At 63.1% G+C, this 56935-nt stretch carries 50 protein-coding genes and 1 riboswitch (2 of these 51 cut by a window edge); of the genes, 26 read left to right on the forward strand and 24 right to left on the reverse strand.

Annotation, left to right across the window (positions count from 1 at the left end; translation table 11 throughout):
• The 3 genes in view from AC07O2_RS21320 to AC07O2_RS21330 are tightly spaced (at most 10 nt apart) and all read right to left on the reverse strand, a layout consistent with a single transcriptional unit that may run on beyond the window.
• A protein-coding gene (locus tag AC07O2_RS21320) for an ATP-binding protein (protein WP_495234287.1) crosses the window boundary here: on the reverse strand, window positions 1-889 show its 5' portion. 569 nt of this gene lie to the left of the window's left edge; the window shows 889 of its 1458 coding nt (coding positions 1-889); it begins with the start codon at window positions 887-889; the stop codon falls past the left edge of the window.
• Complete coding sequence (locus AC07O2_RS21325) at window positions 882-1601, reverse strand: response regulator (RefSeq protein ID WP_495234288.1); 720 nt, start codon at window positions 1599-1601, stop codon at window positions 882-884. The genes AC07O2_RS21320 and AC07O2_RS21325 overlap by 8 nt, the downstream gene beginning before the upstream one ends.
• Window positions 1602-1611: 10 nt before the next feature.
• Window positions 1612-2871, reverse strand: a complete 1260-nt coding sequence (locus AC07O2_RS21330; RefSeq protein WP_495234289.1) for an ABC transporter substrate-binding protein — start codon at window positions 2869-2871, stop codon at window positions 1612-1614.
• 272 nt (window positions 2872-3143) lie between these two features.
• On the opposite strand from AC07O2_RS21330, the gene AC07O2_RS21335 reads away from it, so the two are divergent.
• From AC07O2_RS21335 to AC07O2_RS21375, 9 genes are all read left to right on the forward strand, one after another.
• Entirely contained in the window at window positions 3144-4391 is a 1248-nt protein-coding gene (locus AC07O2_RS21335; RefSeq protein ID WP_495106765.1) for an ABC transporter substrate-binding protein, read from the forward strand.
• Window positions 4392-4514: 123 nt separating this feature from the next.
• Entirely contained in the window at window positions 4515-5429 is a 915-nt protein-coding gene (locus AC07O2_RS21340) for a carbohydrate ABC transporter permease (RefSeq protein ID WP_495096645.1), read from the forward strand.
• 19 nt (window positions 5430-5448) lie between these two features.
• Complete coding sequence (locus tag AC07O2_RS21345; protein ID WP_495106764.1) at window positions 5449-6279, forward strand: carbohydrate ABC transporter permease; 831 nt, start codon at window positions 5449-5451, stop codon at window positions 6277-6279.
• Window positions 6280-6293: 14 nt separating this feature from the next.
• On the forward strand, window positions 6294-7433 hold the full coding sequence (locus AC07O2_RS21350; RefSeq protein ID WP_495234290.1) for an ABC transporter ATP-binding protein: 1140 nt from the start codon (window positions 6294-6296) through the stop codon (window positions 7431-7433).
• The gene (locus AC07O2_RS21355; RefSeq protein ID WP_495234291.1) at window positions 7430-8332 is read left to right on the forward strand and encodes a glucosamine kinase nucleotide-binding domain-containing protein; all 903 of its coding nucleotides are present in this window, start codon (window positions 7430-7432) and stop codon (window positions 8330-8332) included. Before AC07O2_RS21350 ends, AC07O2_RS21355 begins: the two co-directional genes overlap by 4 nt.
• Window positions 8333-8367: 35 nt before the next feature.
• The gene (locus AC07O2_RS21360; protein ID WP_495234292.1) at window positions 8368-9432 is read left to right on the forward strand and encodes a YdcF family protein; all 1065 of its coding nucleotides are present in this window, start codon (window positions 8368-8370) and stop codon (window positions 9430-9432) included.
• An 8-nt stretch (window positions 9433-9440) separates the two neighbouring features.
• Window positions 9441-10475: an SIS domain-containing protein gene (locus AC07O2_RS21365; RefSeq protein ID WP_495234293.1), complete on the forward strand. Its 1035-nt coding sequence runs from the start codon at window positions 9441-9443 to the stop codon at window positions 10473-10475.
• Between the two features lie 209 nt (window positions 10476-10684).
• The gene (locus AC07O2_RS21370; RefSeq protein ID WP_495234294.1) at window positions 10685-11266 is read left to right on the forward strand and encodes a PM0630 family protein; all 582 of its coding nucleotides are present in this window, start codon (window positions 10685-10687) and stop codon (window positions 11264-11266) included.
• Window positions 11267-11323: 57 nt separating this feature from the next.
• The gene (locus AC07O2_RS21375) at window positions 11324-11470 is read left to right on the forward strand and encodes a hypothetical protein (RefSeq protein ID WP_495234295.1); all 147 of its coding nucleotides are present in this window, start codon (window positions 11324-11326) and stop codon (window positions 11468-11470) included.
• A 285-nt stretch (window positions 11471-11755) separates the two neighbouring features.
• Here the strand turns inward: AC07O2_RS21375 and AC07O2_RS21380 are convergent, their stop codons facing one another.
• Together AC07O2_RS21380 and AC07O2_RS21385 are read right to left on the reverse strand one after the other, a co-directional pair.
• Window positions 11756-12358, reverse strand: a complete 603-nt coding sequence (locus tag AC07O2_RS21380) for an NADPH-dependent F420 reductase (RefSeq protein ID WP_495234296.1) — start codon at window positions 12356-12358, stop codon at window positions 11756-11758.
• A gap of 71 nt (window positions 12359-12429) precedes the next feature.
• Window positions 12430-13164, reverse strand: a complete 735-nt coding sequence (locus AC07O2_RS21385) for an SDR family NAD(P)-dependent oxidoreductase (RefSeq protein ID WP_495234297.1) — start codon at window positions 13162-13164, stop codon at window positions 12430-12432.
• A 114-nt stretch (window positions 13165-13278) separates the two neighbouring features.
• Between AC07O2_RS21385 and AC07O2_RS21390 the strand changes: the two genes are divergently transcribed.
• The 6 genes from AC07O2_RS21390 (at window position 13279) to AC07O2_RS21415 (ending at window position 17776) form a co-directional block, all read left to right on the forward strand.
• On the forward strand, window positions 13279-13641 hold the full coding sequence (locus AC07O2_RS21390) for a winged helix-turn-helix transcriptional regulator (protein ID WP_495234298.1): 363 nt from the start codon (window positions 13279-13281) through the stop codon (window positions 13639-13641).
• A 541-nt stretch (window positions 13642-14182) separates the two neighbouring features.
• The gene (locus AC07O2_RS21395; RefSeq protein ID WP_495234299.1) at window positions 14183-14932 is read left to right on the forward strand and encodes an amino acid ABC transporter permease; all 750 of its coding nucleotides are present in this window, start codon (window positions 14183-14185) and stop codon (window positions 14930-14932) included.
• Window positions 14929-15585: an amino acid ABC transporter permease gene (locus AC07O2_RS21400; protein ID WP_495099200.1), complete on the forward strand. Its 657-nt coding sequence runs from the start codon at window positions 14929-14931 to the stop codon at window positions 15583-15585. Before AC07O2_RS21395 ends, AC07O2_RS21400 begins: the two co-directional genes overlap by 4 nt.
• Complete coding sequence (locus tag AC07O2_RS21405; RefSeq protein WP_495234300.1) at window positions 15569-16387, forward strand: amino acid ABC transporter ATP-binding protein; 819 nt, start codon at window positions 15569-15571, stop codon at window positions 16385-16387. The genes AC07O2_RS21400 and AC07O2_RS21405 overlap by 17 nt, the downstream gene beginning before the upstream one ends.
• A gap of 30 nt (window positions 16388-16417) precedes the next feature.
• Window positions 16418-17212 carry a transporter substrate-binding domain-containing protein gene (locus AC07O2_RS21410; protein ID WP_495234301.1) on the forward strand — a complete coding sequence of 265 codons (795 nt, stop codon included), beginning with the start codon at window positions 16418-16420 and terminating at the stop codon, window positions 17210-17212.
• A 195-nt stretch (window positions 17213-17407) separates the two neighbouring features.
• Window positions 17408-17776 (forward strand): VOC family protein, encoded by a 369-nt coding sequence (locus tag AC07O2_RS21415; protein ID WP_495234302.1) that lies wholly within the window; start codon window positions 17408-17410, stop codon window positions 17774-17776.
• 128 nt (window positions 17777-17904) lie between these two features.
• Here the strand turns inward: AC07O2_RS21415 and AC07O2_RS21420 are convergent, their stop codons facing one another.
• Both AC07O2_RS21420 and AC07O2_RS21425 read right to left on the reverse strand, forming a co-directional pair.
• Window positions 17905-19209, reverse strand: a complete 1305-nt coding sequence (locus AC07O2_RS21420; protein ID WP_495234303.1) for an MFS transporter — start codon at window positions 19207-19209, stop codon at window positions 17905-17907.
• Window positions 19210-19220: 11 nt separating this feature from the next.
• Window positions 19221-20018 carry a substrate-binding domain-containing protein gene (locus tag AC07O2_RS21425; RefSeq protein ID WP_495234304.1) on the reverse strand — a complete coding sequence of 266 codons (798 nt, stop codon included), beginning with the start codon at window positions 20016-20018 and terminating at the stop codon, window positions 19221-19223.
• A gap of 98 nt (window positions 20019-20116) precedes the next feature.
• On the opposite strand from AC07O2_RS21425, the gene AC07O2_RS21430 reads away from it, so the two are divergent.
• Entirely contained in the window at window positions 20117-21016 is a 900-nt protein-coding gene (locus AC07O2_RS21430; protein ID WP_495234305.1) for a LysR family transcriptional regulator, read from the forward strand.
• Between the two features lie 33 nt (window positions 21017-21049).
• Window positions 21050-23812 carry a DEAD/DEAH box helicase gene (locus AC07O2_RS21435; protein WP_495234306.1) on the forward strand — a complete coding sequence of 921 codons (2763 nt, stop codon included), beginning with the start codon at window positions 21050-21052 and terminating at the stop codon, window positions 23810-23812.
• 46 nt (window positions 23813-23858) lie between these two features.
• Here AC07O2_RS21435 and AC07O2_RS21440 read toward each other — a convergent pair whose 3' ends face one another.
• The 4 genes from AC07O2_RS21440 to AC07O2_RS21455 form a co-directional block, all read right to left on the reverse strand.
• A complete protein-coding gene (locus AC07O2_RS21440; protein WP_495234307.1) occupies window positions 23859-26318 on the reverse strand; it encodes a putative bifunctional diguanylate cyclase/phosphodiesterase in 2460 nt (819 codons plus the stop codon).
• A 111-nt stretch (window positions 26319-26429) separates the two neighbouring features.
• Window positions 26430-27206 carry a substrate-binding periplasmic protein gene (locus AC07O2_RS21445; RefSeq protein WP_495106724.1) on the reverse strand — a complete coding sequence of 259 codons (777 nt, stop codon included), beginning with the start codon at window positions 27204-27206 and terminating at the stop codon, window positions 26430-26432.
• 820 nt (window positions 27207-28026) lie between these two features.
• The gene (locus AC07O2_RS21450; protein WP_495234308.1) at window positions 28027-29247 is read right to left on the reverse strand and encodes a D-amino acid dehydrogenase; all 1221 of its coding nucleotides are present in this window, start codon (window positions 29245-29247) and stop codon (window positions 28027-28029) included.
• A gap of 158 nt (window positions 29248-29405) precedes the next feature.
• Window positions 29406-29514: riboswitch (glycine riboswitch) on the reverse strand.
• A 101-nt stretch (window positions 29515-29615) separates the two neighbouring features.
• Window positions 29616-30524: a TauD/TfdA dioxygenase family protein gene (locus AC07O2_RS21455; RefSeq protein ID WP_495234309.1), complete on the reverse strand. Its 909-nt coding sequence runs from the start codon at window positions 30522-30524 to the stop codon at window positions 29616-29618.
• A gap of 195 nt (window positions 30525-30719) precedes the next feature.
• Between AC07O2_RS21455 and AC07O2_RS21460 the strand changes: the two genes are divergently transcribed.
• The 4 genes from AC07O2_RS21460 to AC07O2_RS21475 are packed head-to-tail and all read left to right on the forward strand — an operon-like array spanning window position 30720 to window position 34828.
• Window positions 30720-31733, forward strand: a complete 1014-nt coding sequence (locus tag AC07O2_RS21460; protein WP_495234310.1) for an ABC transporter substrate-binding protein — start codon at window positions 30720-30722, stop codon at window positions 31731-31733.
• Window positions 31730-32602 carry an ABC transporter ATP-binding protein gene (locus tag AC07O2_RS21465; protein WP_495234311.1) on the forward strand — a complete coding sequence of 291 codons (873 nt, stop codon included), beginning with the start codon at window positions 31730-31732 and terminating at the stop codon, window positions 32600-32602. Before AC07O2_RS21460 ends, AC07O2_RS21465 begins: the two co-directional genes overlap by 4 nt.
• Complete coding sequence (locus tag AC07O2_RS21470; RefSeq protein WP_495234312.1) at window positions 32595-33443, forward strand: ABC transporter permease; 849 nt, start codon at window positions 32595-32597, stop codon at window positions 33441-33443. Before AC07O2_RS21465 ends, AC07O2_RS21470 begins: the two co-directional genes overlap by 8 nt.
• A 32-nt stretch (window positions 33444-33475) precedes the next feature.
• Entirely contained in the window at window positions 33476-34828 is a 1353-nt protein-coding gene (locus AC07O2_RS21475) for an LLM class flavin-dependent oxidoreductase (protein ID WP_495234313.1), read from the forward strand.
• Between the two features lie 238 nt (window positions 34829-35066).
• Here AC07O2_RS21475 and AC07O2_RS21480 read toward each other — a convergent pair whose 3' ends face one another.
• Window positions 35067-38006, reverse strand: a complete 2940-nt coding sequence (locus AC07O2_RS21480; protein ID WP_495234314.1) for an EAL domain-containing protein — start codon at window positions 38004-38006, stop codon at window positions 35067-35069.
• 382 nt (window positions 38007-38388) lie between these two features.
• On the opposite strand from AC07O2_RS21480, the gene AC07O2_RS21485 reads away from it, so the two are divergent.
• Together AC07O2_RS21485 and AC07O2_RS21490 are read left to right on the forward strand one after the other, a co-directional pair.
• A complete protein-coding gene (locus AC07O2_RS21485) occupies window positions 38389-39297 on the forward strand; it encodes a Tim44 domain-containing protein (protein WP_495234315.1) in 909 nt (302 codons plus the stop codon).
• Window positions 39298-39490: 193 nt separating this feature from the next.
• Window positions 39491-39991, forward strand: a complete 501-nt coding sequence (locus tag AC07O2_RS21490; protein ID WP_495234316.1) for an EVE domain-containing protein — start codon at window positions 39491-39493, stop codon at window positions 39989-39991.
• Here the strand turns inward: AC07O2_RS21490 and AC07O2_RS21495 are convergent.
• The 3 genes from AC07O2_RS21495 to AC07O2_RS21505 all read right to left on the reverse strand — a co-directional run bounded on the left by AC07O2_RS21495 (window position 39988) and on the right by AC07O2_RS21505 (window position 42527).
• Window positions 39988-40926, reverse strand: coding sequence for a class I SAM-dependent methyltransferase (locus AC07O2_RS21495; protein ID WP_495234317.1), 939 nt, complete (start codon window positions 40924-40926; stop codon window positions 39988-39990). The genes AC07O2_RS21490 and AC07O2_RS21495 overlap by 4 nt on opposite strands.
• Window positions 40927-41034: 108 nt before the next feature.
• The gene (locus AC07O2_RS21500) at window positions 41035-41649 is read right to left on the reverse strand and encodes a DsbA family protein (RefSeq protein ID WP_495234318.1); all 615 of its coding nucleotides are present in this window, start codon (window positions 41647-41649) and stop codon (window positions 41035-41037) included.
• A gap of 14 nt (window positions 41650-41663) precedes the next feature.
• Window positions 41664-42527, reverse strand: a complete 864-nt coding sequence (locus tag AC07O2_RS21505) for an MBL fold metallo-hydrolase (protein ID WP_495234319.1) — start codon at window positions 42525-42527, stop codon at window positions 41664-41666.
• A gap of 104 nt (window positions 42528-42631) precedes the next feature.
• Here AC07O2_RS21505 and AC07O2_RS21510 point away from each other — a divergent pair, with 104 nt between their 5' ends.
• On the forward strand, window positions 42632-43534 hold the full coding sequence (locus tag AC07O2_RS21510) for a LysR family transcriptional regulator (RefSeq protein WP_495234320.1): 903 nt from the start codon (window positions 42632-42634) through the stop codon (window positions 43532-43534).
• A 16-nt stretch (window positions 43535-43550) separates the two neighbouring features.
• Here the strand turns inward: AC07O2_RS21510 and AC07O2_RS21515 are convergent, their stop codons facing one another.
• The 6 genes from AC07O2_RS21515 to AC07O2_RS21540 are packed head-to-tail and all read right to left on the reverse strand — an operon-like array spanning window position 43551 to window position 50076.
• Window positions 43551-45290: an acetyl/propionyl/methylcrotonyl-CoA carboxylase subunit alpha gene (locus AC07O2_RS21515; RefSeq protein ID WP_495234321.1), complete on the reverse strand. Its 1740-nt coding sequence runs from the start codon at window positions 45288-45290 to the stop codon at window positions 43551-43553.
• Between the two features lie 2 nt (window positions 45291-45292).
• The gene (gene pxpB / locus AC07O2_RS21520) at window positions 45293-46900 is read right to left on the reverse strand and encodes a 5-oxoprolinase subunit PxpB (RefSeq protein WP_495234322.1); all 1608 of its coding nucleotides are present in this window, start codon (window positions 46898-46900) and stop codon (window positions 45293-45295) included.
• Complete coding sequence (locus tag AC07O2_RS21525; RefSeq protein WP_495234331.1) at window positions 46900-47661, reverse strand: LamB/YcsF family protein; 762 nt, start codon at window positions 47659-47661, stop codon at window positions 46900-46902. Before AC07O2_RS21525 ends, pxpB begins: the two co-directional genes overlap by 1 nt.
• Before the next feature lie 22 nt (window positions 47662-47683).
• Window positions 47684-48364: a pyroglutamyl-peptidase I gene (gene pcp, locus AC07O2_RS21530; protein WP_495234323.1), complete on the reverse strand. Its 681-nt coding sequence runs from the start codon at window positions 48362-48364 to the stop codon at window positions 47684-47686.
• A 12-nt stretch (window positions 48365-48376) separates the two neighbouring features.
• Window positions 48377-49333, reverse strand: coding sequence for a DUF979 domain-containing protein (locus AC07O2_RS21535; RefSeq protein ID WP_495234324.1), 957 nt, complete (start codon window positions 49331-49333; stop codon window positions 48377-48379).
• 2 nt (window positions 49334-49335) lie between these two features.
• Window positions 49336-50076 carry a DUF969 domain-containing protein gene (locus AC07O2_RS21540; RefSeq protein WP_495234325.1) on the reverse strand — a complete coding sequence of 247 codons (741 nt, stop codon included), beginning with the start codon at window positions 50074-50076 and terminating at the stop codon, window positions 49336-49338.
• Window positions 50077-50320: 244 nt separating this feature from the next.
• On the opposite strand from AC07O2_RS21540, the gene AC07O2_RS21545 reads away from it, so the two are divergent.
• On the forward strand, window positions 50321-50998 hold the full coding sequence (locus AC07O2_RS21545) for a GntR family transcriptional regulator (RefSeq protein WP_495234326.1): 678 nt from the start codon (window positions 50321-50323) through the stop codon (window positions 50996-50998).
• A 5-nt stretch (window positions 50999-51003) separates the two neighbouring features.
• Here the strand turns inward: AC07O2_RS21545 and AC07O2_RS21550 are convergent, their stop codons facing one another.
• Both AC07O2_RS21550 and AC07O2_RS21555 read right to left on the reverse strand, forming a co-directional pair.
• A complete protein-coding gene (locus tag AC07O2_RS21550; protein WP_495234327.1) occupies window positions 51004-51696 on the reverse strand; it encodes a class I SAM-dependent methyltransferase in 693 nt (230 codons plus the stop codon).
• A 161-nt stretch (window positions 51697-51857) separates the two neighbouring features.
• Window positions 51858-54932 carry a sensor domain-containing protein gene (locus tag AC07O2_RS21555; protein WP_495234328.1) on the reverse strand — a complete coding sequence of 1025 codons (3075 nt, stop codon included), beginning with the start codon at window positions 54930-54932 and terminating at the stop codon, window positions 51858-51860.
• A 487-nt stretch (window positions 54933-55419) separates the two neighbouring features.
• On the opposite strand from AC07O2_RS21555, the gene AC07O2_RS21560 reads away from it, so the two are divergent.
• Window positions 55420-56760 carry an MFS transporter gene (locus AC07O2_RS21560; protein ID WP_495234329.1) on the forward strand — a complete coding sequence of 447 codons (1341 nt, stop codon included), beginning with the start codon at window positions 55420-55422 and terminating at the stop codon, window positions 56758-56760.
• A 138-nt stretch (window positions 56761-56898) separates the two neighbouring features.
• On the opposite strand, the gene rsmH is transcribed toward AC07O2_RS21560, so the two are convergent.
• Window positions 56899-56935 carry the 3' portion of a 16S rRNA (cytosine(1402)-N(4))-methyltransferase RsmH gene (gene rsmH / locus AC07O2_RS21565; protein WP_495234330.1) on the reverse strand. Its footprint extends 1022 nt past the window's final position, so the window shows 37 of its 1059 coding nt (coding positions 1023-1059); its start codon lies beyond the right edge, outside the window; its stop codon occupies window positions 56899-56901.

Consider the following 56935-nt stretch of genomic DNA (forward strand, 5'->3'; position numbering starts at 1 on the left):
GCCGCATGATGGGTGTCTTCAGCCCGTGCGAGATACCCAGGAACAGGCGCTCGCGGTCCACCAGGTAGCGCTGGATGCGGGCCTGCATTTCGTTGAAGGCGCGCGCGGTGCGGCGCAGCTCGGCGGTACCGGTTTCGGGCACCGGCTCGGGCACGCTGTCGCTGCCAAAGGCATTGGCGGCGGAGGCGATGCGGTTCAAAGGGCGGATCAGGCCGCGCACCAGCAAAACGGCCAGAAGCAGCACCGTCAGCAGGGTCACCAGCTGCAGCGCTACCCGGTCGGCGGTGAGCGGGTTGGCGTTGTCCAGAAAGTACGGGTCGGGCATGGGCGCCGCCAGGTACAGCCAGCGCCCCGGTTCGAACTCGGCCTGTATCACCAGCACCGGCGCCGGGCGCGGGCGTATCAACAAGGTAGCCTCGACCCAGGATTCGGGCAGGTCGCGCACCATACGGCCGTCGTCGGACACCTGCAGGCCATCCGGCCAGGCGAAGGCCACATCAGGCGCCTGGGCGGTGTGCAGGTTGCGCACCAGATCATCGCGCACCACATCCACCACCGCATCCACCAGGCCGTTGCCGGCGATCGGCGTCAGGGGCACGCGGGCCCGGTTCACGTTGACGAAGAAGCGGGTGCCGCCCATGGTGCGCAGCTGCTCGATCAGAATCGGCCGGTACTTGGGCGGCAGGTCGCGGAAGAAGCGCAAGGCACCCGCCGCGTTCAGCGCCAGGTGGCGCCCAGCCACCAGGGCCTCGGTGCGTGCGCTCTCGCGCAGCTGGCGCGCCCACAGCAGCGTGCCCACCAGCTGCGCGCTGCCCACGCCCAGCGCCATCACCAACACGATGCGGCCCAGCAGGCTGTCGGGCAACCACCAGTGCAGGCGTTTAGCCATCGCTGGCGGGCACCACGTCGGCGGAGAACACATAGCCGCTGCCACGCACCGTCTTGATCAGCAGGGGCTGCTTGCCATCGTCGTGCAGGCGCTGACGCAGGCGGCTGATCTGCACGTCCAGTGATCGGTCCAGCGGGCCCAGGTCGCGGCCCCGGGTTTGCTCCATCAGTCGGCCACGGTCCAGGGTTTCGCCCGCATGCTCGGCAAAAAAGCGCAGCAGGTTGAAGTCCATGCTGGTCAGTACCACCAGGGCGCCCGCCGGGTCGGTCAGCTGGCGCTCCAGCAGGTCCATGGTGAAGCCGGCAAAGCGCAGATAGCGCAGTGCCGCCCCGCCGCCGCCCAGCTGCATGCGCCGGTGGATGGCCTTGATGCGGGCCAGCAATTCACGCGGGTTGTAGGGCTTGGCGATGTAGTCGTCGGCGCCCAGCTCCAGGCCGACGATGCGGTCGGTGTCGTCGGCACTGGCGGTCAGCATGATGATGGGCACGGGCGACTGCTTGCGCACGGTCTGGCACAGGGTGAAGCCGTCGGTGTCGGGCAGCATCACGTCCAGTATCACCAGGCTCAGCTCGTCCTTGAAGCGCTCAAACTCGGCCAGAAAGCTGCTGCCGTCATGCGCCACACGCACCTCGTACTGGTGTTTCTCCAGGTAGGTCTTGAGCAGGTTACGGGTTTTTTGGTCGTCGTCCACGACCAGGATGGTTCTGTTCATACGCTAGGTTTCAACGTTCGGCGGTAGGGGCGCGGATCACGGCGGCCAGCCGGCGCTGGGCCTCGATGGGCTCCATGCGCGGGTCGGCCAGGAAACGCCACAGGGTTTGGGCGACCGCGTCCTTGATGGATTCGTCGGCCGCCATGCGGTGTGCCAGGCTGGGCACGCGCGCACTGCGCGGGTCGGCGAAAGTGTCCCAAGAGTCGCGCGCGCAGCTGTCCAGGCTGCTGATGTCAATGTCGCGGTGCGTGGGCACCGAGCCCTTGATGCGGTTGTAGGCCAGTTGTGCCGGCACGCTGGAGACCAGCTCGGCCACCTTCTCCTGCGTAGCCTCGCGGTGCCGCGCGTTCACCAGCATGGCCAGGGTGTCTATGCTGTAGAGGTGCATGTTCTCGGTGCCGGGCACGACCACGCAGCCGAAGTCTTTGCTCGGGCTGGCGCCCCAGGCCATCAGCTCGCCCTTGGCCCAGTCGCCCATGACCATCATGCCCACATTGCCGACCAGCAGCTCACGGGCAGCATCGGTCCAGGTCTGCTCACGCGGGGTGTCGCCATTCACAGCGCGCAGCCAGCGCAGGCGGTTCAGCGCACGCTCCACGCGCGGGTCCAGCCAGGCGCTGCTTTTACGCTGCACGATCAGCTCGCGGTACAGGGCCGGGCCTACCTCGCCCAGCAGCACGGACTCGAACATGGTGGCGATCTGCCAGGGCTCGTCACTCCAGGCCAGCGGCTTAGTGCCGGCGGCCAGCAGCTTGCGCGACAGCACTTCAAACTCGGCCCAGCTGCGCGGTGGCGTCAGGCCCAGGCGGGCGAAGATGCGGCGGTTGTACAGCAGGGTGTTGATGCGGTGTATGCCCAGCGGCGCGGCAATCACATCGCCTTGGTAGCTCACCAGTTCCATCACCGTTGGGAACAGGCTTTGCGCCCAGCGCTGGCGCGCAGCGACAGAATTCAGCGGCAGCACCAGGCCCACGTCGGCCCAGTCGGTCAGCGTGGTGCCTATCAGCTGGGCTACGTCGGGAGGGTCGCCCAGCAGCACCCGGCTCTTCAACACCTTGACCGCCGCCATGCCGCCGCCGCCAGGGATGGCGGCATCACGCCACTGCACGCCGTTGGCCGCCAGGTACTGGCTGAGCTGGTTGGCAGCCCGGCGCTCGCTGGTCGATGTCCACCAGTGCAGCACGTCCACCGGCTGGGCCTGCGCCTGTACTGCCGGCAGCACGCCCAGCCAACCGGCCAGACCCAAGACGAACAAGGCGAATACTTTCATTTCCTGTCGAAATGTAATGTTATGTGAGCCCGGCGCCCGGCAGGCCGCCCCAGCCACCCGGGTGCGGCGTGCCGCAACGTAATAAAGCGTAATGCTGCAAAGCAGGAGGCGAAATAAACATAAACAAAATCAACAACTTAAACAGTAAGTTACGCGCAGGTCGGTGGTTTGATGTTACGCACATCACAGCATAACCTCCGGGCCACTGTGCACCCAGACATCCCGTCCGTAGTGGCAGTCAGGTTCAACCAACGACCAGGAGAACACACCCCATGCGCTACCAACTCCGCCTTGCCGCCACCGCCGTGGCTCTTGTTTGCAGCGGCCTTGCCAGTGCCGGCAGCCTCACCATCGAGAGCTGGCGTGTCGACGACAAAGCCCTGTGGGAAGAAGTTTTGTTGCCCGCCTTCAACAAGACAAACCCCAACATCACCATCAAGTTCTCGCCCACCTCGCCCCCCGAATACGACTCGGCGCTGAACACCCGCCTGACCGCAGGCACCGCCGGCGACCTGATCACCTGCCGCCCGTTCGACGTGTCGCTGGACCTGGCCAAGAAAGGCTTTCTGGAAAAGCTCAACGGCATCCCGGGCCTGAAGAACTTCCCCGAATCGGCCCAGGTGGCCTGGCAGTCGGACGATGGTAAGAGCACCCACTGCATGCCCATGGCGTCGGTGATCCACGGCTTTTTCTACAACAAAAAGGTGTTTGCCGACCTGGGCCTGAGCGTGCCGGTGACCGAAGCCGACTTCTTCGCCGCGCTAGACAAGATCAAGGCTGCCGGCAAGGTCACACCGCTGGCCCTGGGCACCGCCGACCAGTGGGAAACCAACCAGATCGTCTTCACCGGCATTGGCCCGAACCACTGGAAGGGTGAAGAGGGCCGCAAGGGCATCATCAGCGGCAAGAAGAAGTTCACCGACCCCGAGTTCGTCAGCACCTGGGAAACCATGGCCAAGTGGGCGCCCTATATGTCCAAGGGCTACCAGGCGCAGACCTATGGCGATTCGCAAAACCTGTTCGGTTCCGGCCGCGCCGCCATCTACCCCACCGGCTCGTGGGACATCTCGTACTTTGAGCAAAACAGCAAGGTTGATTTCGGCGCCTTCAAACCACCGGTGCAAAAGGCCGGTGACCCTTGCTACATCTCCGACCACACCGACATCGGCATGGGCATCAACAGCAAGAGCAAGAACAAGGCCGACGCCCAGGTATTCCTGAACTGGCTGGCGAGCAAGGAGTTTGCCGACCTGTACACCAACAAGGCCACCGGCTTCTTCTCGCTGTCCAGCCACGCCATCGAGGTGAAGAACCCGGTCGCCAAGGAAATGATTGGCTGGCGCAACCAGTGCAAGAGCACCATCCGCCTGAACGCGCAAATCATGAACCGCGGCACGCCCAGCATGGAAAACGAGCTATGGAACGTGAGCTCCCAGGTCATGAACCTGAAGATGGCGCCCAAGGATGCGGCCCAGCAGATCCAAGCCGGATTTGCCAAGTGGTACACGCCAAGCAAGTAAAGCGCCCAATCCCCCGTTCGCGTTGAGCCTGTCGAAACGCCCCTCCGAGAGGGCTTCGACAAGCTCAGCCCGAACGGGGCTTTATGACCCTTCCGCTTCTTTCTCCGACCAACAAGGTCTCCCATGAAACAAGGATTCTCCTGGCGAGTGCTGGTGTTCATCGCACCCGCCCTGCTGATCTACGCCGTGTTCAGCGCCTGGCCGCTGCTGGACACGCTGCGGCTGGGCCTGTACAGCACCAATGACACCGGTGTGCGCAGCTTCTCCGGCCTGGCCAACTACAGCACCATCTTGCAAGACCCGCAGTGGTCGGCCAGCTTCTGGAACGCCATGCGCAACAACCTGAAGTTCTTCGGCATCCACATGCTGCTGCAGAACCCGATCGGCCTGCTGCTGGCGGCCCTGCTGTCGCTACGCAATGTGCGCTTTGCGGCCTTCTACCGCACGGTGTTCTTTCTGCCGACGCTGTTGTCGGTGGTGATCGTGGGCTTTGTCTGGCAGCTGATTTTGTCGCCGCTATGGGGCGTATCCGAGCACCTGCTGTCGCTGGTCGGGCTGCAGGACTGGTTCGCGCCCTGGCTGGGGCTGGAATCGTCTGCCCTGGTCACGCTGTCGCTGATGTCGGTGTGGCAGTACGTGGGCATTCCCATGATGCTGATCTACGCCGCGATGATCGCCATCCCCGAGGACGTGATCGAAGCCGCCGTGGTGGAAGGCGCCTCGCCCTGGCGCATCTTCTGGCAGATCCGTCTGCCGCTGATTCTGCCTACGCTGGGCCTGGTCACCATCCTGACCTTTGTGGCCAACTTCAATGCGTTTGACCTGATCTACACCGTCAAAGGCGGGCTGGCCGGCCCCAACTACAGCAGCGACATTCTGGGCACGCTGTTCTACCGCACCTTTTTTGGCTACCAGTCGCAGGTGGCCAGCGCCACCATGGGCGCGGCCGTGGCCACGCTGATGTTCCTGGTGATTCTGCTGGGCGTGGCGGCTTACTTTCTGCTGGTGCAGCGCCGCCTGCAGCGCTTCGCCCTGTGAGGACATGATGGCTAAACCTATGATGAAAGTTGCCCCCAGCCGCGTGTTCGTGCACGCCGCCCTGCTGGGCTACCTGGCATTGGCCTTGGCGCCCATCCTGCTGGTGTTCATGAACTCCTTCAAGGAGCGCGGCGCGATATTTGACGACCCGCTGGCCTGGCCCACGCCCGAGACCTTTTCACTGATCGGCTACCACAAGGTGCTGGCCCGGTCGGACGTATGGCTGTACTTTGGCAACAGCTTCATCGTCACCGTGGCCTCGCTGTTTTTCATCCTGCTGCTGGGCTCCATGGCGGCCTGGGGTCTGACCGAATACCGCTTCAAAGGCAGCCGCTGGCTGCGCCTGTTCTTTGCCTTCGGCATCATGGTGCCGATACGCCTGGGCACGGTGTCCATCTTGCAAACCATGGTCAGCCTGGGCCTGGTGAACACCCTCACCGCCCTGGTGCTGGTGTACATCGCCCAAGGCCTGCCACTGGCCATCATGATCCTGTCGGAATTCATGGGCCAAGTGCCGGGCGAGCTGAAGGACGCGGCGCGCTGCGACGGCATAGATGAATTCCGCATCTTCTTCCAGGTGGTGGTGCCGCTGATACGCCCGGCGATTGCCACGGTGGCCGTATTCACCATGGTGCCGATCTGGAACGACCTGTGGTTCCCGCTGATCCTCGCGCCCTCGGAGAAGACCCAGACCATCACCCTGGGCATACAGCAGTTCGTGGGCCAATACGCCACCGACTGGAATGCCGTGCTGGCCGCGCTGGCCCTGGCCATCGTGCCGGTCGTCGTGCTCTACGCCCTGTTTTCCCGTCAACTGATACGCGGCATTACCGCCGGCGCAGTCAAGTAACCCGTTAAAAAACCATGGCAAAAGTTTCCATCCAAAACGTCTCCAAGTCCTTTGGCAGCACGCCCGTTTTACAAGACATCAGCCTGGACATAGAACATGGCGAGCTGGTGGTGTTGGTCGGGCCCAGCGGCTGCGGCAAGTCCACCCTGCTGCGCGTGCTGTGCGGCCTGGAAGCCATCGACAGCGGCACGCTGCGCATAGGCGACGACGACGTCACCCACCTGCCCCCGGCCGAGCGCGGCATCGCCATGGTGTTCCAAAGCTATGCGCTGTACCCGCACATGACCGTGTACCGCAATATGGCTTTCGGCCTGAAGATCCACGGCGCCGACAAGGCCGAAATTGAACGCCGGGTGGTGGAGGCCGCCAAGGTGCTGCACATAGACCACCTGCTGCAGCGCCTGCCGCGCGAACTGTCTGGCGGCCAACGCCAGCGCGTAGCGATTGGCCGTGCCATCGTGCGCGAGCCGCGGCTGTTTCTGTTCGACGAACCCCTCTCCAACCTGGACGCCGCGCTGCGTGCCAAAACCCGTATCGAGCTGGCCCGGCTGCACCGCGACCTGGCCGCCACCATGGTCTATGTAACGCACGACCAGATCGAGGCCATGACCTTGGGTGACAAAATTGTGGTGCTGCACGAAGGCCGGGTGCAGCAAGCCGGCACGCCGCTGTCGCTGTACCAGCAGCCGGCGAACCGTTTCGTCGCCACCTTCATAGGCTCACCCACCATCAACCTGCTGCCCGCGCGCGTCATCGAGCTGGCGGAGAACGGCGTGCGCGTGCAGCTGGGCAATGGCTGCAAATTCCTGGCCACGGTGGACAACACCGGGCTGCAAGTGGGCGAATCGGTAGAGATCGGCCTGCGGCCCGAGCACTGTGAAATCCTCTCCGGCGAGCGTGCGCCGGGTGTAGACGATGCCGCGCTGGACGCAGAGATCAGCCTGGTGGAACACCTGGGTGAATCCAATCTGCTGTACCTGAAGACCGACGACGGCCAGGAGCTGGTGGTGCGCGGCGACGGCAACGCCCTGGTGCGCCTGGGCGACTCGGTCATCGTGCGTGCCGCGCCCGAAGCCATGTACCTGTTCCGCGCCGATGGCAGCGCCTGCCCGCGCCTGCGCCCCGGCAATATGCGATCGGCCCACACGGTATGACGCAGCCAACCAACTTACCCGCACACATCCACTACCTGGTGGGGGTGGATGGCGGCGGCAGCAGCACCCGCGCCCGCCTGACCCTGCGCGACGGCACGCTGCTGGGCGAAGGCAAGGCCGGTGCATCCGGCCTGATGCAAGGCATTCCCCAGGCCTGGCAAAACATCTCGCTGGCCATTGAACGTGCGACGCAGACCAGCACGCTGGGCGACCAACCCGCGCCCGACCTGCACAACTGCGCGCTGGGCATAGGCATTGCAGGCTACAACCACACCGGCTGGCGCTCTGCCTTTCTGGCCGCCAACCCGGGCTACACCCATCTGACGGCGGATTCCGATGTATTTACCGCTCTGCTGGGGGCGTACCAGGGCGGGCCTGGCGCCTTGGTCATCGCGGGCACCGGCACCGTGGCCCAGGCCCAGCATGCGGACGGACGGCGCTCTGGCGCCGGTGGCTGGGGCTTCCCGTCGGGTGACGAAGGCGGCGGCGCCGTGCTAGGCCTGCGCGCGGTAAACCGGACGCAACAGGCGTTGGACGGTCGCTGCCCGCCCAGCCCGCTCACCCACGCCGTGTTGGAGGCCGCAGGTCCGTCTGCCGATGCCTTGCTGACCTGGTGCTGCGCCGCCGGCCAAGCCGAATTTGCCACGCTCGCCCCGCTGGTGTTCGACTGCGCGGCGCAAGACCCGTTCGCCGCCCAATTGCTGGACGAAGCCGTCCACACGCTGGAGCGCCTGGCGCTGTCGGTAGACCCGATGGGCCAGCTACCCCTGGCCATCTGGGGCAGCATAGGCCAGCGTTTGGCGCCGCGCCTGCCCGCCTACCTACACGCACGGCTGGTACAACCCCAGGCCGATGCATTGCAAGGCGCCCTGCAACTGCTTGTCATGCACTTTGCCTAGAGTGCCCAGCTTTGACACTCTTTTTGCAACACACCATGAAACCACGCTTACACACCACCCTGTGCATCGGCCTGCTGGCCGCTCTATGGACACCGGCCTGGGCCGAACCCGTAGACGCGCCGGCCCAGGAGCGCGCCGCCAAGATCATCCAGACCGGCATCTACTACTACTGGAATGGTGGCGACCTGAAACAGGCCGAGAAGGACTACTTCAAAGGCATCACCCTCAAAGGCAAGTACGACATCGTGGAAAACAGCTTCCGCGAGGCCGCCAAGCTGCAGCCCGAGCGGCTGGACCTGCTGTTCGGCGTGGCATCGGCCCAGGTGCTGCAAAAAAATACCGCGGGTGCACTACAAACCTGGGCCGACATCTGGGCCAAGGACAAGCAGGGCTTTGAAGCCCCCATGCTGCAAGCCGCCTACCTGCGCGCCCTGGGCCAGACCGAGGCATCCGACGCCATTCTGGCCACGCTGGCGCAAACCCAGCCGGAGCGTACCCGCGCCTACCAGGACAAATTTGCCCGCGCCACCCGCATGATGGCCCTGCCCATCCGCACCACGGCCAACCCCGGCATGCCGCAGGACAAACACGCCATCGTGGTACTGGGCTATGCGTTAGGCAAAGGCGGCGTCATGCAGCCCACCCTGCTCAAACGCCTGGACAAAGCCCTGGAGCTGGCCCTGCTGTATCCCAAGGCGCCGTTGGTGCTGTCCGGCGGTGTGCAGCAAGGCGGCATCACCGAGTCCTATGCCATGGCCGAATGGCTGGCCGCCAAGGGCATAGACCGTTCACGCCTGGTGCTGGAAGACATGGCCAAGGACACGGTGGGTAATGCCGTCAACTGCGCCGCCATCCTGAAAGACCTGGGCGTGCGCCGCGCCACCCTGGTCTCCAGCGCCAGCCATATCCGCCGCGGCCTGACCCTGCTGGACGAGGCCAGCCGCAACCAGGGCCTGGACCTGCAGTGGGACAGCCTGGTCGAGCTGGACTACCCCAGCGTGGAAGAAGCCCAGAAGGTCACTGAACAAGAGCGCGTGGTGATCTACCGCGACCTGATGCGCACCAGCGGCATCTGGGCCTTCCCCGGCATACAACAGTAAACCCAACTATGAACAGTTCCACACCTACCCATATGTACGCCGAGGCGGTCGCATCCGCCCAGCAAGTCCAGCTGCAACTGGCTGCCGACGCCGACCGATACGCAGCCCTGGGCGCCGCTCTGCGCGCCCGCCCACCGCACGGCACCGTGACCATTGCGCGCGGCAGCTCGGACCATGCAGCCGCCTACATGGCCTATCTGATCATGGCCCGCAACGGCCAGCTGGTCACATCCCTGCCCATGTCGCTGCTGACCCTGTACCAGGCACCGCTGGCCATAGAACACATGCTGGCCATTTCCATATCGCAATCTGGCCGCAGCCCGGACCTGGTGGAGCCCATGCAGCTGTTCCAACGCACGGGTGCCAGCACCGTGGCCCTGGTGAACGACGTGGCCTCGCCACTGGCCGCCGCCGTGGACTGGGCCATGCCCTTGCACGCCGGCCCGGAGCTCAGCGTAGCCGCCACCAAGAGCTTCATCTGCGCCCTGGTTGCCGGCGCCCGCCTGGCCGCCTGCTGGAGCGAACAAAACGACTTCATCGCCCAGATGGCAGGCCTGCCCGAGGCGCTGCACCAGGCCTGCCAGCAAGACTGGTCCGCCGCCATCGCCCCGCTGCTGAACGCCGAGCGGCTGATGGTCATAGGCCGCGGCCCGGGCCTGGCCATTGCCAATGAAGCCGCACTGAAGTTCAAGGAAACCTGCGGCATCCAGGCCGAAGCCTTCAGCGCCGCCGAAGTCAAACACGGCCCCATGGCCCTGGTCAGCGACGCCTACCCCATGCTGGTGTTCGCCCCGCGCGGCCCGGCCCAGGCCAGCCTGGTGGCGCTGGCCGCCGAGATGCGCGAGCGCGGCGCCCGCGTGCTGCTGGCCGCACCGGCCGACGTCACCAGCCGCGACCTGACCCTGGCCACCGCGCCGCACGAAGACCTAGACCCGATCACCGCCATCCAGAGCTTCTACCTACTGGTCGAAGCCGTGGCCCGTGCGCGTGGCCAGGATCCGGACCGGCCGAGGCATTTGTCAAAGGTGACCAGCACGCGCTGAGCTTGCGCCCGGGCTTTCTCAGAAATCAGTATCAAATTGATAGCTGCCACCGCAGAGAATACTTACGCTAGCGGCTATTTTCATTACTAAAAATTAGTCACTTCTTTGTAGTGACTCGGTTACTTGGGCTGCTGGGAGTCGTCGATCTGCGGATAGACTTTGCTGCGTTCAGCACGGTGCTGGCAGTCTCTTGCCGAGCCGCATACATCATGAAATATCTTCGCCAGCTTCTTGTTCTTTTCGCTGCTGCCGCCTGCGTCCACGTTGACGCGCAGACGACGAGCGCTTTGCCGCGCACGCTCAACGACTCCCCGATTCCCGCTGCATCGGATGGATCCATTTCCACATCCAATGCGGCTGTGTTCAAGGCTTGTGCGGTCGCTTCAACAGCCAATGGAGCATGTCCGCTTGATGCGGTCTTCGGGCTCTTCAAACTCGCCCCGAACAACGACGTGCTGGACTTCAAGGTTTCAGACACAGTCCCTCGGGTGCTCAACCAAAGCTACGGGTGGATCCTGAAACTCAACCAGATGACGGGCAAGGTCCGTGTTCTCGAGCGCATGACATTGCCCGAAACCCCGAAGACGTGGGGCGCCGGTGGCCAGCCGTACGGTACCTCAGCGGATCGCAAGACGATTTCGCTGGATGTGACCCTGACTATTTACAACGGCACCATCTCAAAGTCGTGGGACGTGGCCAATGGCGATCCTCCAGGCCACTACCTGATCAGTGCATTCATCGAAAAGTCCGCGCCGGTGCAGTTCGAGTTCGATGTCATTGATCCGCGATGACCAACCGCCCCAAACCGATATAAGTCCTCCCCGCAAATCCCCCGACTCAACAGCAAATTGCGAAAAACCGGCGCCAGCCGCGACCTGACCCTGGCCACCGCGCCGCACGAAGACCTGGACCCGATCACCGCCATCCAGAGCTTCTACCTGCTGGTCGAAGCCGTGGCCCGCGCGCGCGGCCACCGACCTATGCATTCCTTTTGACGCATGCATGTGCTCTGAGCGAAAGCTTGCTGCAGCGTCCGAGGACGCTGCAGAACGATACGGAAGAAACACTGACCGCGCTTCCCGAAAAAACAGGAAGATGGCCTTGATGTCACCAAACTGCAATTGAAGTCAGCCCAATCGGTCAGGGCTTCACGAACCGATAGACGAAGCGATCGGTCTCGCCCTTGATCGAGTGATCGAACACCTTGATCGAGTGCGGATCGTCAGATCGCTCCCGATCCGATCGAGAGCGCCGTGTTCCTACCGGTGGGGATATCGTGTTCATCCGTCGAACTTGACCAAGTCCTTAAAGATCAGTTGACCCCAGCTATTTCCGCGTGCCTGCACAAGCAGTCCACCTTCCGAAAGCCCGCCAAGTTTGATCGGCGAGAAACCGAGATTCTCCGCAAGTGCGCCAATCTCCGCTGCTGCGCCGTCATCGTCGCTCGCCAGGAATACGACTCTCCTGCCACCGTGTACGGCCGGATCTTGGTCGAGGACGGCAGCGACCAGATGATTGAAGCCCTTGACCAGTTTTGCACCAGAGAAGGCCTGCGCGACGACCTTGGAAGAAGGCTGTCCTCCCAGCTTCTCCGGGGACACGCCGTAGGCATTGGTCACGTCGATGATGGTCTTTCCCTTCCAGTTCGGCAGCACCTTCGCGACATCCGGGTGCGACTCGAAACGGACGGCCAAAAAGACGATGTCCGCCTTGACCGCTTCCGCCAGTGTTTTGGGAATGACCGTGGGTCCGATCGCGGCCGCGGCGGATGCAAAGCTTTCCGGATCGCGTGTGGTTGCAACGGATACTTCGATGCCCTTGCGGGCAAACGCCTTGGCCAGGGCTTGGCCGATATTGCCAAAGCCGATAATTGCGTAGCTCATATATTTCCTTTTGGTTTACCGCGCCCTGCGGGCTCCGAATATCGAATGGAGTGCCCGCCGGGCGTAGCGCGTTAGAGTTGCGCCAGACCGCCGTCGACGGCGACCTCGCTGGCGGTCATGAAGCTGCTGTCCGACGACGCGAGAAAGGCGGCCGCTGCTGCGATCTCCGCCGGATCGGCCATGCGCTGGAGCGGAGTCATCGCGCCGTAGGCCTTCTGGCCCTCCTCGCCCAGGGCTTCCTTCGCGAGTTCAGTCGCCGTCGCCCCGGGCGACAGCACGTTGACCCGGATGCCGGTGCCCTTCAGGTCCTCCGCCCAGGTGCGCGCGAGGTTGCGCACTGCCGCCTTGCTCGCGCTGTAGGCAGTGAATCCAGGGGCGCCCGTGGTGCCAGCGCTCGATCCGGTCAAGATGATCGAACCGCCCTGGCCCATCAGCGGCAGCGCCTTCTGGACCGTGAAGATCGTGCCCTTCACATTCGTGTCGAAGGTTTCGTCAATATGCTTGGCAGTAATCTGGCCGAGCGCAAGCGGGCTTCCCGCGCCGGCATTGGCGAAGACGATGTCGAGGGTTCCGCGCTCGGCCTTCACCGCCGCGTAGAGCCGGTCGAGGTCGGCCTCATCCGAGACCGAGCCCTTCACAGTGCGGGCATTGGCCCCAAGCTCGGCCACAGCGGCGTCGAGCGCATCCTGCCGTCGGCCGAAGATGAAGACGAAAGCGCCCTCATCGATGAAGCGCTTTGCTGTGGCGCGGCCGATACCTGTCGCGCCACCGGTGATTACGGCGGTTTTTCCGTTCAGTCTGTTCATGTCATCTGTCCTTGGTTGACGTGGTAAGGAAGCGGGGATTCGCTTGCTTGAGGACAGATGCAGTTCTGATAACCTAAGGACAAGTATGCACTTTTAGGTAAGTACCAAAAAAAAATGACAATACCCTCTCAAATCTGCGACACCGGCTGCGGACTCAACGCCACGCTCCGCATCATCTCGGGCAGGTGGAAACCGCTGGTCCTGTTTTTCTTGCGCGACGGCCCGAAGCGCTACGGCGAGCTCAAGCGTTTGGTCCAGGGCGTCAGCGACAAGGTGCTGATCCAACAATTGAAGGATCTGGAGGCCGATCGCGTACTGGCGCGGACCGACTACAAGGAGGTGCCGCCGCGCGTGGACTACGCGCTGACCCCGCTCGGTCGCAGCTTGGCTGAGGCGATCGTCCCGCTGTGCACGTGGGGAACCGAGAATGCGGTGGAAATGGCAAGCATCTTTGCCAAGCGCGACGCTTTGCCCTAGCAGGCGCGCGGCGACCGTCGCTTCTGCATCTGTCGCACACATCGTTTTGAGCATCGCAACCTCCAAGCCAAACAACTCTTGACCGGAAGATAGGGCTACCTGCCCTAGCCCGCGCACGCGGCCAGAACCCAGACCGACCACGGCATCTGTCAAGGTCACCAGCACGCGCTGAGTTCCTGCCCCATTTGGGAAAAAATCAGTATCGATTTAATAGCTGCCAGCGTAGGTAATACCTGCGCTGGCAGCTTTTTCTATGCACAGTTTTTAGTCCTATTTGCATAGCAAAACCCGGCCGCAACCCACCAGCGGCATCCAAGGGAATACCCCCTGAAGCCAAGCCCTTGGCGCTACCCATAATCCGCCTTGCGTTGTACGACAACAGATAACTAACCACCTCGGACACCATGATTTCTGTGCACGTTGCCCGCCCACCTCGGCCCTTTTGTCGGCCACCTCGTCGGCCTCTCCATACGCCCTTACCGCAACAGCCCGCGCCAAGCCACGCAACCCCGGGCACAGCCCACGGGCAGGCGCAGCAAGCATGAAGTACGCGCTCGACTTCAGCACCCTGCTTCCCTACTGGCCCGTGTTCCTGAACGGCGCCTGGCTGACGCTGAAGATGACGGCGGTGGCCGTGGTGGTCGGCGTCGCGGTCGGCACGCTGGTGGCCTTTGCCAAGCGCAGCCAGATCCAGCCGCTGTCGCGCATCTGTGCCGGCTACATCGAGGTGGTGCGCAATACGCCGTTTCTAGTGCAGATCTTTCTGCTGTACTTTGGCCTGGCCAGTGTGGGTATCCGCATGCCGACCTTTGCCGCCGCAGTACTGGCGATGATCATCAACATCGCCGCTTATGCTGCCGAGATCATCCGCGCCGGGCTGGAGTCGGTGCCCAAGGGCCAGATCGAGGCCGCCGAATGCCTGGGCCTGTCCAAGTGGCGCATAGGCTGGCATGTGATGCTGCAGCCGTCGATCGAGAAGGTCTACCCCGCGCTGACCAGCCAGTTCCTGCTGATGATGCAGGCGTCCGCCATGGCCTCGCAGATATCGGCCGAAGAGCTGACGGCGATTGCCAACACCGTGCAATCCGACACCTTCCGCTCGCTGGAAACCTATATCGTCGTCGCGGCGCTGTACCTGGCGCTGTCGCTGGTGATCAAGCTGCTGACGCATCTGCTGGGTGAAACCCTGTTCCGCCGCCGCCGCGTGATCCGCCAGGCGGCTTTGCGCAATAGCCGGCAAAAGCAGTTGGAGCCGACCGTGCAGGTCGCTCGCCACGGAGGTGCGGCATGAGCTGGGGCAGTTTCACTGGCACACACCTGCTGTACCTGTTTACCTCGATTGGTTGGACGCTGGTGCTGTCGGCAGTGGCCTTCGTGCTGGGCAGCATCGGCGGCTTTGGCGTGATGCTGGCACGCATTTCGTCGCGCCGCTGGCTGCGCTGGATGGCGCTGGCCTATATCGAGTGCATACAGGGCATTCCGCTGCTGATCTTGCTGTTCATCGTGTACTTTGGCCTGTCGGTCTACGGCTATTCGCTGCCCTCGCTGGTGGCGGCCGGCATCGCGATGATGGTGTATGTGAGCGCCTATCTGGGTGAGATCTGGCGCGGCTGCATCGACGCCATGCCCAAGCCGCAATGGGAGGCCGCCGAATGCCTGGCCTTCAGCCGCTGGCAGACGCTGCGCCTGGTGATCATTCCGCAGGCGGTGCGCCTGTCGCTGCCGCCCACGGTCGGCTTTCTGGTGCAGATCATCAAGATGACTTCGCTGGCCTCGGTAATCGGCTTTGTGGAGCTGACCCGCGCCGGCCAGATCATCAACAACAGCATCTTCCAGCCCTTCCTGATCTTCACGATCGTCGGTGCGTTTTACTTTGCCCTGTGTTATCCGCTGTCGCGCTGGAGCGAAGCGATGGAGAAAAAACTCAATGTCGCCAACCGTTAACCCCCTGCCCGGCAGCTTGTACACCGGCCTGGTCGCTACCGAAGGCGGTGGCAGTGTCAACACTACTGCCCAACCCGGCCCTATCGTCAAGCTGGACCAGGTCTACAAGAGCTTCGGCGCGAACCAGGTGCTCAAAGGCGTGTCCTTCGAAGTCGCCAAGGGCGAAATGATCGCCATCATCGGCGCCAGCGGCTCGGGCAAGAGCACGGCGCTGCGCTGCATTGACCGGCTGGAAGTCATCGACCAAGGCAGCATCGAAGTCTGTGGCATCCGCGTCGACAGCCCCACAGTGGACCTGAAGCAGCTGCGGCTGGAAGTGGGCATCGTATTCCAGAGCTACAACCTGTTTCCGCACCTGACGGTGGAAGAAAACATCTTGCTGGCGCTGCGCCATGTGAAGAAGCTGCCGCGCGCCGAAGCCCATCTGGTGGCGCTGCGCGTGCTGGAGCAGGTCGGCCTGCAAGAGAAAGCCGCAGCCTACCCCGAGCAACTCTCTGGCGGCCAGCAGCAGCGCGTGGCGATTGCCCGGTCGCTGGCCATGTCGCCCAAGGTGATGCTGTTCGACGAAGTGACTTCGGCCCTGGACCCACAGCTCACCGGCGAGGTGCTGCGCGTGATGGAGGACCTGGCCGCCGGCGGCATGACCATGCTGCTGGTGACGCACGAAATGGCCTTCGCCAAGCGCGTCGCCGACCGCATCATCTACATGCACCAGGGCAAGGTCTGGGAGGTCGGCGCCGGCGACATGCTGGACGCGCCCAAGACGCCCGAGCTCAAAGCCTTTCTCGACAACGGCCTTTGAACATTTACCCATAATCACCAGGAGACAAACATGCACACCACCCACTTCACCCGCACCGCCATCGCCACCGTGCTGCTGGCCTGCGGCAGCCACGCTGCGATAGCCGACCAGTTTGACGACATCAAGAAAGCCGGCAAGGTGCGCGTGGCCATCGCCATCGGCACGCCGCTGTTCAGCTTTGCCGATGCGAACCTGCAGCCCACCGGCTCAGACGTAGACACCGCCACCGAGCTGGCCAAAGACCTGGGCGTGAAGCTGGAGATCGTGCCCATCACCACCGCAGCGCGCATCCCCACGCTGCAAGCCCAGCGCGCGGACCTGGTGATCTCGGCCCTGTCCATCACGGAAGAGCGGGCCAAGGTGGTCGACTTCTCCATCCCGTACTCAGCCATCACCATCATCGTGTCGGCCCCCAAGGACATCAAGATCACCAGCTACGCCGACCTGGCCGGCAAGCGGGTGGGTTTGACCCGCGCCACCACCAACGACGCGCTGACCACCAAGGAAGCCAAGGGCGCGGAAATCATGCGCTATGAAGACGACGCCACGTTGATTACCTCGGTCGTCACCGGCCAGGTAGATATCTTCTCCAGCACGCCATCGAACATGGGCGAAATCAACAAGCGCGCGCCGGGCAAGAATTTTGAGGTGAAGTTCTCGCAGCTCGACTCCGGCCTGGGTATCACCATGAACAAAGGCGAGCCCAAGCTGAAGGAGTGGATCAACGCCTGGGTCACCACCAACATCAAGAGCGGCAAGCTCAACGCCATCTATAAAAAGTACCACGGTCGAGATTTGCCGACGAATGTGGTGAAGCCGGCTTGAGTTGGGTGAAGATTGCTATTTAATTGGTAGCTGGTAGCGCAGGTAATACTTGCGCTACAGCCTGATTGAGCGCCAAACAAGGTGCTCTTCTCACCGCCCGAAGCCCACAGGTCGTCCTCGATTTGGCGCAGCTGCAGCGGGGCAGCGCTGATAATCGAAGAGGTCGCTTGGCCCTTTCGCCAGTGCCCTTCTTCCATGCAATCCCCACTCGGCACCATCATCCTCTACGCGCGCGACATGCAGAAGTCAGCCGCGTTTTATGTGCAGCATTTTGGCTTCAACACGGACGGCGAAGTGCGCGAAGGCCTGATTGAACTGAAGGCTCCCCACGGCGGCGCTGCGATCCTGATCCATCAGGCCGCCAAATCCGTCAAGCTGGGGCAAGTGGGCGTGAAGCTGAGCTTTCATGTGGAGGATGTTGCGGCCTTCGTCGCTGAGGCCGCCACGCGTGGACTACAGTTTGGCGTCATTCACCAAGCGAATGGCTATGCCTTCGCCAACGCCAAAGATCCGGACGGGAATTCGGTAAGTGTTTCCAGCCGAGCGTACCGGGTTGGAGGTTAGTTGGAAAATCACACCGGATTTGCAGAAGTGACTATCAAATGCATAGCTACCAGCGCAGATACTACGAGCGCCAGCAGCCATTTTCATTTACGGCTTTCAGTCCTGTTTGCGTAGCAACCACCAGCGGATCATTTCGCCGCGTATGCGGCAGCATACGTTCCGGAGAAGCGCGAACGGCCGTACAGCATGAACACCGAAACCAGGCCACACGCCGCGGCGAAGGTCATCCAGTAGCCCGGAGCGGCCTTATCACCAGTAGCCTCAATCAGCCAAGTAGACAGCATCGGGGTGAAGCCACCAAAAATAGCCGTCGCCAGGCTATAGGCCAGAGAGAAGCCCACCGTACGCACATGGGCGGGCATGACTTCTGTGAGCGCTACTACGGCAGCGCCGTTGTAGCTGGCGTACATAAAGGACAGCCACAGTTCAGTCACCAGCAGATTCTCGAAGCTGATGTTGGCGACCAGCCAAGACATGATGGGATACGCCGTGAGGATGGGCAGCACGGTGAAGACCACCAGTATCTTCTTGCGCCCAACCTTGTCTGACAAAGCGCCCATCACCGGCAGCCAGAAGAAGTTCGACATGCCGACGCAGAAGGTCGTCAACAGGCTGTCTGCGGTACTAAGCTTCAGCACGCTTTTGCCAAAGGTGGGTGTGTAGACCGTGATCAGATAGAAAGACACGGTGGTCATCACCACCATCATCATGCCCGCAACCACCACGCGCCAGTTGGAGCCTATTGAGCGCAGGATTTCCTTGAACGTGGGGTGGTGCTTGCGAGCAAGGAACTCGTCTGTCTCCTGCAGCGAGCGTCGAATCACAAAGATTACCGGAACAATCATGCAGCCGATGAAGAACGGCACGCGCCAGCCCCAGGCGCCGATTTGCTCCGCCGACAGCCACTGGCTCAGCAGGTAGCCAATGATGGCCGACGCCATGATGGCAACCTGCTGGCTGGCGGACTGCCAACTCACGTAGAAGCCCTTGTTACCGGGGGTGGCCATCTCGGACAAATACACCGACACGCCGCCCAGCTCCACACCAGCCGAAAAGCCCTGCAGCAGGCGTCCGACCAGCACCAGAATAGGTGCGGCGATGCCTATCGTCGCGTAGCCCGGCACAAAGGCGATCAACACCGTGCCCAGCGCCATGATGCCCAGCGTGACGATGAGCCCCTTGCGTCGTCCGATCTGGTCGATGTAGCTACCCAGGATGACAGCGCCCAAAGGCCGCATCAGAAAACCAGCGCCGAACGTGGCGAAGGTCAGGATCAATGATGCGTACTCGTCGTTGCTGGGGAAAAAGGTCTTGGAAATGTACGTAGCGTAGAACCCGTACAGGAAGAAGTCGAACATTTCCAGAAAGTTGCCGCTGGTCACGCGCAACACAGTGGACAGCTTGGATTGCTCCGTTTTTTTTGTATTAGCCATGGTGGGTTCTTTCAGTGTGCGGCAGCAGGGGCCGGGGTCAGGCCCGTCTTGCGGATCAGCGGTACGGCTTCGGCCGAGCTGAGGTAATCGATCAAAGCCAGGGAGGCGCCCTGCAGCTTCGTACCCGCCACCACGCCGGCGGAAAAGGGTGTGAGTTGCTGCGCCTCATCGGGAAGCTCGCCCACAAAATCGATGCCAGCGACTGGCAGCAATTCGCTGACTTGCTGGAAGCCCAAATCCGCGTCCCCCCGTGCCACAACCTGGGCTACGGGCTCGGCGGGAATCATGCGACTCTTGCTGCGGATCTGGTCCGCAACGCCTAGGCGTGGAAACAATACCTTCGACAGGTATTCGCCACTGGCGCTATCGGAGTAGACGATAGACCGCGTGTTGAGAAGTGCCTGCTTCAAGCCATTCACCGTTGTGACATCGGGCCTGGCGGATCCCGCCTTGACGGCGACACCAATTTTTGAGTTGGCCAACAGGCGGTGGCCGGCATCTTCCACCCGCCCTTGCTGGATCAGTTTGTCCAGGGCATCACCTACCATGATCACGACGTCGATGGGCTCGCCGCGTTCCAGGCGCTTGGGGATGGCGCCCGAGGTTTCACCCATCGAAGGGCCCCACACCGCCACCAATGTGTGCCCGGTGCGGGCCTCGAAGCCGGGCGCCAAGGCGCGGTAGGCGGCAGCGAAACCACCCGAGCTTGCCACATGGATTTCGTCCGCCGTCGCAACTGCGGCCATGGCCGGCGCGATCGCCAGGATGAGGAGGCGCAAGCTGCGCCGCGTGTTGAGTCCTAATTTCACATCATCTCCTTTTGTGTTTGTAAGTGTGCGGTTGGGGGCGGATGATGCGTGCCTTCAATTAGAAACACAATTGCATTAATTTGATATATTGATAGACCATGCGCATCAATACAGACATTGGAGAAATCCAGGCGTTCATCGCCGTAGCAGAGAAATCGAGCTTCAAGGCGGCGGCAGAGAGCCTGTTCATATCGCAGCCCGCTTTAAGCCGGCGTATCGAAAAACTGGAAGGCGATTTGAAAAGTCGGCTGCTGGAAAGAACCACCCGACGGGTGTCTCTGACCGACGCGGGCCGGCAGTTTTTGAAGCACGCCCAAGCCATCATGGACGAGCTGGAATTTGCCTACCGGGGGCTTGAAGCCAGGGCCGCGGCGCGCACCGGCAAGGTCACCATTGCCTGCATTCCGTCGGTGGCCAACCATTTGCTGCCATCGGTTTTAAAAGACTTCCACAACAGCAACCCTGCGGTACGCGTCAAGGTGATTGATGAAAGTGCACAGATTGTGTTGGACAGCGTCACCGCAGGGCATGCAGACTTCGGCTTGAACTTTCTGGGCAGCCAAGAGCCCGATCTTGATTTCATGCCCATTCGCGAAGAACGCTATGTGGCCGTGGTGCCAAGCAGCCATCCATTGGCGCAGCGCAAGACCGTCGCCTGGAAATTGCTGGAGAAAGAGCCGCTGGTATCGGTATCCAGCAGCAGCGGCAATCGACTGATCATCGACAGCGCGTTTGCCAAGTCGGCGAAAAGGCCCAGTATCCAATACGAAGTCAACCATGTGACGGGTGCCATCAACCTGGTGGCGGCCGGCCTGGGTGTTGCCATCATTCCTGGCTTGGCACTGGACGCCGTGCTGCATCCAGGCCTGGTCGGCGTGCCCTTGGTAGACCCCGCCATCACGCGCACACTGGGGTTGATTGTTCGCAAGGGTGACAAGCTGCATGGTGCGGCCCAGACCTTGGCCGACATACTGATTACCGCGATTCGATCCACCTAGCCCCTCTGACGACCAGCGCGGCACAATCTCCGCATGGCCCGCTCCCCAATCCGTTCCGCTGCTCCATCGTCCGCAAGTGATGCGCGCGACCACGCAGTGGCCGCCTGGGTCGATGCACTGCGGCGCCAGGCCGACGCAAAGACGCTGAAAAGCCTGCCGACCCTAGCCGACGAGGATGCCGCGCGGGTCATGGCCTTGCTGCGGATGGACCGTCCGCCTGTAGTGGAGACACCACCGCCGCCCGCACCACCGACCGACGGCGTCACCGGCCACTTCCGCCCTCGCCTCACCCTGCAAACCCTGGGCCGCGGCGATGGCCTGCTGGGTCTGAAACCGCAGGGCAAGCTGGGGCCGCGCGGCGATAGCGTGACCTTGGCGCAGTTCGACTGGACGTACCACACCGACAGCGGCGCGCGCTGGCAAGCGCCGGCACCGACATCGATACTGAACAACCGTCCTGCCGCGCTGCAAGAGCTGTTCGACACCGGCGGCCCGGTGCTGAAGATGCGGCGCGACCTGGCGGCCGAGGCGGATGCGATGGACCGCGTGTGGGACATGGGTTTCGTGCCGCTGGACCCCAGCGCATTCCAGTGGCGCAGCCGCGACCACAGCCCGCTGCTGGGACCGGTGTGGACCTTGCCGCAGGAAGCATTCTTCGGCGACTTCTGGGCCGACCAGGTGCCGCAGCTACAGGCCCAAGGCTGGTCGGTGGTGGTGAAACCCGGCTTCGCCCATGAGAGCGTGCCGGTGCAGCGCTGGAAGCTGGTGGTCAGCCCGGACACTGGCGAAATCCTGGGCAAGGAATTGGATAGCCCACTGGTCAAGCCCGGGCGTGGCGTGGAGAAGCTGCAGCTGCCAGCGCGCGAAGGCGCCTGGCTGCTGAGCCTGGGCATCGAGATCGACGGGGAAACGCTGGACTTGGCGCCGATGCTGGCCGACCTGCTGCGCCGGGACCACCGCTGGCTGAACGCCGCGCAGATCGCCGCCATCGACGACCTGGCCATCGTCTCGCTGCGCGCACCCGGCGGCCGCCGCATCGACGCGCCGGCGGCACCGCTAAAGGCCATCATCGGCGCCATGGTCGACTTGTTGACCGACCCGCTGCGCGCGCAGAACCTGGGCCTGTTGAAGCTGGGCGCTTGGGAGGCGCGGCGCCTGGATGCGCTGCGCGCCAGTCTGCTGGACGCCCACAGAGTCGGCGCGCACAACGCCTGGCAGCTGGAGGGCGATCTGGGCCTGGCGAGTCTGGCGAAGCGCCTGAAGGCGCTGGGTGCACCGCAGCCGGTGGCCGCGCCGACGGGCCTGCAGGTGCAGCTGCGCGGCTACCAACTGGAAGGTCTGTCCTGGCTGCAGTATCTGCGCGCGCACAGCCTGGGCGGCATCCTGGCAGACGACATGGGCCTGGGCAAAACCGCGCAGGCGCTGGCCCATGTGCTGACCGAAAAAAATGCCGGCCGGCTGGATCTGCCGGCGCTGGTGGTGCTGCCGACCTCGCTGGTCTTCAACTGGCAAGTCGAGGCGCAGCGCATGGCCCCGGATCTGCGCGTGCTGACATTGCAGGGGTCGGAACGCAGCGGGCTGTTTGCGCAGATAGCAGACCACGACCTGGTGCTGACCACCTACCCGCTGCTGTGGCGCGACATGGATGCACTGGCGGCACAGCGCTTCCATCTGGTGATACTCGACGAGGCGCAGATGGTGAAGAACGCCGGCAGCCGCAGCGCCCGCGCGCTGCGCCGGCTACAGACGCGCCACAGCCTGTGCATGACTGGCACACCGATGGAGAACCACTTGGGCGAGTTGTGGGCGCAGTTCGACTGGTTGATGCCGGGCTTTCTGGGCGATGCGCGTCACTTCGCCGCGCGCTGGCGCAAGCCCATCGAAGAGAACGGTGAAACCCTGCGCGCCGCTCTGCTGGCCCAGCGCGTGCGGCCCTTCATCCTGCGCCGACGCAAGCAGGACGTGGCCAGCGAACTGCCGCCGCGCACCGAGGTGATTCAGCGGGTACAGCTACAAGGCCAGCAGCGCGAGCTGTACGAGGGCGTGCGCGCCGCCGCCGACGTACAGGTGCGCCGCGTGCTGCAACGCCAGAGCTTCAACGGCGCGCAAATCAGCATCCTGGACGCGCTGCTGAAGCTGCGCCAGGTCTGCTGCGACCCATACCTGGTCAAAGGCAGCAAACCCAATAAGACCATGGAACGCGCCAAGCTGGAACTGCTGGCCGACATGCTGCCCGAGCTGGTGGCCGAGGGCCGGCGGGTGCTGGTGTTCTCGCAGTTCACCGAGCTGCTGGAGCTGGTGGCCGAACTGCTGCATACGCTGGAACTGCCGTTCCTGAGCCTGACCGGCAAGACCCCGCCCAAAGAGCGCGGCAGTGTGGTGCAGCGCTTCCAGGCGCAGCAAGTGCCGGTGCTGCTGCTGAGCCTGAAGGCCGGTGGCGTGGGCCTGAACCTGACCGCTGCCGACACCGTGGTCCACATGGACCCGTGGTGGAACCCGGCCGTGGAAGAACAGGCGACCGCCCGCGCCCACCGCATCGGCCAGGACCAACCGGTGTTCGTCTACAAGCTGGTGGTCGAGGGCAGCATCGAGGAACGCATGCTGGAGTTGCAGGCGCGCAAACTGGCGTTGGCCGACAGCGTGCTGGGTCACGACGCGGCCGGAGCACTGAAGTTTGATGCGGCTGATCTGGATGCGCTGCTGGCGCCACTGAAAGCCTTGACGCAGAACTTAGAAATCCCGCAAAGCCCGGAAGAAGCTGCCCGCCGCTGGGGTCGAACAGGCAGTCGGCTCTAGACTCAAACTACAAAAAATATAGCAACCAACGCAGCTAATATCAGCGCTAGATGCTCATTGTGTAAGTATCTTGGTGCGCGGGCTTCCACGCCAGATTCAAAGGCATCTCTGCCGCCAGCGTGGGCCGCGCAAACAGATACCCCTGGCCGTAGTCGCAACCGGCAGCAGCCAGCAGATCGCACTGCTCTTGCGTCTCCACGCCCTCGGCCACCACTTTCAAGCCCAGGGTGTGGGCCATGACGATGATCACATTGCACAAGGCCATATCGTCCGAACCGGCAGTGAGGTTGCGCACAAAAGCCTGGTCGATCTTCAGAATATCGATGTCAAATTTCTTCAGATAAGACAGCGAGGAGTAGCCGGTGCCAAAGTCGTCCAGAGACAGGCCTATGCCAGCCTGACGGAAACCGCGCAGTTGCTCGGTGACGTTGCCGCCGGCGTCCATCAACAAGCCTTCGGTGATCTCGATCATCACCGCATCGCCCGGCATGCCAGCAGCCTGCAAATGCGCCATCCAGGTCACCTGGTCTATTCCTTCGTTGCGGAACTGCACCGGCGATACATTCACGCTGACCTGGAACTGCGGGTCGTGCGTCTTGCGCCATACCGCCGCCTGCTGGACCGCCTCGCTGAAAACCCAGTTGCCTATATCCACGATCATGCCGGTCTCTTCGGCGATAGGCACAAAATCGGCCGGGCTGACCATGCCCTCCACCGGGTGGTGCCAGCGGATCAAGGCCTCGGCCTTGTGGATATGGCCAGTCCTCAGGTCCACGATGGGTTGGTAGAAAACGCTGAACTGCTGCTCGGCTATGGCCACACGCAAGTCATTGATGAGTCGCATGCGCTTTTGCGCAGCGTCCTGCATGGACGGCGTGAACACGGTGTAACGGTTGCGCCCCTGGCTCTTGGCGGCATACATGGCCTGGTCGGCGTTCTTCAGCAGGGCCTCGACCTGGGTCGCGTCCTGCGGGTAGAAGGTCAGTCCAGCGCTGGTCGAGATATGCACCTGCTGCCCAGCCAATAAAAAGGGCTCGGCCAGACGCTGCAGCGCGCCCTGCACGATCTGGTGTACGTAGCCTATATCAGTCAGGCCACTGAGAATCAAGGTGAACTCGTCACCCCCCAGGCGGGCCACCAGGTCCGTCTGCCGCACCCCCATGCGCAGGCGCCGTGCCGCCTCCTGCAGCAGCATGTCGCCTACTTCATGCCCTAGGGTGTCGTTGACTTCCTTGAACAAGTCCAGGTCAAAAAACACCAGCGCCAGAGAGCGGCCATCACGCTGGGCAGCTGCCATATCCTGCTCCAGCCGATTTTGGAACATATGGCGGTTCGGCAAACCGGTGAGGCGGTCAAAGTTGGCCTGGTTCCAGATCATCTGGGCGGCACGCTTGCGCTCGGTCACATCTTCCAGCACCAGGACGAACAGCTGCTCACTGCCCAGGTCGATCTTGCGGCCCGAGATTTCGCACAGCATGGCGTCTTCACGCCCCTCCACCATCGTGTTCTTGACACCTGCAGCCTGGTCCTCCAGGGCGTGCGCAGGCAGCAAGTTGCCCCGGTGCAGCCAGGCCTCGTAGCCCTTGATATGGCCGACACGCTCAATCACATTGAGCACATTGCTCTGGTCTTGTGGGTTGCACCACAGCACCGCATGGCGGGCGCCGACCAGGTCGTCGCGCAGCAGGCCGAACTGGCGCAGCCCCGCGTCGTTGATGTCGACAATCAGGTAGTCTGGCTCATTGCGGCTCACCGTCATGGCCAGCGGCGAGGCATGGAAGATGGCCTTGAACTTGGCCTCGGTAAAGCGCAGCGCGTGTTCGGCCCGCAGCCGGTCATACAGTTCGTGCTGCAGATCTGCGTTCTTGGCGTCACGCTCGGCAATGGCCCGACCGAGGGATTCGCGCATCTGGTCCAGGCTGTGCGCGAGGCTGCCGATCTCGTCATGCCTGTGCCAGTCCAGCGCCTGCTCCAGCTCGCCGCGCGCCAACCTGGCGGTGGCCATTTGCAGCCGATACAGAGGGCGTACCACGCGACGTTCCACCAGCAAAAACACCAGCAGGAATGAAATGCCTACCTGGGCCAGGATAAACAGGCCCAGCTTGGTGAAGTCGGCCCACAGCTGACGCACCACGCGGTCGGTACTGAGCTCCACTGTGACCTGGCCCACACGCCGGCCATCCATCACGATATCGCTTTGCTGGCTCAGCACCGTGCCCTGGCGGCGCGCAGACAGCTCGCTGGAGACAAACACATTGCCGAACTCGTCTTTTATCGTCACGGCCACCACGTCGGCATTGCGCGTGACCGAATCGATCAACTGCTTAGCCACCGCCTTGTCCACATTCCAAATCGGCATGCCCAGGCCGCTGGACAGCAACTGCGTGTATTGCAGCATGGGCTCGCGTATGCGCAAGGTCAACTCACGCTCGTAGCGATTGTTCAGAAGCAGGCTACCCAGCACCAAGGCTGGCAACACAATGCCGAGCGCTACGCCCAGCGTCATGATTTGTCTTAGGGATAGCTTCGGCACGCGGTCCTTTTCCGATGGATGACCTCCAAGCAGTGGCGGTAAATGCGAGCTAAGTACACCGGCAGCCTCCCGTAGACATGGGCCTTATTTCGTGCGCCATAGCTGGATGTTGGTATCGATCATTTTCTTCATCGCGTTTTGACGTGCCAGCTTGTACATGGCCTTGGCCAATGCAGCACGCAATTCGCTGCTGTTACAGGGAGACTTGTGTGAAAGCGTCAGGTACAGGCTCTCGTTGCTGATCGATGTGGCCATGGGCAGCAGCCCATCTATACCCAGCTTGGCAATGTAGGCCAAGGCCGGCGATTCCTCGTACACCAAATAGTCCACCCGCCCTAGCTGCAACATCTTGAGCGCCTGCTCTAGGCTAGGTACGGTAGCGATCTTCAGTGAAGTTTTGGCAAAACGGTCGAAATCCTCGCCAAAACTATTATTAATAACGGTTACACCAGACAGGCCCTGCAGGTCCGCCCAGCGCTGGTATTTGATCGGAGCAGACTGGCGGCCCCACACCAGGGAACGCGTCTCGCGGAACGACGGATAAACGTAGTCCATATAGTCCAGGCGATCCACAGTAAAGAAAGCGCCAGCAACCAGATCAACACGCCCAAGCTTGGCCTCTTCCTGCACACGGGCCCAGGAGCCGGCATAACGTACCTCGATCGGAATGCCGATCTCCTTGGCCACCATTTGCATCAAATCGGCATTCGCGCCAATCAGACGGTTACTGTCGGCGGGATCTCGCCACAAATACGGCGGGTATTCGGGGTTGCCTGTGGCAACCAGCTGTTTACAAGTTTCAGTCGCCCAAGCAAACGATGCCAACGACGCCAGAACGACCAGCAAGAATGCCGGACGCACGCACCGAGACCATGTCTCTTTGAATGGAAAACGGTTGCACATGAACGCCCTTTGAACCCGTAAGTTATGAAAGAGTCTACTATTGAAGAAAGCAATTACAGAAATATGCCTAGACAAGATCGCCATACTACACGTTACAAGTATGAGCCCCTTATGAGCCTTAAGATTTAGTGATCGCAGGCCCCCCAAGCAGGTTACATGCCGGCCACAGCGATGGTCTCGAAGTATGCGCGCCATCACCCTGCCTGCAGAATCATTCAAACCGAAGCATGATGCATATACAAGCCCATCTCCAAGCATGGGCAGCGCGCTGGAAACAAGGATGACGTGGCAGCGAATTGCCAGCCATGCTTTTTTGGTCCGTGCCTGCAGGTGCGCTGGGTACACTGGTAACCATTGGTTTCCGTAGTGCGTTGTTCGAGCTGGACCGCCTGGTGCTGGGACAAGGTGGCGGCCTGGTCGCCATTGCCATGCAACTGCAAGCCTGGCAGCGCATACTGGTACCCAGTCTGGGTGGACTGCTGGCAGGTGCGCTGCTCACCTGGGCCCAGAACCGCACCCCACGAAATGCCCCAAGCGACTATATGGAAGCCGTCGCGCTGGGCAACGGCCATATTCCCGTGCAAGCCAGTCTGGTCCGCAGCGGCTCCTCCCTGCTCAGCATCGCCAGCGGCGGCTCCATAGACCCGAGAGGGCTCCATGGTGCAGTTGGCCGCGCTGGGTGCATCCTTGCTGGTCGCTTACTGCACCAGCGCACAACTGGGTGTGGTCAACAAAAGCAGTCTGCTGTCCACCTACGTGCGCCTAAGCGAATAACCGGCTAGGCGTAGCTAGAGGCAACGATGGCGCCCACCATATCGGCCGTCACGGCCGACAGAGTCAGCCCCAGGTGCCCGTGCCCGGTGTTGTAGAACACGCCAGGTCGCTTGCCTTTGCCCACCCGAGGCAGCAGGTTGGGCATCATGGGGCGCAGCCCGGCCCAGGGCACCACACTTTCGGTGCGCACACCCGGAAAGCACTGCTGTACCCATTCCACCAAAGGACGGATGCGGTCGGCCCGGATATCCCGGTTATAGCCATTGAACTCCGCCGTACCGGCCACGCGGAAGCGGTCCACACCCAAGCGGCTGGTGACCAATTTGGTGCCGTCGTCCAGCAGGCTCACCATCGGTGCAGCAGCCTGGCTTTGTGCATCCTGCAAATTCACCGTAATGGAATAGCCTTTGACGGGATAGATGTTGACGCGGTCGCCCAGCTGCGCCGCCAGGTCGCGGCTGGCGGTACCGGCGCAAACCACCACACCGTCAAAAACATGGGCCTGGCGCTGGGCACCGTCATTGGCAGTGACAGTCACCTGTTTGCCATCGCTCTGCACGGCATCTATGTGCTGGCCATAGCGGGTTTGCACGCCCAGGCGCTCGGCCGCCAAGGCCATGCCGGTGCTGAATTTGTGGATGTCGCCCGTGGTGTCGCTTTCAGTGAAGTAACCGCCGTAGTAGTCGCCAGCCAAGGTGGGCTCGATGGCGCGCATTTCTTGCGGTGTGACCGCGCGGCGCTCCAGCCCGCCCTGGGCCAGCAATTTGGAGACCTTGCCGGCATGGTCGAAGCTGGCTTTGTCACGGTAGATGTGCAGAATGCCTTCGCGCTTGTGGTCAAAGTCCAGCCCTTCCGCATCCGCCCAGGCATTCAGGTGCTCACGCGCAGCAATGGCAAGGCGGGTGGTCTCCACCGTGTTTTTCTCGTAGTGCGGGATGGCAGCAATGAACTCGGCAAACCAGGCCAGCTTGTGCCAGCTCGGCTTGGGGTTGACCAATAAAGGTGCGTCGCTCTTGAGCATCCACTTCAGCCCCTTGAGCACGGTAGACCAATGGTTCCATACCTCGGCGTTCGACACCGAAAACTGCCCGCCATTGGCAAACGATGTTTCCATGGCCGCATAGCGGTGTTTTTCAAACAAAGTGACCGCGAAACCCCGCTTTGCGAGGGCATATGCCGTGGTCACGCCCGTAATACCGCCGCCTATAACAGCAAACTTTTTCATGATGAGAGTTCCAAAACGTCAAAGTGGGGATAGCAACAAGCGTGCGCAGCTATCGCCCCTCTGTTTTGGACCTGAGAGATTCACGACCGGCACATAGCCAAGCCGCTTGCTCCTGCGGTGAACCGGGTGACGAAACCCGGTTGCTCTTCAGATGTGTGTGACAGGTACCGGTCCTTTTGCCTGAAAGTTTCCGGGGCGGTTGCTCCTTCGGCGCTGTGGGCAAACTTGTTGAGCAACAAGGGCCCCAGACTCTCCCGGTACCTGCCGCAATTATCGCATGGGGTTCGCGTACCCCAGGACCGTAATGGCTCGGTCAATCAATTGAATCCGCCCATAAGGCCGACTGATTTACCCGGCCGAACCGCGCTCTAATTTTTCGCAGGCTCGGCCGCACTGCGCCTGCCGTGCACCGACACCGGCAGGTCACCATGCACGGTGACGCGGCGCACCACGCGGTGCTGGTCGCCGTAGTCGTTGATCGCGTAGTGCTGGGTCGCGCGGTTGTCCCAGATGGCCACATCGCCCTCGGCCCAATGCCAGCGCACGGTGTTTTCCAGCCGCGTGATGTGGTGCTGGAAGATCTCGAACAGGCGCTGCGAGTCGTGGGTGTTGTAGCCCACAAAGCGCTTCAGGAAATGCCCGGCCACCAGGCTGCGCTCGTCGGTTTCGGGGTGTACGCGCACCAGCGGATGGCGGGCCTCGATCAGGCGCGAGGTAAACACTTCGCGGTAATGCTTGGCGCCGTGGGCATCCACTTCGACGCGGGTGGCGGCGTAGTCGTAGTCGTTGCCATGCACCGCCCACAAGGTATCTGCCAGGGCCTTCAGCTCGGTCGGCAACTGCTTGTAGGCCTCGGCGGTATTCGCCCACACCGTGTCGCCGCCCTGCTGCGGAATGGTCAGCGCGCGCAGCACCGATACCTTGGGATAAGCGGCTTCGAAGGTCACGTCGGTATGCCAGGAATTAGCCCGGCCGCCGTGGTTCGAGTCCAGCTCCAGAATCTCGGTACCGCTGCGCGAGGGCACGGTGGGGTGCGGCACGATGCTGCCCCAGCGCCCGGCAAACAGCTGGTGCTCGGCATCGTCCAGATGCTGCTGGCCGCGGAAGAACAGCACCTTGTGCTGCAGCAGCGCCTGGTGGATGGCAGCAAAGGTTTCGGGCGCCAACTGGCCCGACAGGCGCACGCCTTGTATGCGTGCACCAATCCGCCCCGCCAAAGGATGGATATCGAGTGTGGGAATGACTTCAGCCTGGGGAGCATTGAGAACAGCGGACATGCAATTTCCTTTGGAGTGACGGTGGTTAAGAAAACACCTGTCCATGCTAGGAAGCCCGGTGCCGAAACCAAAGCACGGAATTCGCATGTGCATCTACACCGCACAGATGCGCATATGCATGCGCAATTTCCTTCGTTGTTGCGTAGGCCTTGCCAATCTACGCTGCAACTTCACGACAACTCCCAAGGGACATGCATGCGAACCGTTTTCAAGCTATTCACCGCCATGGCAGTGGCCTTCGGGCTGTCGGCCCAGGCCCTGGCGCAAGAGGCCCTGGAAGTCACCGACATCCGCTACCAGGGCTCGGCCGGCCAGGTGGTCTGGATTGAACTGGCCGAAAGTCTGGGCTATCTAGCGCCGCTGAAAGCCAAGTGGGTGGGCAACACCATCAGCGGCCCGCAGGACGTGCAGGCCGTGGTCACCGGCGACATCGATATCGGTGGCGCCTTCAATGGCGCGCTGGTCAAGCTGCTGGCCAAGAAGGCGCCGGTGAAAGCCGTGCTCGGCTACTACGGCGTGGACGACAACACCTGGACCGGCTATTACGTGAAGACCGACAGCCCGATCAAGACCGCCCGCGACCTGCTGGGCAAGAAAGTGGCGGTCAACACCCTGGGCGCCCACCACGAGTTCATGGTGCGCGAATACCTGGAGCGCAACAAGCTCAACGATGAGGACGCAAAACAAGTCACCCTGGTGATCACGCCGCCGGTTACTGGCGAGCAGGCGCTGCGGCAGAACCATGTGGACGTCACCACGCTGGGCGGCATTCTGCGCGACAAGGCACTGGAGCGCGGCGGCATCCGCCCGCTGTTTACCGACCAGGAACTGTTCGGCAACTTCACCGCCGGCTCGCTGGTGATGCGCAACAAGTTCCTGGAGCAAAACCCCAAGGCCTCCAAGCACCTGATAAGCGCACTGGCCCGCTCCATCGAATGGGCGCGCAAGACGCCGCCGGCCGAAGTGCGCGCCACGTTCGAGAAGATCATCAAGGCCCGCGGCCGCGCCGAAAGCGCCGACGCCATCCAGTACTGGAAGAGCACCGGCGTGCCGTCCATTGGCGGCGTGGTGCAAGACAAGGAGCTGCAAGTCTGGATCGACTGGCTGGTGAAGGAAGAGGTCATCAAGCCCGGCCAGATCAAGCCCGCCGACCTGTACACCAATGCCTACAACCCCTACGCCACCGGCGCCAAGGTAGCCGCAAAATGAGCGCCGGCAATATCCGCTTTGAGCATGTGCGCAAGGAATTCACCGTGCGCGCTGACGATGGTGGCCCGGAGCAACGCTTTGTGGCCCTGGACGACGTTTCGCTGGAGGTGCGGGCCGGCGAATTCCTGGTGTTGGTGGGGCCCAGCGGCTGCGGCAAATCTACGCTGCTGGACCTGCTGGCCGGCCTGACCTTGCCCACCAGCGGCCGCGTGCTGCTGGACGGCAAAGCCATCACCGGCCCAGCGCGTGACCGCGGTGTGGTATTCCAGCAGTACGCGCTATTCCCCTGGCTCACGGCGCTGGACAACGTGGCCTTTGGCCTGGAGATAGCCGGCGTTGGCCTGCGCGAGCGCCGCGCCAAGGCCGCCAGCTACCTGGACCTGGTGGGCCTGAGCGCGTTTGCCAACCGCTACCCGCACGAGCTGTCGGGCGGCATGAAGCAGCGAGTGGCGATTGCCCGCAGCCTGGCTTATGAGCCCCAGGTGCTGCTGATGGACGAGCCCTTTGCCGCGCTGGACGCACAGACCCGCGAGACCCTGCAGGAGGAGCTGGTGGACATATGGCAGCGCACCGGCAAGACCATTGTGTTCATCACCCACGGCATCGACGAGGCGGTGGTGCTGGGCCAGCGCGTGGCGGTGATGACCTCCCGGCCCGGCCGTATCAAGCAGATTGTGGACATCCCGGACGCACTGCGCGCCGACACGCAGGACGTGCGTTCTCTGCCACTGTTTGGCGAACTGCGCCACGCAATCTGGTCGCTGCTGCACGACGAAGTGGCCGCCGCCCGGCAGCAGCGCCGCGCCCGCATCGCAGCCCTACCCATGCTACCCACGCTACCCACGTTAAAGGAAAGCCTCCATGTCTGAACTCAGCCTCGCCGCCGGCCACCCGCCGCTGGCCTTGCCCCAGGCGCCGCGCTGGGCGCGCCTTTACCGCATCTACCAGCACACCCGCAGCGCGCTCTGGCGCTCGGCTCTGGTCCTGGCGCTGGCCCTGCTGTGGGAACTGGCGCCGCGCCTGGCGCTGACCGACTCCACCTTTCTGCCACCGCTGAGCGAGGTGCTGGCCGCCGGTTGGGCCCTGGCGTTGAACGGTCAGCTCTGGCAGCATGCCTCGGCGAGCCTGGCGCGCGCCCTCGGCGGCTTTGCGCTGGCCGTGCTCTACAGCGTGCCGCTCGGGCTGGCGATCGGCTGGTACCGGCGCCTGGGCCAGTTTGTGAACCCGATGATCGAGCTGCTGCGCAATACCGCGCCGCTGGCCCTGCTGCCGGTGTTCATCCTGCTGCTGGGCATAGGCGAGGTGTCCAAAGTGGCGATGGTGGTGTATGCCTGCTCCTGGCCACTGCTGCTGAACACCATCTCGGCGGTGAAACAGGTCGACCCGCTGCTGATCAAGTCGGCGCGCACCATGGGCGCCAGCCCGCGCCAGCTGTTCCTGAAGGTGATCCTGCCGGCCTCGGTGCCGACGATTTTTGTCGGCATCCGCCTGGCCAGTGCCACCGCCATCCTGGTGCTGGTGGCCGCCGAAATGGTCGGCGCCAAGTCGGGCCTGGGCTTTCTGATCATCTACGCGCAGTACAGCTTTCTGATCCCCGACATGTACTTCGGAATCATCGCCATCACCGCCATCGGGGTGGCCTGGAACTTCGCGCTAGAGCTGCTGGAACGCCGCCTCACCGCCTGGAAACCAGCACCGCTGAGCGCCTAAGCACCTGACCACATCCACTTCAGAAAGCACATATGACTCAACGCAAACTGCGCCTGGGCGCCTTCATCATGGCCACCGGCCACCACATCGCTGCCTGGCGGCACCCGGGCGCGCAGATCGATTCGGGCGTCAACATCGACCACTACATCGAGGTCGCCAAGACGGCAGAACGCGGCCTGTTCGACCAGGTCTTCGTGGCCGACAGCCCCGGCCTGTGGTTCGAGGGTGACGACGAGGCCTTCAGCCGCCAGGGCCGGGTGTCGCACTTCGAACCGGTGACGCTGTGGGCCGCGCTGTCGGCCGTGACCCAGCACATCGGCTTTGTCGCCACGGCCTCCACCACCTACGAGGACCCGTATTTGCTGGCGCGCAAATTCGCCTCGCTGGACCACCTGAGCAAAGGCCGCGCAGCCTGGAACGTGGTGACCACCAGCGCCGAAAACGTCTACGGCAATTTCGGCCTGGACAAACACCCCGATCCCGAAACCCGCTACGAGCGCGCACAGGAGTATGTGGACGTGGTCAAAGGCCTGTGGGACAGCTTTGAAGACGATGCCTTCAGCCGCGATGCGGCCAGCGGCGTGTACTTCGACCCAGCCAAGCTGCACACGCTGAACCATGCGGGCAAACACCTGAAGGTCAAGGGCCCGCTGAACATCGAGCGCCCGCCGCAGGGCTACCCGGTGATCGTGCAGGCCGGCTCGTCCGAGCCCGGCAAGGAGCTGGCCGCCGCCAGCGCCGAAGCCATCTTCACCGCCTGGACCAGCCTGGCCGAAGCCCAGGCCTTCTACAGCGATGTGAAAGGCCGGCTCGCCAAATACGGTCGGCGGCCCGAGCAGCTGCTGGTGCTGCCTGGCATCTCGCCGGTGGTCGGCCGCACCCAGGCCGAGGCCGAGGCCAAATGGGCCGAACTGCAGAAGCTGATCCATCCCTCGGTAGGCCTTAGCACCCTGGCACCTTTCTGGCCCGGTGAAGACCTTTCGAAGTGGAACCTGGACGCCCCGCCGCCCTACATCCCGCAGCCGCCGCTGGGCCGCAACAGCCGCGCCCATGTGGTGCTGGAGCTGGCCCGGCGCGACAAGCTCACCGTGCGCCAGCTCTACGAATACCTGGCCGGCGCGCGCGGCCACTGGGTGGTGGTGGGTACGCCGGAATCGATTGCCGACAAGATGCAAAGCTGGTTTGAAAACGGCGCGGCCGATGGTTTCAATGTGATGCCGCCGGTGCTACCCGAGTCGCTGGACGACTTTGTGGACCTGGTGATTCCCGAGCTGCAGCGCCGTGGCCTGTTCCGCACCGCATACGAAGGCACGACGCTGCGCGAAAACCTGGGACTGGAGCGACCAGTCAACCAGTTCAGCGTGCAAGCCCGCAAAACGGCTTGATCACGCCAACTGCAACGCTATAGTATCCATAGCTACTAGCACAGGAAATACCTGCGTTAGAGCCCTATTTTCCCTGATTAGATACCTACCTCAGACGTACCACCACAACCGTTCGCCCTGAGCTTGTCGAAGGGCTCCATTAGCAGGCCCTTCGACAAGCTCAGGGCGAACGGGGGCTTTAATGTGCGAGGTTGCCATCTGAGGCATGTAGCTAATCAGGCTGTTTTCTCAATAAAACTCAGTGGCGACCGGCTACAAAAGACTCAAACTCCAGGCTAGCCAGGGGCCGGGAGAACAGATAGCCCTGGGCATAGTCGCAACCGGCGGCCGCCAGCAGGTCGCACTGCTGCGCGGTTTCCACGCCCTCGGCCACCACCTGCATGCCCAACTCGTGGGCCATCACGATCATGGCCTTGCACAGCGCCAGCTCGGTGGACGCAGGACGCAGGTGGCGCACAAACGACTGGTCGATCTTGATGAGGTCGATGTCAAACTTCTGCAGGTACGACAGCGACGAATAGCCCGTACCAAAGTCGTCCAGCGATACCTGGATGCCCGCCTCGCCCAGCTCCAGCAGATGCCCGGTCACGCGGGGGTTGGCATCCAGCAGCAGGCCTTCGGTGATTTCCACCACAATGCTTGAGCCGGGCAAACCCAGCGCCTGCAGCTGCTGGGCCCAGGCCTGTTTGCCGCTGCCGTCGTGGTGGAACTGTGCAGGGGACTTGTTCACGCTGATCTGGAAGTCGGGGTGCACGCTGCGGCGCCAGGCCTGCACCTGCAGGGCTGCCTGCTGGAACACCCATTCACCGATGTCCACGATCAAACCGCTGGACTCGGCAATCGGTATGAACTCTGCCGGGCTGACCAGGCCGCGCAGCGGGTGCTGCCAGCGTATCAACGCCTCGGCCTTGTGCACCGCACCGGTGGCCAGCTCCACAATCGGCTGGTAGACCAAACGAAACTGCTGATCCTGCAGGCCGGCGCGCAGGTCGTGGGCCAGGCGCACCCGGGTTTGCGCCGCCTCCTGCAAGGCGGGGGTGAAAAAGCTGAACCGGTTACGCCCTGCCCCCTTGGCCACATACAGCGCCTGATCGGCGTTCTTCAGCAGGTCGTCAATATCACGCGCATCGGTCGGATACAGCGTGATGCCGATGCTGGCAGACACAAACACCTGCTCGTTGCCCAGCTGGAACACCTTGTCCACCGCCCGCAGAATTTTTTGCAGCGTGGGCTCCAGCCGGGGGGCATCGCTGACCTCAGTCAGGATCACGGTGAACTCGTCGCCACCCATACGGGCCACCGTATCGGCTTCCCGCACGCAGTCCTGGATACGCTGCGCCGCTTGCACCAACAGCAGGTCGCCATTGCCGTGGCCCAGGGTGTCGTTGACCTCCTTGAAGTGGTCCAGATCAATGAACAGGATGGCCAGTTGCTGCGCGTCGCGCTTGCAACGCTTGATCTCCTGCTCCAGCCGGTCACGCAGCATGCGCCGGTTGGGCAGACCGGTAAGCGTGTCAAAAAATGCCTGCTGGCGCACCAAGGCCTCGGCGGATTTGCGGTCGGTGATGTCGGTATGGGTACCGATCATGCGCAGCGGCCGCCCATCGGTATCGCGGTTGATCAGCATGCCCCGGCTCAGTACCCACTTCCAGCTGCCGTCCTTGCACCGTATGCGGTGCTCGTTGTGGTAGATCGCGGTGTGCCCCTGGAAATGGGCATCGCGGTCCAGCGCCATCTGCGCAACATCATCCGGATGGGTGCGGCTATCCAGCTCCGCAGCCATATTGGGAATCTCGCCTTCCTGGAAACCATACATTTCCACCAGGCGTTTGGAGAAATGCTCGACCCCGCTCTGGATATCCCAATCCCAGACACCGTCGCCGGTACTTTCCAAAGCCAGCTTCCAGCGGTTCTCAGCGTCCTGCAAGGCCAACTGCGTCTGCTTGCGCTCCGTAATGTTCTGCAGCACCAAAGTGCGTGACACCAGCCGGCCGTCCTCTCTGACTGAAGTTCCCACTGCATGCACCCAGATGCGCTCGCCCCGGAAGGTAACGGCTTCCAACTCATAGTCGTGCGAATCAGGCTGGTGCTGCGTATCGGCATACGAAGCCCATATCTTGGCGATGGAAGCCGGTGTAAACACCCGCTCTAAGGACTCCATCCGCGTGCTGGGCGTGTACTCCTCCGGTGTGGTCTGAAAAATGCGGTACATGCCCTCGGTCCAGAACACCCGGTTGGTCAGCAGGTCCACCTCCCAGCCGCCCACTTGCGCAAGCGACTGCATGGCGGTCAGCAACCGGTCCAGGCGCTTACGCGCAGTCTGCGCCTGCACATAGTCCGACACATCGGCAAAGGTGCGTACCACGCCGCCATCGGATAACTGCTGGCTTTTGACCTCCAAGGTGCGCCCGGTATGCGTCACGCGCAGATAGTGCCCTGGAATCGCAGATTTGCCACCGCTCAGCACATAGCTGCGCGCATGGCTTTCCACCCAGCCCCCCTCGGGGCCGAAATCACCGCGTGCCGTTTGAAACTGGTTGACCTGCTCCAGCGTCGGGTGGGTGGCCAGAAAGCTCTCCGGCAGGTCCAGCAGCTCGCACACCCTGGGGTTGAACAAGATCAGGCGCCGATCCGCATCGAACACAAACAACCCTTGGCTGATACTGGCCATGGTGGTCTGCAGCAGCCGGGACTGCTCCAGCAGCCGCGCATTCAAACCCAGCAGCTGCTCCTCGGACTGCTTGTGGGCGCTGATATCGGTATGGGTGCCAATCATGCGCAGCGGCCTGCCCTGCGCATCCCGGCTGACGATCAGGCCATGCGACAGTATCCAGACCCAGTGCCCATCCTTGTGGCGCATGCGCAGCTGCGTGATGTAATCGGGCGCGGTACCGTCCAGATAGGCGTGGACCGCACTCTGCATCAGCGCCAGATCGTCAGGATGCACCATGTGCACAAAGTTGGCGTAGCCGCCCTGCACCTCGCCGCCGCTATAGCCCAGGATTTCCTCCCAGCGCCGCGAATGGGTCTGCGTGTCGTTCACCAGATCCCACTCCCATACCCCTACACCCGAGCCCTCCAAGGCGACTTTCCAGGGGTTGTCTTCGGTATCTTGGTCTGGCGCGCGGGTCCAGTTGGGCGGCGTCGCTGGGCTAGTGGTGACGAATGGAGCAGTCAAGTGGGATGGACCAGATACAGGCTGGATTCGGGCAGAGGAAGGTTCTAAAAATTTGATGCCATAGATTACTTCAGCGCACAGCAGATAGCCACCACTGGCAAGCCTTCTGTTTAGCCATCATATTCATAGCAACAAACCCATCATAAATCTACGCCAGCGGCATGTTTAAGCCTGAATTCTGAGGTTTATTTTCTCGGCTCCGCTCGCGTAATCGCTGTGCACGATGCTCGCCTTGGCGTGCCATCTGCGCAGCAGCCCATCATCGCCGCAGCCAACATTCAGTTTTTACAGAATAAATACTTCTTATTAATCTGCTTTTTCAGAAGCATTCACAGACCTACTATGCAAAGCACATCAACTTGATACCCAAGGAGCACAACCCATGAAAAAGATACTCTCCCTAATGGCCGTGGTCATGGCCCTAGGCCTGTCCACCATCGCTGTAGACGCGGAAGCGGCCAAGCGCATGGGCGCGGGCAAATCCCTGGGCATGCAGCGCCAGGCCACACCCGATAAATCGCCCACCGCCACGCCGGCACAAACGCCCGCGGCCAACTCGGCCGCAGCGGCCGCTCCCGGCGCCGCAGCTGCGGCTGCAGCCCCCAAGCGCTCCTGGATGGGCCCGCTGGCCGGTCTGGCCGCGGGCTTGGGCCTGGCCGCACTGGCATCGTCCTTGGGTTTTGGTAGCGAACTCGCATCCATGCTGATGTTCGGTCTGCTGGCTGCCGCCATCATGGCGGCCGTGGGCTTCTTCATGCGCAAACGCGCTGCAGCACGCCAGCAACCCTCGGCAGCGCGCATAGGCGGCATGCAATACGCCACGGCAGGCGCTCCGGCAGACCTGAGCCCCGCAGCTCCGGCCTACAAGATGTCCATGCCCGGCGGCTCCAGCATTGGTGCCAACCTGGCGGCCAAGCCGCGCATTCCTGCGGACTTTGATGTGGTCGGTTTTGTGCGCAATGCCAAGGTCAACTTCATCCGCCTGCAGGCCGCCAATGACGCCGGCAATCTGGAAGACATCCGCCAGTTCACCACGCCGGAAATGTTTGCCGAGCTGAAGATGGACCAGTCCGACCGCGGCGCCGCCAAACAGCAGACCGATGTGGTGAATGTCGATGGCGAGGTACTGGAAGTCGCCGAAGAAAACGGCCAGTACGTGGTCAGCGTACGCTTCATCGGCCAGATCCGCGAAGACGGCGGCACGCCCGAAGCCTTTGACGAAATCTGGCACCTGACCAAGCCCCTGCAAGGCGCGGGCGGTTGGATTCTGTCCGGCATCCAGCAAAGCTAAGCGCTCTGCGCTGCCCGTGAAAGGCTCCGGTGTACAAGCACCGGGGCCTTTTACTTTGGACGGCACATGACAACGCACAAGAAATCAGCCCCTAGCGCAGTATTTACCAGCGCTAGCAGCTATCAAAATAGAAGCAAGCAGCAGAAAGCCCCGACAGCCCGTGTCGCAGCCAAATTTTTGCAAAAATGGCGCCATGACCGCCCCCACCCTCTCCCCCCGCGCTCCCCGTGCTCCCCGCTATTGGCTGATGAAGTCCGAACCCGAAGAGTGTTCCATCGACGACGCGCTGGCCGCCCCAAGCGCCACCGTCCCCTGGACCGGCGTGCGCAATTACCAGGCCCGCAACTTCATGCGCGACGACATGCGGGTCGGCGACGGCGTGCTGTTCTACCACTCCAGCTGCGCTGAACCGGGAATCGCCGGCATCGCCCGCGTGGCCTCCGGCACACGCGTAGACCCCACCCAGTTCGACCCGGCCTCACCCTACTGCGACCCCAAGTCCACCCCCGACAAACCCCGCTGGCTACTGCTGGATGTGCAGGCCCTGCGCAAGACGCGGGTGCTGGGTTTGGCCGAACTGCGCGAACAGCCGGCGCTGGCCGAGATGCGGGTGCTGCAGCGGGGCAACCGGCTGTCGATCACGCCGGTGGAGCCGGGCGAATGGGATGTGATTACGCAGCGGCTGCTGGCCTAGCCAGGAACAACCGCCTTATCGGGCGCCCGGTACACCAGCACCTTCAAGGCCCGATCCTCCGACACGTCGGCGAACACCGCCGGGTTCGCTACGCGCTCGACAAAGGTCAGCTCGGGTGCCAGTTCAGCCATCTGGTCCTGTAGAAATGCGACGCCCAGCTCGGGTGCATTCAGGCACAAGAGCGCGTGGCCGCCGGGCATCAGCAGGTCGGGCAGGCGGCGCATCAGGCGGGCGTAATCCTTGGTGGCGACAAAGCTGCCTTTTTGGTAGCTGGGCGGATCCACGATGATCAGGTCGTAGGCGCCGCCGCGGTTGATCTTGCCCCAGGTGGTGAAGATATCGTGCGGCAGAAAACTGGCGCCGGTGGTCAAACCGTTGCGCTGGTGGTTTTGCTGCCCCGTGGCAATGGCGCCGTGGCCCATGTCCACGTTGAGCACATGTTTGGCCCCCGCCTGCAATGCCACTACCGAGAACGCGCAGGTGTAAGCGAACAGGTTCAGCACGCGGAAGTTGGCGCGGCCGGCGACATGCTCGCGCACCCAGCGCCGGCCCTCGGCCATGTCGAGAAACAGGCCGTGGTTCTGGCCCTTGAGCACATGCACACGGTAGCGTGCGCCCTGCTCCGTCACCACATGCGGGTCGGGTACAACGCCTGCCATCAGGCGGGCCTCCGAACGGCCGTCAAACCGGCATTGGTAGACCCAGTTCAACGGCTCGCCCGGCGCCAGCTGCTGCCAGCGGGCCTCCAGCGCGGCGCCGATGGCGGCCAGCTCGTCGTCACTGGCGGGCTGGAAGCTGGTCAAGAGCAAGACCGGAGGAAAGGCGTCCAGCGCCCAATGTTCGCAGCCTGGATACAGGCCACCCCGACCGTGGAAGATGCGCTGGGCGTCGGTGGGCAGGACCATCGTGGCGATGGTGTCGAGCAAGGCTTGCATGGCTTGGCGTCTGGAAAATCAAACGCCGATGGTAAAAGAAAAAGCCGCGCAGCCCTGGTTTCATCTGCGCGGCCAGCTACTTTTTCCGTAGCACCCTGATCTACTGGTTCAGGATGCTTGGAGTTGCGCCAGCAAGCTATCCAGGCTGCCGTACAAGGCATTGCCGCGTACCAGGTGCCGGCCTTGGGCATTCACAAGCACCAGGTTGGGCACGCCCTGGGCACCCAGTTGCTGCATATCGCGCTGGGCGTCGGCCATGCGCTCGCGGTTGGCAGCAGTCAATGCTGCATCCGCCTGCAACAACTGCTCAACGGCCGCATCCAGCCGCAGGCCGCGCAACAGCTCGGCCAAGACCGCCACGGACGTGGTGTCCAGGCCATCCACGTAGCGGGCCTCCTGGATTGCACGCAGCGCGTCGAACTCCCGCTCTGGCGCGGTGCGCTGCACGGCGGTCAACGCCAGGGTGGCGGGGCCGGAGTCGAAACGCTGGCCGTGCTTGCCCAGCACCTGGCTGCGGTAGAGCGGGGTGAAGCGCTGGCCCGTCAGGCGTTCTATGCGTTCGTCGTTGCTCCAGGCGTAGGCGGCAAAGTCGGCGTCCATGGCGCGGCTACCCGCCCCGGCAAACAAGCCCGTGGGGGCGATCTCCAGCTGCACACCCGGCGCGTTGCGCAGCTTTTGCAAGGCGGGGGCCGCGCCGTAGCACCAGCCGCACAAGGGGTCCATAAGATAGCGAAGGCTTACCATTTCATTTCGCCCTTGTTCACCTTCGCACCAATGTCCAGCACCATGGCACCACCCACTGCAGGGAAGGCCTTGTTCATGGCGTCTATCAGCTCAGCGCTGTTCTTGCTGCTGGCCAGGTTCTTCTCGAAGGTCTGCAAATAGGTCTTGGTATAGCCGATGCTGCTGGCATCGATGGGCGTACCCGCCTGCATATGGCCGGGCACGACGATGGCCGGCTGCAGCGCGGCCATCTCGTCCAGCTGGGCCAGCCAGGCGCTGCGCTCGGCCACGGTTTGCGTGTCTGCCGTCCACACATGCAGATTGCCGAACACGCCGATATTGCCCACCACCGCCTTGATGGACGGAATCCAGGCGTAAGGACGGTGTGCCAGCGCGCCCGTGGTGCCACGGATCTCCACCTTCTCGCCGTCCACCGTCAAGCTGTTGCCATCGATGGCATGGGGCAGTACGGGCGTACGCGGGGCGTTGGCGCCCATCTTGGGGCCCCAGAAGACCACCTTGCCGGCATGCTTGGCGCTCAGCTTGGCCAGCACGGCCGGCGTGGTCACCACATCAGCCTGGGGGAATATCTCCTTCAGCGCTTCCACGCCGAAGTAGTAGTCGGGGTCGGCCTGGCTGACGTAGATCGTCTTCAGTTGCTTGCCGCTGTCCAGCACATTGGCGGCGATGCGCAGCGCGTCGGCGCGGGTAAAGCCAGCGTCGATCACCATGGCTTCCTTCTCGCCGTAGACCAGGGTGGAGTTGACGTTGAAGCTATTGCCATCGGCGTTGTAGACGCGCAGCTGCAAAGGCTGGGCGGCAGAAGCTGCGCCGGTAACGACGGTGATGGTGGCGGCGACAAGAGAAGTACGGAGCATGGTGGTTTCCTGGGTAGGTGTTGCGATGAAAGGCAGTTTAGTTTCACCATTCAAACCAATAAACCCCATAAACTACGCATTACTGTTGCACAAATCGACCCAATATGGACCGCATTACCGCCATGCGTGTGTTTGCCGAAGTCGCCACCAGCGGCAGCTTCAGCGCCACCGCCGACAAGCTCGACATGTCCCGCGCCATGGTGACGCGCTATGTCACCGAGATGGAGAACTGGCTGCAGGCGCGGCTGCTGCAGCGCACCACACGCCGCGTGACGCTGACCGACGCCGGCGAACAGGCCCTGCGCCGCAGCCAGCAAATGCTGGAGCTGGCCAGCGCGGTGGAAGAAGAAACCGCCAGCGGCAGTGACACCCTGCGCGGGCAGCTGCGGCTGACCGCCAGCATGTCCTTCGGCCACGCCCACCTGGCGGCCGCCATCACCGAGTTCCTGGCCGTACACCCCCTGCTCTCGGTGGACCTGCAGGTGGGCGATAGCACCCTGAACCTGGTGGAGGCGCGCATCGACCTGGCCATACGCATCAGCAGCGAGCCCGACCCCATGCTGATCGGCCGCCCGCTGGTAGCTTGCGAATCGGTGCTGGTGGCCTCGTCGCAGTACATCCAAGCACACGGCATGCCGCAGCACCCCGGGGAGCTGGCGCAACAACGCTGCCTGAGCCATGCCACCGTGGGCAAAAGCCTGTGGAAGCTGTCACGCAACGACGAGGTGGTGGAGGTGCGCGTAAACAGCCCATTTAGCGCCAACGAGGCCACCGTGCTGCTACAGGCCGCGCTGGCGGGCGCGGGCATTGCCCTGCAGCCCAGCTACCTGGTCAACAGCTATCTGCGCAGCGGTGCGCTGGTGCAGGTGCTACCCGACTGGCAGGTGCCGACGATGACGGTGTACGCCCTGTACCCCTCGCGCCGCCATCTGTCGCCCGCCGTGCGGGCCCTGGTGGACCACCTGGTGGCGCACTTCAAGATTGCCCCGTGGGCGCTCGCCGCCTAAGCCGCCGGAGCAGGTTTTAGGCGATCTGCGCGATCACTGCGCCCAGCGCTTGCAGCGTGCCCGCCTGCGCCGCCAGCGTGATGCGGCCGCTGCGGTGGGCCGTGACCTGCATCTCCATCTTCATGGCTTCCATGACGGCGATCACATCGCCCTCCTGCACCGCGTCGCCCTCGCCCACCTTCCAGGCCTGCAGATTGCCGGCAATGGGCGAGCTGACGGCGCTGGCGTCCACCGCCGCCTCGGGCGTGGCAGTCTGCACTGCGCTGCCAGAGGCATTCGCCAAACCCTGCAGCAGCACGGCCGGCAGGCCCAGCAGCACGCGGCGGCCGTCGATCTCGATGGCGGTGCGCAGCAGGCTGCTATCGGGCTGGGGTTCGGCGCGTGCCTGGGCCTGGATGGCCTCGGCCAGCGGTGCGACGAAGTCAGACTCGATCCAGCGCGTATGCACCTTGAAGCCATCGGCACCGACAAAGTCCGGGTGCGTAATCACCGCGCGGTGGAACGGCAGCACCGAGGCCACGCCTTCGATCTTGAACTCGCGCAGCGCACGGCGGGCGCGGGCCAGCGTCTGCTCGCGGGTGGCGCCGGTGACGATCAGCTTGGCCATCAGCGAATCGAAGGTGCCTGGCACCACCGAGCCAGCCAACACGCCCGTGTCCAGCCGCACGCCGGGGCCGGACGGCGGGTCGAAGCGCAGCACCGGGCCGGGCGTGGGCAAGAAGCCCCGGCCCACGTCTTCGGCGTTGATGCGGAACTCGATGGAATGGCCCAGCGGCGCCGGCGTCTGCGTGATGGACAGCGGTAGGCCATCGGCCACGCGCAGCTGCTCCACCACCAGGTCCACACCGGTGGTCTGCTCGGTGACCGGGTGCTCCACCTGCAGACGGGTATTCACCTCCAGGAAGGAAATGGCACCGCTTTGGCTCAGCAAAAACTCCACCGTGCCGGCACTCACATAACCCGCCGCAGCGCAGATGTCGCGCGCCGAGCTGTGGATGCGCTCGCGCTGCGCATCGCTCAGGAAGGGCGCGGGCGCCTCCTCCACCAGCTTCTGATTGCGCCGCTGCAGCGAGCAGTCGCGCGTGCCCAGCACCACCACGTTGCCGTGGGTGTCGGCCAGCACCTGGGCCTCGATATGGCGGGGCTTGTCCAGAAACTGCTCGACAAAGCATTCGCCACGGCCGAAGGCGGTGACGGCCTCGCGCACGGCGGACTCGAACAGCTCGGCCACCTCGTCCATGCGCCAGGCGATCTTCATGCCACGGCCGCCGCCGCCAAAGGCCGCCTTGATGATGATGGGCAGGCCATGCTGCTCGGCAAAGGCCAGCACCTCGCTGGCGTCTTTCACCGGGTCGGGCGTGCCGACCACCAGGGGCGCGCCGACCTTGAGTGCGATCTTGCGGGCCTGCACCTTGTCGCCCAGCTGGGCGATGGTGCTGGGCGAGGGGCCGATCCAGGCCAGGCCCGCGTCGATCACCGCCTGGGCAAAAGCCTGGTTCTCGGACAGGAAGCCGTAGCCGGGGTGCACCGCGTCGGCACCGCTCTTGCGCGCCACCTCCAGCAGCTTGGCCATGTTCAGGTAGGTGTCGGCCGGGCGGTCGCCGTCCAGGCCATAGGCCTCGTCGGCCATGCGTGCGTGCAGCGCGTCGATGTCGGCATTGGCGTAGACGGCCACGGACTGCACACCGTAGTCGGCACAGGCGCGGGCGATACGGACGGCGATTTCGCCTCGGTTCGCGATCAGGACTTTTTTCATATTCACAACTCTGCAAATGTTCGGATGGGGTTAAAGCGCAGCCAGGCCCCCACGGGGATCTGCCCTGCGCGGTCCAGGTGGTACGGCGCCACGCAGGCGATCACCGGGTAGCCGCCGGTCAGCGGGTGGTCGGCCAGGAACAGCACGGGTTGGCCGCTAGGAGGCACCTGCAAGGCGCCCAAGGCCGTGCCCTCGCTGGGCAACTCGCCGGTGCTGGCGCGGTCCAGCGGCACTTCGCCGGCCAGGCGCAGGCCTACGCGATTCGACTGGACGGTGACCTGCCAGCGCTGGGCCGCCAGGCGCTCTACCGCTGCGGCGCTAAACCAGTCGGTGCGCGGGCCCATGACCACGTCCAGCACCACCTCTTGCTGCAGCGTGGGCAGGTCCTCGGGCGGTAGTTCAAAGGCGCCCACCACCATGCTGGCCGGAGCTGGGCGTACGCCCAGCAGCTCGCCAGCAGCCAGCGGCGCTGGGCCGACGTTGGCCAGGGTGTCGGTGGCGCAACTGCCCATCACCAGCGCTTCGTCAAAACCACCGCGCACCGCTAGATAACAGCGCGCGCCGGCCTCGGGCTGGCCCACGGCCAGGATGTCACCATCGGCCAAGGCCACGGCTTGGTAGCGCGGCACAGACCAGCGGCTGCCCGCAGCGGTGGTCACCGTCAGAGGCGCATCGGCACCGGTGACGGCCACTACGTTCTCGCCCTGGCTTTGCAACTGCAGGCCACCGCCCACGGTCTCCAGCGCAGCGGCGTTGCTGGCATTGCCGACCAGGCGGTTGGCGGCCTTGAGCGCCGTAGGGTCCATGGCGCCGGAGGCGGACACGCCCTGCCCTGCCTGGCCGTGTCGACCCAGGTCCTGGAACAAGGTGAGCAAGCCCGTGGCGCGCACCAACAGGGCAGCTTGGCCTGGGGCCAAACTTTCACGGGTACGCCGAGAAGGCTCTAAGTCTTTTAGGGCTCCAGCGCAGGTACTACCTGCGCCAGCAGCTCCTATTTGTGTAGCAATATCAACGAAGCGCACACGGTAGCCGGGCTGCAGCAGCGCCGGCTGGGCGCGGGCCAGGTCCCACATTGCCACCGGTGTCACGCCAATGATCTGCCAACCACCGGGGCTGGCCTGCGGATACACGCCGCTAAAAGCTCCCGCCAGGCCCACGGCACCGGCGGGAATGCGGGTGCGCGGCGTGCTGCGGCGTGGCACGTCCAGGCTGGGGTGGCCGCCGCTGAGGTAGGCAAAGCCGGGCGCGAAGCCGGTGAAGGCCACGGTGTACTCGCTGCCCGTGTGGCGGCGCACCACTTCCTCGGGCGTGGTGCCCAGCATCTGCGCAACCTCGGCCAGGTCTTCACCGTCGTACTGCACAGGGATTTCGACCAGGGTGCTGCTGCGCTCGGCGCGCTGCGAGATGTCGCGGCCGGCGATGCTCTGCACCAGCTTTGCTGCGCTGGTAGCCGAGGGACGAAAGCGCAAAAGAATAGTTCGCGCGGCGGGCACCAGCTCTTCCACGCCGGGCAAAGGCTCGCGCTGCAGCGTGGCCAGCAGGGCCAGGGTCTGGTCCAGGTCGTCCAGCTCTACCAGCAGCGCATCCAGGTTGACGGGCAGAAAGCGCATCACAGGGCCACAAACGAGGTGATCGTGATGCCGTCCTGCTCGAAGCGCGTGCGCAGCTGGCGGGCGATGGCTACCGCATCCGGGCTGTCGCCGTGCACGCAGATGGAATCGGCCTCTATGCGCACCAGGCTGCCGTCGATGGCCTCGACCACGCCCTCGCGCACCAGGCGCGCCATGCGCTGGGCGATGACTTCGGGGTCGTGCAGCACAGCGCCCTTTTCGCGACGCGACACCAGCGCACCGGCCGGTGTGTAGGCGCGGTCGGCAAAGGCTTCGGCCACCACGCGCAGGCCGGCGTCGCGCGCCCACTGCACCAGGGGGGCACCGGCCAGCGCCACCAGCACCAGACTGGGGTCGATAGCCAGGATGGCGTTGATCACGTCCTTGGCCTGGCGCGCGTCCTGGGCGATGGTGTTGTACAGCGCACCATGTGGCTTGACGTAGCGCACCGTGGTGCCTGCCGCTGCGGCCAGTCCTTGCAGCGCGCCGATCTGGTAGACCACATCGGCCACCAGATCGGCGCTGGCCACGTCCATATTGCGGCGGCCAAAGCCTTGCAGGTCCGGGTAGGCCACATGGGCGCCCACCACCACACCGCGTGCGGCGGCGGCGCGCAGCGTGGCCAATATGCCGGCCGGGTCACCGGCGTGGAAGCCGCAGGCCACGTTGGCGCTGCTGACGATTTCCAGCATGGCGGCGTCGTCGCCCATGCTCCATGCGCCCAGGCTCTCGCCCAGGTCGCTATTCAGGTCTATTTTCATCATCGTGGTCTCGTAAGTAGCGTCAATGCAGCTGGCCGCCGGTTTCACGCACATCCTCATGCACGGCCAGTGCGGTCTGTATGGCCTGCCGCACGCCGCGCACCTGGGTTTCCAGCGCCATGCTGGGCATGCCGGGGTGCAAGGCCGCCAGCGCGGGCAAGCTGGGTACGTGCATGAAGCCGCCGCGGGCCCCTACCCCACTCTCGCCAGCCTGCGCCAAACGGTGCATCAGCGCATAAAAAATATGGTTGCAGACAAAGGTGCCCGCGGTGTTGGACACCGCCGCTGGCACACCCTGGGCCAGCATGTCGCGCACCATGGCCTTGATGGGCAGGGTTGAAAAATAGGCCGCCGGCCCGCCCGCCACCACCGGCATGTCCACCGGCTGGCGGCCCGCGTTGTCAGCGATGCGCGCATCGTCCACATTGATGGCCACGCGCTCGGGCGTCAGCGCAACGCGGCCACCGGCCAGGCCCAGACAGAGCACCAACGTGGGCTGCCATTGCTGCAGAGCCTGGTCCAGCCGCGTGATGGCATCGCCAAACACACAGGGCAGCTGCACGGAGCGCACCGTAGCACCCGCGTGCTGCCAGCCGTCCAGCGCACGCGCCACTTCCCAGGACGGGTTCAGCGGGTCCTGCTCAAAGGGCTCAAAGCCGGTGAGCAGCACGTTTACAGCTGGATCAATTGGGTTATGGGGCATGGCAGGGCTTTCTCAGCGGAACATCAGGAAATTGAGCAAAAACACGTTCACCACCAGCAGAGTCAGGGCCGTGGGCACCTGGGCGCGGATGACGGCATTTTTGTCCGGCAATTCCAGCAGCGCAGCGGGCACGATGTTAAAGTTGGCCGCCATGGGCGTCAGCAAGGTACCGCAGTAGCCCGACAACATGCCGACTGCCGCCATCACCGCCGGGTCGCCGTGGTACACGCCCACCAGCACCGGCACGCCCACGCCGCCGGTCATCACCGGGAAGGCGGCAAAGCCGTTGCCCATGATGACGGTGAACAGCGCCATGCCAATCACGTAGACCGCCACCGCCACAAAGCGGATGTCCATATTGATGTAGGTGGTGGTCACGTAGGCCACGGCCTTGCCCACGCCGGCATCGGAAAACACCAGGCCCAGCATGCCCAGCATCTGCGGCAGCACCAGGGCCCAGCCGAGCGCATCGGTCAGGCGGCGCGACTCGCGCAGGCCCTGGGCCGGCGTCTCGCGGGTCAGCCAGCAGGCCAGGGCCAGCGACAGCACGCAGCCCACGCCCAGGCTCACCAGGGTGGTGTTTTTCGGGTCCAGCAGAGGCACGCCGCCTACCGACAAATGCTTGGCCGACAACGTGCCCACCATGGTCACCAGCGGAATCGCCAAGGCCGGCGCAAACAGCTTGTTGCCCAGGCGCTTGGCGCTGGCCACGTACTCGGCTGGGCTGCGGGCCGCATGCTTGCCGGCACCCACACCGCCAAAGCCCGCGATCAGCGCCATCACCACGGCGCCCACGCCCACCCACAGCGGTGGCAGCAAGTCGCCCACCAGGAAGACCAGCGCATACAGCCCCCAGAACAAGCCGCTGCTGTAGCGCTTGGGATTGCTGGCGTCTGCCAGGGTAGACAGCGCGGTGATCGCCAGCACGGCGCCCACCAGGTAATACAGGTATTGGATGGAAATAATCATGTTCACGCTCCCTTGGCTGCAGTGGCGACTTTGGCGTTCAGAGGGCTGATGCCCTCGGCCTTCAGCTCACGGGCCAGCACGCCATCCAGGCGGTACAGCCGCCAAGCATGGATCAAAAAGGCACAGGCTGCGGTGGGGATGCCCCAGAACGCAATGTGCAGCGGCTCCACGTCAATACCGGCTTCATGCAGGAAGGTGCTCATCAGCACGATGGCGCCGAAGGCCACAAAAATGTCTTCACCAAAGAACAGGCCCACGTTGTCCGTCGCCGCCGAAAAGGCGCGCAGCTTGTGGCGGATGCGCTCGGGCAGCGGGCCGTAACGGGCCTCGGTCGCACCTTCGGCCATGGGGGCCAGCAGCGGCCGCACCATCTGCGGGTGGCCACCCAGGCTGGTCAGGCCGATGGCGGCCGTCAACTGGCGTGCCGCCAGGTAGACGATCAGCAGGCGGCCGGCCGTGGCCGACTGGATGCTGCTGATCCAGCTCTGTGCATGCTGGCGCAGGCCGTGGCGCTCCAGCAGGCCGATCACCGCCAGCGGCAGCAGGATGATCAGCGGCAGGTTGCGCGTCTTGATGAAGCCCGTGCCTATGGTGGCCAGGATTTTGTCGGGGGAGAAGCCGGCGGCGAGCGCCGTGCCCATGGCCGTGACGATCACGACCAGCATGGGGTTAAACCGCAGGACAAAGCCCGCGATGATGATGGCCACCCCGATGAGCGGCCATAGATTCACAACACTTTGCATATGCATCCTTGATTGAGTTCACCTACACACAGCGCGCTGCAGCCACCTTCGCCACACCGCGCCAGCCCTTGGAACAACGCAACTTGCATGCCATATGAATGAACAAATAATGCACTATCGTGCAGCACATACATACAAATTGTTGAACAATTAATTTATTATTGCCCAACAGTAGTGCACAACATATCCATGGAAACCCTCGAATGGTCGAACCATGGAGCGCCATCACCGCTACCATCGGGCCATGAAATCCGAACCAGCCAGCACCCAGACCCTGAATGACCGCATGGCCGAGCTGATCCGCCAGAAGATCGTGCAAGGCGAGTTTTCACCCGGCCAGCGCCTGTCGGAGGCCGCTTTAAGCGAAAGCCTGGAGATATCGCGCAACACCTTGCGCGAGGTGTTCCGCCTGCTAACCAAGGAGGGCCTGCTCAAGCACGAGCCCAACCGCGGCGTGTTCGTGGCCATCCCTAGCATTGCGTCCATCATCGACATCTACCGTGTGCGCCGGCTGATCGAATGCCAGGCCCTGGCCCAGGCCTACCCGCGCCACCCCGCCAAAAAGCATCTGCGCGAAGCTGTGGAAACCGCCCAGCGCCACCGCGATGCCGGCAACTGGCAAGGCGTGGGCACGGCGAATATGGAATTCCACATGGCCATCGTCGAGCTGGCCGACAGCGAACGCCTGAACGTGATGTTCTCCCACGTGCTGGCCGAGCTGCGCCTGGCCTTCGGCCTGCTCAACGACCCCGAGTTCCTGCACATGCCTTATGTAGAGATGAACCTGAACATCCTGCAGCTGTTTGAAGCTGGCAAGCTGCAGGAAGCCGCCACGGCGCTGAACGACTACCTGGTGCATTCCGAGCGCATCGTGCTGGCCGTGTATGCGCGGCGCATCTCGGACGGCAGCACGCTGAAGTAGGTACCTCAGTAGCGGCGGTAGCGCAGCAGCCGCCCACGGTACTCCGGCGCCTGCTCCACCGCCTCGTCACGCAGCAGGGTTTCTTCCAGCACATAGCCCAGCTGCTGCAAGCGCCGCGTAAAGGCCGCACGGTTGCCGCGCTCCGGGTCCACGATCAGCACCTCACTCACCGGCATGGCGTGGCGCTCGATAAAAAGGGGCAAGGCACCGCCGTCATCGCGCTCATACAACACGTCACTGCCCATGATCAGATCGAAGCGCCCCTGCACCGTGGGCGCCAGGTCTTGTCCGGGCAACTGCTGGGGCACGTGGGACCAGTCGCCGTGGCAGTAACGCATGGGCGCCAGCCCGTTGAGGCGCAGGTTCTCCAGCAAAAAGGCACCCGCCAGCGGATGGCAGTCGCTGGCCGTCACCAGCGCGCCGCGCCGGTGGCAGACCATGCTGGCCAGCGCCAGGCCGCAGCCAATCTCCAGAATGCTCTCATCCACGCCTACAGGGCGCAGTGCCACAGCCGTGGCCAGCTGCAGACCCGAGGGCCAGACAAGCCCGAACAGCGGCCAGTTGCCCGAGGAAATGCCCACCGCCAAGGCCTGGCCTTGCGGGTCGCTGAATTGCTGGCGGTCCAGCAGGCTGCGAATTTGCAGCGCCGCAACGCCCAGGACAGGGATGGATTCTTGCTTGAGCGCGTAGCCCGGCATATCGACTTTCGTGAGCGAGTTGCCAGGGATGCCAAAGTAGCGGCATCAGGAGCGCGTGCGCGGGTGGTTGGGAACAAGGCTGCCACAACGCCGTATTCCATAAAGCAGAAAGCGGCAGCCTGCACGCAGTATGCAACAGCGTGCCGCGTCACCCTCTGAACTCAGTTTGCGGGCTCTGTATTCAGGCCGCGCCACAGCGCCTGCTGTTGCCATTGCGCGGACCATCCCGCCAGCGCAGCAGCCGGCATAGGCTTGGCGATACCGTAACCCTGCACGAGATAGCAACCCAAGTGCAGCAGCGCCGCGCCGATGTCCATGCTCTCCACCCCTTCTGCAATCACCTCGCGGCGAAAGGCTCCGGCCAGACGGATCACACTCTCCACAATGCCGCGGTCGTCGGCGTCACTGAGCATGTCACGTACAAAGCTTTGATCGATCTTCAGCGTATCCACTGGTAGCTTGCGCAGGTAGGTAAGAGAGGAGTAGCCAGTACCAAAGTCATCCAGGGCGAAACGCACACCCAAGGCCTGGCAGCGTGCCAGCATGGCACCGGCCTCGTTCATATCCTCGAAGGCAGCCGTCTCCAACACCTCCAGCTCCAGCGACGCTGCGGGCAGCTCGGGGTGTGCCGCAAGAGCTGCTGCCAGCTTGTTGCAGAAATCATCCTGGACCATATGGGAGGCGGCGATATTGACGCCGATCTGCAGCACCAGGCCTTGTTGCAGCCACTGTGCAGCCTGAGACAGTGCAGTGCGAATCACCCAGTCACCCAATGCCGACTCCAGATGGCTACCTTGGATCTGTGGCAAAAACTCCGATGGCGGCAACAAGCCCATCTCGGGATGCTGCCAGCGCACAAGTGCCTCCACACCCACCAAGCTGCCGTCGCGCAGATCCACCTTGGGCTGGTAGTGCAGTACCAGCTCGCCCTGCTCCAGCGCCAGCCGCACCCGGTCAATGTAATGGCGGCGCTGCTGGGCTTTGCGGTCGCTCTCCGGGTCAAACAGGTGAAAGCGGTTCTTGCCAGCGTTCTTGGCCAGATACATCGCCTGGTCGGCATGGCGCAGCAAAGTGTCGGCATCGGCATGGTCTTGCGGATACAGGCTGACGCCGATGCTGGCCGAAACGCTGGCCGTGTGATCGTCCGCCAACAATACCGGGCTGCAGACGGCCGCCAGCACCCGCTCCAGCACAACAGAGCACTCCTCGGGCGAGGCGATATCGGCCAGCAGCAGCACGAATTCATCGCCGCCCAGACGGGCTAGCGTGTCTTCGGTGCGCAGGATCTGCTTCAGATGTTCAGCCACCCCAATCAGCAACTGGTCCCCGCCCGCGTGACCGTACTGGTCATTCACCTGCTTGAAGCCGTCCAGGTCCAAATAGCAAACCGCCAGCGCCAAATCACTGCGCCCCGTGCGGGCAATCGCCTGCGCCAGGCGGTCTGCCAAGAGCCTGCGATTGGGTACTCCCGTGAGCGGGTCGTAATAGGCAATGCGGTCCAACTCAGCTTCGTGCTCCTTCAAACGACTGATGTCGGAAAACACCGCCACGTAATGTTCAATCGCCCCCGTGCTCCCCCGTACCACCGAGATCGACAGAAGCTCGGCATAGATCTCGCCGCTCTTGCGTCGATTCCAGATCTCGCCCTGCCAGAAGTCCTGCGCCAGAATCGCCGTCCACATCTGCCGATAAAACTCGACGTCCTGCCTGCCGGAGGACAGGATGCGGGGCGACTGGCCAATCACCTCCTCCAAGGCATAACCGGTGATACGCACAAAGGCGGGATTGACCTTGGCAATCAGGCCGTCGGCATTCACCACCATCAGCCCTTCGTAACTGCTCTCAAACACGGTGGTGGCCTCGCGCTGAGCCTGCTCAAAAGCTTTTTGCTGAGTGACGTCGGTGTGCGACCCGGCCATGGCTAGCGGCTTGCCATCGCTGTCCCACTCGACAATCCGGCCACGGGTATGGATCCAACGCCATTCGCCGCTCTTTGAGATACAGCGCAGGTCCAGCTCGTGGTTACTGGTCTCACCGGCCAGATGCCGCTGGATAGAAGCCGAGGATGCGGCGAGGTCGTCCGGGTGCACATATGCAGCCCAGTTTTCCACGCGGATATCCATCTCGCCCGGCTGGTAGCCCAGCATGGTTTCCCAGCGCGGACTAACCTGGAAGACGTTGGTCTGCAAGTTCCAGTCCCAAAAACCCTGGTCCGAACCCTCGGTGACGCGCGCCAATTGCCGCTCCCGCGCGTGCAGTAACTCCTTGGCATTCTGCCGCTCAGTGATATCGCGCGAGACACCAAAAATGCCAGTCACAACACCATCGGCATCACGTACAGGTCCCTTGGTCACCAAAAACACCAACTTCTTGCCATCCTGGGTCTCCACAGACTCCTCATGCGTTAGCGTGGTGCCGCCGTCCATGATGGCGCGGTCCAAGGCCATCAAGCGCTCGCCCGACGCCCTGTCGAAGAGCGCGGTGTCGTCTTTGCCCAGAATCTCAGGCACAGACTTTCCTATAAATTGAGCCGCAGATGGGTTGGCCATCAAATAACGGCCCTGGATGTCTTTGACAAACACTGCATCCGAAGTACCCAAAACCACGCTGTCCAGCAAGCGGCGCTGGTTCTCGGCACGGCGCAATGCGTGCCGCAACACGGCACTGAGCAGGCTAATGGCCACGCCATTGGCAATCAATGCAGCCCACTGGAACTGATCATGGCTGGAGGCCGACGTGTGCAAGCCAAACGATGACGTGATAGCCCAATACCCTCCCGCAGCCGCTACCGTCGTAGATAACAAGCCAGGGCCTAAGCCGCCCATCAGCGCGCTAAGAATGATCGGCATCATGAACAATATGAGCATGGGCTTGTCAGACAGCCCATGCGCAATTCCCTCCCGCACCAAAACCATGAGAGAGGTCACCAGCAGCGCAAACACGTAGACCAACCAGCGAGGGAGCTTCAACATACCCAAGCCGTGGTCCAGGCTGCCAACAAAGCTACTTCCGGCTGCAAGCTGCGCCGGCGGCACCGCATGCAACAAAACGAAGAAGATGCCGGTAGTACTCACTACAAAGAACAAACCCTTGGCCGTGGATAACCAGAGCAAGGATGAAAGATCGGCAAAGTGGGCCAGCAACTGGTCGGATAAAAAAATCCACACCAAGGCAAAGGCCAGATAGGCAGATGCGGCCAAGGCAATGAATCGATTGCGAGCACTGTCCAGGTTCATCTGCTTCCTCGAAAAAAAGACAGCGCCCATTGGAACACCCATTACTGGCAGCACTGCAGCTAGCGCATCCAGAGTATGACAAGCTTGTCGCCATGATTGGGGAACAATTGCCCCATATGGGACGGCTGGAGCATGCCGTGATCAGCTGGTGCATACAGCTCCGCCATACCGGGTAAAAATTAGGTTTCGTTCATACAAGCACTAGCCATCCCGCCGCAACCCCATGGCGCTAGCCCTGCTTGTGCGTGGGGTTTGGTACGCAGCCGCCATGGCTTCGCCAGACCAGCAGGCATAATCCGCGACTCCCCAGGTTTATGTATGAATTATGAACAGGGCCCTACACCGGCTCTGGCCACCCTGGCATGCCAACTGGTTTATCCCCCAGCCTGGCAGGCAGAAAACCACCCACCGATTTCCGCCCCAGTGCACGGCCCTCATACGGAGGTCCGCAGGCACACATCTCGAAGCATGTTCTGAAAGGTTTTCCATGTCTGCATCTACTGCTGCGCAGGGCAATTCGCCCGGCAAAGTAGCCATCGCGTCCCTGGTGGGTACCGCGATCGAGTTTTACGATTACTACATCTACGCCGCTGCTGCGGTGCTGGTGTTCAACAGCCAGTTCTTCCCCAAGGGCGACCCGTCGGCCGCCACCCTGCTGTCTTTGTCCACCCTGGCGCTGGCCTTTCTGGCCCGCCCCATCGGCTCGGCCCTGTTTGGCCACTTTGGCGACCGCATCGGCCGCAAGACCACGCTGGTGGCTTCGCTGCTGACCATGGGCCTGTCCACCGTAGCCATTGGCTTGCTGCCCACTTACGACAGCATCGGGCTGTGGGCGCCGATTCTGCTGTGTGTCTGCCGCATCGGCCAGGGCATTGGCCTGGGCGGTGAATGGGGTGGCGCGGCATTGGTCGCCACTGAAAACGCGCCCAAGGGCAAACGCGGCCTGTTTGGCAGCTTTCCCCAGTTGGGTGCGCCGATTGGCTTATTTGTGGCCAACGGCGTGTTCTTCCTGGTGACCTACTTCCTGGGCACGGAAACCATGGTCGCCTGGGCTTGGCGCATTCCCTTCCTGATGTCCTTCGTGCTGGTGGCCGTGGGCTTGTATGTGCGGCTGAACCTGCACGAAAGCGCTGCCTTCCAAAAGGTAGAACGCGAAGGCCGCAAGCTGCAAGCCCCTGTGAGCGCCGTGTTCAAGCACCATGGCGGCGCTTTGCTGCGCGGTATTTTCTGCATGTCCACCACCTATGTGCTGTTCTACCTGATGACGGCTTTTGTACAGGTCTACTCCAAGAGCCCGGCGGCGCTGTCGCCCGCGGGCCATGCGATGGGCCTGGGCATTCCGCCCAACACCTTCACCGGCCTGCTGCTGGTGGGCGCGGTGGTGTTTGGCATCTTCACGACGCTGGGCGGCGTGTGGGCCGACAAGCTGGGCCGTCGCAGCTGGCTGCTGAAGGTGACGGCAGGCATCGTGGTGTTGGGCCTGCTGATGCCAACCTTCCTGAACCAGGGCAGCGTGCAATCCGTGGCGGCGTTCCTGGTGGTGGGTATGGCGCTGATGGGCATGACCTTCGGCCCCATGGCCGCCCTGCTGCCAGAGCTGTTCCCCACCGAAGTGCGCTACTCGGGTGCTTCGCTGGCGTACAACCTGTCTTCCATCGTGGGCGCCTCCATCCCCACCCTGGTGGCCATGGAGCTGAACAAAAACTACGGCCTGATGGGCGTGGGCCTGTACATGGCTGGCAACGGCGCCATCACCATGCTGGCGCTGTACCTGTCGCGTGAAACCCGCGATATGGACATGAGCGCAGCCGTCGCCCCCACGCCGTAAGCAGAACACGCACACGGAACACATACCCGGGCCCGATACCCCGGGTATTTTTTTGTTTAAAAAGCGCTGCAACGCACACAGAATATGCGGCACCAGCTACAAAATCAGTAGCATCATATGCAAGCACCCGGTTTGCATTCAGTGCGGTGCCCGCACCGCCCAACGCAGCTTGGCG

The organism is Rhodoferax sp. GW821-FHT10B06 (genome assembly GCF_059415605.1).

What these genes read in the sequence shown, in the direction of transcription:
- AC07O2_RS21440 (WP_495234307.1), bottom strand. Translation starts at nt 26,318, where the DNA reads ATGACGCTGGGCGTAGCGCTCGGCATTGTGTTGCCAGCCTTGGTGCTG.
- AC07O2_RS21510 (WP_495234320.1), top strand. Translation starts at nt 42,632, where the DNA reads ATGGACCGCATTACCGCCATGCGTGTGTTTGCCGAAGTCGCCACCAGC.
- AC07O2_RS21465 (WP_495234311.1), top strand. Translation starts at nt 31,730, where the DNA reads ATGAGCGCCGGCAATATCCGCTTTGAGCATGTGCGCAAGGAATTCACC.
- AC07O2_RS21335 (WP_495106765.1), top strand. Translation starts at nt 3,144, where the DNA reads ATGCGCTACCAACTCCGCCTTGCCGCCACCGCCGTGGCTCTTGTTTGC.
- AC07O2_RS21405 (WP_495234300.1), top strand. Translation starts at nt 15,569, where the DNA reads ATGTCGCCAACCGTTAACCCCCTGCCCGGCAGCTTGTACACCGGCCTG.
- AC07O2_RS21500 (WP_495234318.1), bottom strand. Translation starts at nt 41,649, where the DNA reads ATGGACCCCTTGTGCGGCTGGTGCTACGGCGCGGCCCCCGCCTTGCAA.
- AC07O2_RS21560 (WP_495234329.1), top strand. Translation starts at nt 55,420, where the DNA reads ATGTCTGCATCTACTGCTGCGCAGGGCAATTCGCCCGGCAAAGTAGCC.
- AC07O2_RS21385 (WP_495234297.1), bottom strand. Translation starts at nt 13,164, where the DNA reads ATGAACAGACTGAACGGAAAAACCGCCGTAATCACCGGTGGCGCGACA.
- AC07O2_RS21470 (WP_495234312.1), top strand. Translation starts at nt 32,595, where the DNA reads ATGTCTGAACTCAGCCTCGCCGCCGGCCACCCGCCGCTGGCCTTGCCC.
- AC07O2_RS21485 (WP_495234315.1), top strand. Translation starts at nt 38,389, where the DNA reads ATGAAAAAGATACTCTCCCTAATGGCCGTGGTCATGGCCCTAGGCCTG.
- AC07O2_RS21325 (WP_495234288.1), bottom strand. Translation starts at nt 1,601, where the DNA reads ATGAACAGAACCATCCTGGTCGTGGACGACGACCAAAAAACCCGTAAC.
- AC07O2_RS21525 (WP_495234331.1), bottom strand. Translation starts at nt 47,661, where the DNA reads ATGAAAATAGACCTGAATAGCGACCTGGGCGAGAGCCTGGGCGCATGG.
- AC07O2_RS21350 (WP_495234290.1), top strand. Translation starts at nt 6,294, where the DNA reads ATGGCAAAAGTTTCCATCCAAAACGTCTCCAAGTCCTTTGGCAGCACG.
- AC07O2_RS21390 (WP_495234298.1), top strand. Translation starts at nt 13,279, where the DNA reads ATGACAATACCCTCTCAAATCTGCGACACCGGCTGCGGACTCAACGCC.
- AC07O2_RS21355 (WP_495234291.1), top strand. Translation starts at nt 7,430, where the DNA reads ATGACGCAGCCAACCAACTTACCCGCACACATCCACTACCTGGTGGGG.
- AC07O2_RS21330 (WP_495234289.1), bottom strand. Translation starts at nt 2,871, where the DNA reads ATGAAAGTATTCGCCTTGTTCGTCTTGGGTCTGGCCGGTTGGCTGGGC.
- AC07O2_RS21380 (WP_495234296.1), bottom strand. Translation starts at nt 12,358, where the DNA reads ATGAGCTACGCAATTATCGGCTTTGGCAATATCGGCCAAGCCCTGGCC.
- AC07O2_RS21420 (WP_495234303.1), bottom strand. Translation starts at nt 19,209, where the DNA reads ATGGCTAATACAAAAAAAACGGAGCAATCCAAGCTGTCCACTGTGTTG.
- AC07O2_RS21540 (WP_495234325.1), bottom strand. Translation starts at nt 50,076, where the DNA reads ATGCAAAGTGTTGTGAATCTATGGCCGCTCATCGGGGTGGCCATCATC.
- pxpB (WP_495234322.1), bottom strand. Translation starts at nt 46,900, where the DNA reads ATGCGCTTTCTGCCCGTCAACCTGGATGCGCTGCTGGTAGAGCTGGAC.
- AC07O2_RS21415 (WP_495234302.1), top strand. Translation starts at nt 17,408, where the DNA reads ATGCAATCCCCACTCGGCACCATCATCCTCTACGCGCGCGACATGCAG.
- AC07O2_RS21340 (WP_495096645.1), top strand. Translation starts at nt 4,515, where the DNA reads ATGAAACAAGGATTCTCCTGGCGAGTGCTGGTGTTCATCGCACCCGCC.
- AC07O2_RS21345 (WP_495106764.1), top strand. Translation starts at nt 5,449, where the DNA reads ATGATGAAAGTTGCCCCCAGCCGCGTGTTCGTGCACGCCGCCCTGCTG.
- AC07O2_RS21370 (WP_495234294.1), top strand. Translation starts at nt 10,685, where the DNA reads ATGAAATATCTTCGCCAGCTTCTTGTTCTTTTCGCTGCTGCCGCCTGC.
- AC07O2_RS21360 (WP_495234292.1), top strand. Translation starts at nt 8,368, where the DNA reads ATGAAACCACGCTTACACACCACCCTGTGCATCGGCCTGCTGGCCGCT.
- AC07O2_RS21450 (WP_495234308.1), bottom strand. Translation starts at nt 29,247, where the DNA reads ATGAAAAAGTTTGCTGTTATAGGCGGCGGTATTACGGGCGTGACCACG.
- AC07O2_RS21495 (WP_495234317.1), bottom strand. Translation starts at nt 40,926, where the DNA reads ATGCAAGCCTTGCTCGACACCATCGCCACGATGGTCCTGCCCACCGAC.
- AC07O2_RS21400 (WP_495099200.1), top strand. Translation starts at nt 14,929, where the DNA reads ATGAGCTGGGGCAGTTTCACTGGCACACACCTGCTGTACCTGTTTACC.
- AC07O2_RS21435 (WP_495234306.1), top strand. Translation starts at nt 21,050, where the DNA reads ATGGCCCGCTCCCCAATCCGTTCCGCTGCTCCATCGTCCGCAAGTGAT.
- AC07O2_RS21545 (WP_495234326.1), top strand. Translation starts at nt 50,321, where the DNA reads ATGAAATCCGAACCAGCCAGCACCCAGACCCTGAATGACCGCATGGCC.
- AC07O2_RS21505 (WP_495234319.1), bottom strand. Translation starts at nt 42,527, where the DNA reads ATGCTCCGTACTTCTCTTGTCGCCGCCACCATCACCGTCGTTACCGGC.
- AC07O2_RS21550 (WP_495234327.1), bottom strand. Translation starts at nt 51,696, where the DNA reads ATGCCGGGCTACGCGCTCAAGCAAGAATCCATCCCTGTCCTGGGCGTT.
- AC07O2_RS21535 (WP_495234324.1), bottom strand. Translation starts at nt 49,333, where the DNA reads ATGATTATTTCCATCCAATACCTGTATTACCTGGTGGGCGCCGTGCTG.
- AC07O2_RS21430 (WP_495234305.1), top strand. Translation starts at nt 20,117, where the DNA reads ATGCGCATCAATACAGACATTGGAGAAATCCAGGCGTTCATCGCCGTA.
- AC07O2_RS21490 (WP_495234316.1), top strand. Translation starts at nt 39,491, where the DNA reads ATGACCGCCCCCACCCTCTCCCCCCGCGCTCCCCGTGCTCCCCGCTAT.
- AC07O2_RS21455 (WP_495234309.1), bottom strand. Translation starts at nt 30,524, where the DNA reads ATGTCCGCTGTTCTCAATGCTCCCCAGGCTGAAGTCATTCCCACACTC.
- AC07O2_RS21475 (WP_495234313.1), top strand. Translation starts at nt 33,476, where the DNA reads ATGACTCAACGCAAACTGCGCCTGGGCGCCTTCATCATGGCCACCGGC.
- pcp (WP_495234323.1), bottom strand. Translation starts at nt 48,364, where the DNA reads ATGCCCCATAACCCAATTGATCCAGCTGTAAACGTGCTGCTCACCGGC.
- AC07O2_RS21365 (WP_495234293.1), top strand. Translation starts at nt 9,441, where the DNA reads ATGAACAGTTCCACACCTACCCATATGTACGCCGAGGCGGTCGCATCC.
- AC07O2_RS21515 (WP_495234321.1), bottom strand. Translation starts at nt 45,290, where the DNA reads ATGAAAAAAGTCCTGATCGCGAACCGAGGCGAAATCGCCGTCCGTATC.
- AC07O2_RS21460 (WP_495234310.1), top strand. Translation starts at nt 30,720, where the DNA reads ATGCGAACCGTTTTCAAGCTATTCACCGCCATGGCAGTGGCCTTCGGG.
- AC07O2_RS21395 (WP_495234299.1), top strand. Translation starts at nt 14,183, where the DNA reads ATGAAGTACGCGCTCGACTTCAGCACCCTGCTTCCCTACTGGCCCGTG.
- AC07O2_RS21410 (WP_495234301.1), top strand. Translation starts at nt 16,418, where the DNA reads ATGCACACCACCCACTTCACCCGCACCGCCATCGCCACCGTGCTGCTG.
- AC07O2_RS21555 (WP_495234328.1), bottom strand. Translation starts at nt 54,932, where the DNA reads ATGAACCTGGACAGTGCTCGCAATCGATTCATTGCCTTGGCCGCATCT.